General features: G+C 70.3%; 55 protein-coding genes, 2 rRNA genes and 1 pseudogene (1 of these 58 only partly in view). 30 read left to right on the top strand and 28 right to left on the bottom strand.

The window, feature by feature from the left end:
* Positions 1-224 precede the first annotated feature (224 nt).
* The 4 genes from CP984_RS21545 (at position 225) to CP984_RS21530 (ending at position 2,699) form a co-directional block, all read left to right on the top strand.
* A complete protein-coding gene (locus tag CP984_RS21545; protein WP_078575525.1) occupies positions 225-776 on the top strand; it encodes a hypothetical protein in 552 nt (183 codons plus the stop codon).
* A gap of 65 nt (positions 777-841) precedes the next feature.
* Positions 842-1,699, top strand: coding sequence for a serine hydrolase domain-containing protein (locus CP984_RS21540; protein WP_003980982.1), 858 nt, complete (start codon positions 842-844; stop codon positions 1,697-1,699).
* A gap of 200 nt (positions 1,700-1,899) precedes the next feature.
* Positions 1,900-2,412, top strand: coding sequence for an STAS domain-containing protein (locus CP984_RS21535; protein WP_003980981.1), 513 nt, complete (start codon positions 1,900-1,902; stop codon positions 2,410-2,412).
* Positions 2,413-2,465: 53 nt separating this feature from the next.
* The gene (locus tag CP984_RS21530) at positions 2,466-2,699 is read left to right on the top strand and encodes a hypothetical protein (protein WP_003980980.1); all 234 of its coding nucleotides are present in this window, start codon (positions 2,466-2,468) and stop codon (positions 2,697-2,699) included.
* Between the two features lie 24 nt (positions 2,700-2,723).
* Here the strand turns inward: CP984_RS21530 and CP984_RS21525 are convergent, their stop codons facing one another.
* From CP984_RS21525 to CP984_RS21515, 3 genes are all read right to left on the bottom strand, one after another.
* The gene (locus CP984_RS21525; RefSeq protein WP_003980979.1) at positions 2,724-3,509 is read right to left on the bottom strand and encodes an SDR family NAD(P)-dependent oxidoreductase; all 786 of its coding nucleotides are present in this window, start codon (positions 3,507-3,509) and stop codon (positions 2,724-2,726) included.
* Positions 3,506-4,012 carry a cupin domain-containing protein gene (locus CP984_RS21520; protein WP_003980978.1) on the bottom strand — a complete coding sequence of 169 codons (507 nt, stop codon included), beginning with the start codon at positions 4,010-4,012 and terminating at the stop codon, positions 3,506-3,508. The genes CP984_RS21525 and CP984_RS21520 overlap by 4 nt, the downstream gene beginning before the upstream one ends.
* A 121-nt stretch (positions 4,013-4,133) precedes the next feature.
* Positions 4,134-4,799, bottom strand: coding sequence for a TetR/AcrR family transcriptional regulator (locus tag CP984_RS21515; protein ID WP_030183573.1), 666 nt, complete (start codon positions 4,797-4,799; stop codon positions 4,134-4,136).
* Positions 4,800-4,898: 99 nt separating this feature from the next.
* Between CP984_RS21515 and CP984_RS21510 the strand changes: the two genes are divergently transcribed.
* Positions 4,899-6,485, top strand: a complete 1,587-nt coding sequence (locus CP984_RS21510) for an FAD-dependent monooxygenase (protein WP_003980976.1) — start codon at positions 4,899-4,901, stop codon at positions 6,483-6,485.
* Between the two features lie 572 nt (positions 6,486-7,057).
* On the opposite strand, the gene CP984_RS21505 is transcribed toward CP984_RS21510, so the two are convergent.
* Positions 7,058-7,786 carry an AAA family ATPase gene (locus CP984_RS21505; RefSeq protein WP_003980975.1) on the bottom strand — a complete coding sequence of 243 codons (729 nt, stop codon included), beginning with the start codon at positions 7,784-7,786 and terminating at the stop codon, positions 7,058-7,060.
* A 95-nt stretch (positions 7,787-7,881) separates the two neighbouring features.
* On the opposite strand from CP984_RS21505, the gene CP984_RS21500 reads away from it, so the two are divergent.
* The 4 genes from CP984_RS21500 (at position 7,882) to CP984_RS21485 (ending at position 10,242) form a co-directional block, all read left to right on the top strand.
* On the top strand, positions 7,882-8,217 hold the full coding sequence (locus CP984_RS21500; RefSeq protein WP_003980974.1) for a YnfA family protein: 336 nt from the start codon (positions 7,882-7,884) through the stop codon (positions 8,215-8,217).
* A 57-nt stretch (positions 8,218-8,274) separates the two neighbouring features.
* Positions 8,275-9,057 carry an SDR family NAD(P)-dependent oxidoreductase gene (locus CP984_RS21495; RefSeq protein ID WP_003980973.1) on the top strand — a complete coding sequence of 261 codons (783 nt, stop codon included), beginning with the start codon at positions 8,275-8,277 and terminating at the stop codon, positions 9,055-9,057.
* A gap of 410 nt (positions 9,058-9,467) precedes the next feature.
* Entirely contained in the window at positions 9,468-9,809 is a 342-nt protein-coding gene (locus CP984_RS21490) for an RNHCP domain-containing protein (protein ID WP_050504127.1), read from the top strand.
* A 16-nt stretch (positions 9,810-9,825) separates the two neighbouring features.
* Positions 9,826-10,242 (top strand): RNHCP domain-containing protein, encoded by a 417-nt coding sequence (locus CP984_RS21485; RefSeq protein WP_003980971.1) that lies wholly within the window; start codon positions 9,826-9,828, stop codon positions 10,240-10,242.
* Positions 10,243-10,303: 61 nt separating this feature from the next.
* On the opposite strand, the gene CP984_RS21480 is transcribed toward CP984_RS21485, so the two are convergent.
* The gene (locus tag CP984_RS21480; RefSeq protein WP_003980970.1) at positions 10,304-11,497 is read right to left on the bottom strand and encodes an RtcB family protein; all 1,194 of its coding nucleotides are present in this window, start codon (positions 11,495-11,497) and stop codon (positions 10,304-10,306) included.
* 160 nt (positions 11,498-11,657) lie between these two features.
* Between CP984_RS21480 and CP984_RS21475 the strand changes: the two genes are divergently transcribed.
* From CP984_RS21475 to CP984_RS21435, 9 genes and pseudogenes are all read left to right on the top strand, one after another.
* Positions 11,658-12,542, top strand: a complete 885-nt coding sequence (locus tag CP984_RS21475; RefSeq protein WP_003980968.1) for a hypothetical protein — start codon at positions 11,658-11,660, stop codon at positions 12,540-12,542.
* A gap of 265 nt (positions 12,543-12,807) precedes the next feature.
* Positions 12,808-13,533, top strand: coding sequence for a DUF3558 family protein (locus tag CP984_RS21470; protein WP_003980967.1), 726 nt, complete (start codon positions 12,808-12,810; stop codon positions 13,531-13,533).
* A gap of 85 nt (positions 13,534-13,618) precedes the next feature.
* Positions 13,619-13,825: pseudogene (locus tag CP984_RS21465) on the top strand (DUF2637 domain-containing protein); the annotation flags it as partial.
* A 246-nt stretch (positions 13,826-14,071) separates the two neighbouring features.
* Entirely contained in the window at positions 14,072-14,557 is a 486-nt protein-coding gene (locus tag CP984_RS21460; RefSeq protein WP_129820763.1) for a Pycsar system effector family protein, read from the top strand.
* Between the two features lie 3 nt (positions 14,558-14,560).
* Positions 14,561-15,238: a Crp/Fnr family transcriptional regulator gene (locus CP984_RS43030; protein ID WP_078575524.1), complete on the top strand. Its 678-nt coding sequence runs from the start codon at positions 14,561-14,563 to the stop codon at positions 15,236-15,238.
* A 208-nt stretch (positions 15,239-15,446) separates the two neighbouring features.
* Positions 15,447-16,142, top strand: a complete 696-nt coding sequence (locus CP984_RS21450; RefSeq protein ID WP_129820764.1) for a hypothetical protein — start codon at positions 15,447-15,449, stop codon at positions 16,140-16,142.
* A 509-nt stretch (positions 16,143-16,651) separates the two neighbouring features.
* Positions 16,652-18,541 (top strand): hypothetical protein, encoded by a 1,890-nt coding sequence (locus tag CP984_RS21445; RefSeq protein ID WP_129820765.1) that lies wholly within the window; start codon positions 16,652-16,654, stop codon positions 18,539-18,541.
* 143 nt (positions 18,542-18,684) lie between these two features.
* On the top strand, positions 18,685-19,272 hold the full coding sequence (locus CP984_RS41350) for a hypothetical protein (RefSeq protein WP_176564548.1): 588 nt from the start codon (positions 18,685-18,687) through the stop codon (positions 19,270-19,272).
* A gap of 224 nt (positions 19,273-19,496) precedes the next feature.
* Positions 19,497-19,907: a hypothetical protein gene (locus CP984_RS21435; RefSeq protein WP_129820766.1), complete on the top strand. Its 411-nt coding sequence runs from the start codon at positions 19,497-19,499 to the stop codon at positions 19,905-19,907.
* Positions 19,908-19,928: 21 nt separating this feature from the next.
* Here the strand turns inward: CP984_RS21435 and CP984_RS21430 are convergent, their stop codons facing one another.
* The 4 genes from CP984_RS21430 to lysS all read right to left on the bottom strand — a co-directional run bounded on the left by CP984_RS21430 (position 19,929) and on the right by lysS (position 25,230).
* Complete coding sequence (locus CP984_RS21430) at positions 19,929-22,277, bottom strand: glycoside hydrolase family 65 protein (RefSeq protein ID WP_003980960.1); 2,349 nt, start codon at positions 22,275-22,277, stop codon at positions 19,929-19,931.
* Positions 22,274-23,035, bottom strand: a complete 762-nt coding sequence (locus tag CP984_RS21425; RefSeq protein WP_003980959.1) for an HAD family hydrolase — start codon at positions 23,033-23,035, stop codon at positions 22,274-22,276. Before CP984_RS21425 ends, CP984_RS21430 begins: the two co-directional genes overlap by 4 nt.
* A gap of 89 nt (positions 23,036-23,124) precedes the next feature.
* Entirely contained in the window at positions 23,125-23,337 is a 213-nt protein-coding gene (locus CP984_RS21420; protein ID WP_003980958.1) for a hypothetical protein, read from the bottom strand.
* A gap of 144 nt (positions 23,338-23,481) precedes the next feature.
* Positions 23,482-25,230: a lysine--tRNA ligase gene (gene lysS, locus CP984_RS21415; protein ID WP_003980957.1), complete on the bottom strand. Its 1,749-nt coding sequence runs from the start codon at positions 25,228-25,230 to the stop codon at positions 23,482-23,484.
* 154 nt (positions 25,231-25,384) lie between these two features.
* Between lysS and argS the strand changes: the two genes are divergently transcribed.
* A complete protein-coding gene (gene argS / locus CP984_RS21410) occupies positions 25,385-27,163 on the top strand; it encodes an arginine--tRNA ligase (RefSeq protein ID WP_003980956.1) in 1,779 nt (592 codons plus the stop codon).
* Positions 27,164-27,245: 82 nt separating this feature from the next.
* On the opposite strand, the gene CP984_RS21405 is transcribed toward argS, so the two are convergent.
* On the bottom strand, positions 27,246-28,661 hold the full coding sequence (locus CP984_RS21405) for a helix-turn-helix domain-containing protein (protein ID WP_003980955.1): 1,416 nt from the start codon (positions 28,659-28,661) through the stop codon (positions 27,246-27,248).
* 346 nt (positions 28,662-29,007) lie between these two features.
* Here CP984_RS21405 and CP984_RS21400 point away from each other — a divergent pair, with 346 nt between their 5' ends.
* From CP984_RS21400 to CP984_RS21370, 6 genes are all read left to right on the top strand, one after another.
* Positions 29,008-29,730, top strand: a complete 723-nt coding sequence (locus CP984_RS21400; protein WP_003980954.1) for a DUF4232 domain-containing protein — start codon at positions 29,008-29,010, stop codon at positions 29,728-29,730.
* Between the two features lie 196 nt (positions 29,731-29,926).
* Positions 29,927-30,862: a class A beta-lactamase gene (bla, locus tag CP984_RS21395; RefSeq protein WP_003980953.1), complete on the top strand. Its 936-nt coding sequence runs from the start codon at positions 29,927-29,929 to the stop codon at positions 30,860-30,862.
* 130 nt (positions 30,863-30,992) lie between these two features.
* A complete protein-coding gene (locus CP984_RS21390) occupies positions 30,993-31,622 on the top strand; it encodes a DUF4328 domain-containing protein (RefSeq protein WP_003980952.1) in 630 nt (209 codons plus the stop codon).
* A gap of 90 nt (positions 31,623-31,712) precedes the next feature.
* The gene (locus tag CP984_RS21385) at positions 31,713-32,990 is read left to right on the top strand and encodes an MFS transporter (RefSeq protein ID WP_003980951.1); all 1,278 of its coding nucleotides are present in this window, start codon (positions 31,713-31,715) and stop codon (positions 32,988-32,990) included.
* A gap of 503 nt (positions 32,991-33,493) precedes the next feature.
* On the top strand, positions 33,494-34,321 hold the full coding sequence (locus CP984_RS21375; protein ID WP_003980949.1) for a helix-turn-helix domain-containing protein: 828 nt from the start codon (positions 33,494-33,496) through the stop codon (positions 34,319-34,321).
* 11 nt (positions 34,322-34,332) lie between these two features.
* A complete protein-coding gene (locus tag CP984_RS21370; RefSeq protein WP_078575521.1) occupies positions 34,333-34,536 on the top strand; it encodes a DUF397 domain-containing protein in 204 nt (67 codons plus the stop codon).
* On the opposite strand, the gene CP984_RS21365 is transcribed toward CP984_RS21370, so the two are convergent.
* From CP984_RS21365 to CP984_RS21325, 9 genes are all read right to left on the bottom strand, one after another.
* Complete coding sequence (locus tag CP984_RS21365) at positions 34,518-35,051, bottom strand: GNAT family N-acetyltransferase (protein WP_003980948.1); 534 nt, start codon at positions 35,049-35,051, stop codon at positions 34,518-34,520. The two genes, CP984_RS21370 and CP984_RS21365, sit on opposite strands and share 19 nt — an antisense overlap.
* On the bottom strand, positions 35,048-35,650 hold the full coding sequence (locus tag CP984_RS21360) for a helix-turn-helix domain-containing protein (protein ID WP_043980288.1): 603 nt from the start codon (positions 35,648-35,650) through the stop codon (positions 35,048-35,050). The genes CP984_RS21365 and CP984_RS21360 overlap by 4 nt, the downstream gene beginning before the upstream one ends.
* A 107-nt stretch (positions 35,651-35,757) precedes the next feature.
* Complete coding sequence (locus CP984_RS21355; protein WP_030185536.1) at positions 35,758-36,567, bottom strand: S1 family peptidase; 810 nt, start codon at positions 36,565-36,567, stop codon at positions 35,758-35,760.
* A gap of 294 nt (positions 36,568-36,861) precedes the next feature.
* Positions 36,862-37,668 carry a serine protease gene (locus tag CP984_RS21350; protein WP_003980945.1) on the bottom strand — a complete coding sequence of 269 codons (807 nt, stop codon included), beginning with the start codon at positions 37,666-37,668 and terminating at the stop codon, positions 36,862-36,864.
* A 285-nt stretch (positions 37,669-37,953) separates the two neighbouring features.
* Positions 37,954-38,949 carry a porphobilinogen synthase gene (hemB, locus tag CP984_RS21345; RefSeq protein ID WP_003980944.1) on the bottom strand — a complete coding sequence of 332 codons (996 nt, stop codon included), beginning with the start codon at positions 38,947-38,949 and terminating at the stop codon, positions 37,954-37,956.
* Entirely contained in the window at positions 38,946-40,595 is a 1,650-nt protein-coding gene (locus CP984_RS21340) for a bifunctional uroporphyrinogen-III C-methyltransferase/uroporphyrinogen-III synthase (protein ID WP_003980943.1), read from the bottom strand. Before CP984_RS21340 ends, hemB begins: the two co-directional genes overlap by 4 nt.
* Entirely contained in the window at positions 40,592-41,569 is a 978-nt protein-coding gene (gene hemC, locus CP984_RS21335) for a hydroxymethylbilane synthase (protein ID WP_030185541.1), read from the bottom strand. The genes CP984_RS21340 and hemC overlap by 4 nt, the downstream gene beginning before the upstream one ends.
* Positions 41,562-43,004: a glutamyl-tRNA reductase gene (locus tag CP984_RS21330; protein WP_003980941.1), complete on the bottom strand. Its 1,443-nt coding sequence runs from the start codon at positions 43,002-43,004 to the stop codon at positions 41,562-41,564. Before CP984_RS21330 ends, hemC begins: the two co-directional genes overlap by 8 nt.
* A gap of 73 nt (positions 43,005-43,077) precedes the next feature.
* Positions 43,078-43,923, bottom strand: coding sequence for a redox-sensing transcriptional repressor Rex (locus CP984_RS21325; protein ID WP_003980940.1), 846 nt, complete (start codon positions 43,921-43,923; stop codon positions 43,078-43,080).
* Between the two features lie 399 nt (positions 43,924-44,322).
* On the opposite strand from CP984_RS21325, the gene CP984_RS21320 reads away from it, so the two are divergent.
* From CP984_RS21320 to CP984_RS21300, 5 genes are all read left to right on the top strand, one after another.
* Positions 44,323-44,601 (top strand): glutaredoxin family protein, encoded by a 279-nt coding sequence (locus CP984_RS21320; protein WP_003980939.1) that lies wholly within the window; start codon positions 44,323-44,325, stop codon positions 44,599-44,601.
* Positions 44,602-44,928: 327 nt separating this feature from the next.
* Complete coding sequence (locus CP984_RS21315) at positions 44,929-45,816, top strand: HAD family hydrolase (RefSeq protein WP_003980938.1); 888 nt, start codon at positions 44,929-44,931, stop codon at positions 45,814-45,816.
* A 14-nt stretch (positions 45,817-45,830) separates the two neighbouring features.
* Positions 45,831-46,427: an SMI1/KNR4 family protein gene (locus tag CP984_RS21310; RefSeq protein WP_003980937.1), complete on the top strand. Its 597-nt coding sequence runs from the start codon at positions 45,831-45,833 to the stop codon at positions 46,425-46,427.
* 368 nt (positions 46,428-46,795) lie between these two features.
* Positions 46,796-47,578 carry an ECF subfamily RNA polymerase sigma factor, BldN family gene (locus tag CP984_RS21305; protein ID WP_003980936.1) on the top strand — a complete coding sequence of 261 codons (783 nt, stop codon included), beginning with the start codon at positions 46,796-46,798 and terminating at the stop codon, positions 47,576-47,578.
* 479 nt (positions 47,579-48,057) lie between these two features.
* Positions 48,058-49,266 carry a DUF5667 domain-containing protein gene (locus CP984_RS21300; RefSeq protein WP_003980935.1) on the top strand — a complete coding sequence of 403 codons (1,209 nt, stop codon included), beginning with the start codon at positions 48,058-48,060 and terminating at the stop codon, positions 49,264-49,266.
* 134 nt (positions 49,267-49,400) lie between these two features.
* Here the strand turns inward: CP984_RS21300 and CP984_RS21295 are convergent, their stop codons facing one another.
* From CP984_RS21295 to CP984_RS21255, 9 genes are all read right to left on the bottom strand, one after another.
* Positions 49,401-50,393, bottom strand: coding sequence for a lysophospholipid acyltransferase family protein (locus CP984_RS21295; protein WP_030185544.1), 993 nt, complete (start codon positions 50,391-50,393; stop codon positions 49,401-49,403).
* Positions 50,394-50,407: 14 nt separating this feature from the next.
* Positions 50,408-51,466, bottom strand: coding sequence for an NAD-dependent epimerase/dehydratase family protein (locus CP984_RS21290; RefSeq protein ID WP_003980933.1), 1,059 nt, complete (start codon positions 51,464-51,466; stop codon positions 50,408-50,410).
* Between the two features lie 450 nt (positions 51,467-51,916).
* On the bottom strand, positions 51,917-52,015 hold the full coding sequence (locus CP984_RS21285) for a 30S ribosomal protein bS22 (RefSeq protein ID WP_003948845.1): 99 nt from the start codon (positions 52,013-52,015) through the stop codon (positions 51,917-51,919).
* 119 nt (positions 52,016-52,134) lie between these two features.
* On the bottom strand, positions 52,135-52,344 hold the full coding sequence (locus CP984_RS21280; protein WP_014144137.1) for a helix-turn-helix domain-containing protein: 210 nt from the start codon (positions 52,342-52,344) through the stop codon (positions 52,135-52,137).
* A 128-nt stretch (positions 52,345-52,472) separates the two neighbouring features.
* Positions 52,473-53,270 (bottom strand): phosphatase, encoded by a 798-nt coding sequence (locus tag CP984_RS21275; RefSeq protein WP_030185547.1) that lies wholly within the window; start codon positions 53,268-53,270, stop codon positions 52,473-52,475.
* 230 nt (positions 53,271-53,500) lie between these two features.
* A complete protein-coding gene (locus CP984_RS21270; protein ID WP_003980930.1) occupies positions 53,501-54,682 on the bottom strand; it encodes an acetoin utilization protein AcuC in 1,182 nt (393 codons plus the stop codon).
* A 71-nt stretch (positions 54,683-54,753) separates the two neighbouring features.
* A complete protein-coding gene (locus CP984_RS21265; protein ID WP_003980929.1) occupies positions 54,754-55,407 on the bottom strand; it encodes an HAD family hydrolase in 654 nt (217 codons plus the stop codon).
* 63 nt (positions 55,408-55,470) lie between these two features.
* A 5S ribosomal RNA gene (rrf, locus tag CP984_RS21260) occupies positions 55,471-55,587 on the bottom strand.
* 74 nt (positions 55,588-55,661) lie between these two features.
* Positions 55,662-57,043, bottom strand: a 23S ribosomal RNA gene (locus CP984_RS21255); it runs 1,740 nt beyond the window's last position.

Below are 57,043 nucleotides of genomic sequence, written 5' to 3'. Positions count from 1 at the left end.
CGGCACCCGGACTGACAACGAAGCGGGATTCCCCTCGCTCTCGACCAGGTGTCAGACCCCGCGAGTCTGCAAAACTGGGACAACGTACGAGTAAGTCACGCAAGCAATGGTCTCAGAGGCGCACGGGGGCGCGCGGCGGGGCGTTTCACGCGCCGGTGACGGGGGAGGTCTCTGAGACGATGATCGGGTTGCGCGGCTGGGGCTGCGAGTGGTCGGGTGGAGATATGCATCGCGGTGGCGGACTGGGCGAGGGCACCGATGACCGGGGACCTGAGCGCGCCCAGCGGGGCCGCCACCGGCGCGAGGAGACCAAGGGCGGGGGAAGCAGAGGCGGCCGCATGGGGGTGACGTACAAGTACTTCGGCGCGCCGAACGGTGCCACGGCGGCGCGGGTGCCGATCTCGATGCGGCCCGAGGAGCTGGGCGGCGACGAGCTCGGCATGGGCGGCATGTTCACGAAGATCAAACCGGAGACGATGGCCGCGATGGTCCTCACCGGTATAGAAGGCATACCGCTGCACAAGGTCCCCCCGCTGGAACTGGTCGTCCTCCACCCCGACTACGCCGTCGTCAAGCTCCCCATGACGGTCGTCGACCCGCTGCGCGGCGTCGGCGAGGAGTCGGTCGGCGCCGCGGCCTTCATCTGGTCCACGGTCCCCGACCGCGGCGGCCCCCGCGACGCCTTCACCGTCTACCAGCTGCTCCACGAGTGGCAGGACTTCTCCCACCGGCTGCACGAGGCGGGGCACCAGGCGTACTGCCTGGTGTGGCCGTGACGGGCGCGAACCGCTGACGGAAGCGGCCGGGGCCGCCCGGGTCCCGGCCGCGTACGGTGCGCCCCATGGCCTTACGACGACGCACCCGCACCGCGGTCCTGACCTCCGCGGCCCCGCCCCGCCTGACCGGCGGACACCGTACGGACGTATACGTGGAGATCGGCTCGCTGACCAAGGTGCTCACCGGCACGGCGCTGGACCGGCTCGCGGCCGACGGCGTGCTGACGCCGGACGATCCGGTGGAGCGCTGGCTCGACGCGCCCCGCGGCACCGGCATCACCCTGCGCCACCTGGCGGAGCACACCTCCGGCCTGCCGCGGCTGCCTCCGCTGCGCGGGCCGCGCCGCGACCCGTACCTCCGCTTCGACGCGGCCGCGCTGCGCTTGCTCGTCGGCCGCCTCGACACGCTGGCCACCACCGCCCCCGGCACCGCCGAGGAGTACTCCAACTTCGGGTACGCGGTCCTGGGCGCCGCGCTGGCCGCTGCCGCAGGTGAGCCGTACGAGCAGGTCGTACGGCGCTGTGTGCTCGACCCGCTGGGCATCGAGGAGATGACCGCCCGGCCGCCCGCCGACCGGCGGCTGACCGGCACCAGCCGGTGGGGCCGCCCGCGCGCCGCGTGGACGACAAACGGCGCGGTGCTGCCCGCCGGGGGCTACTGGGCCACGCTGCCGGCCGTCGCCGCGCTGGTCCGCGGGCTGCTGGTCGAGCAGGTGCTCGGGCCGCCGACGCTGACCTGGCGTCAGGACGGGCCGATGACATGGCACAACGGGGGCACTCGTGACGCGCAGGTTTTCACCGGGCTGAACCGTGAGACCCGTACGTGGGTGGTCGTGCACTGCCTCGGCGCCGGGCCGGACGCGGCCGACCGCACCGGAGTGCGGCTGCTGATGGACGGAGGGCGGACGGCGGGCGGGGAGTGAGGGGGCGGCGGGACGGTGGCGACACCACCGTTCCGGGTGATGGGTCCTCACTTCGAGCCGATAGCACGGCCGTCGGCCGCGAGTGCCGCCCCGATCGGTCACGCCCGCTGTTCGGGCCACGCGCCCCGCACTACCCTTGAGGGGCAGCCCGAGTCCCCGGCAGCGTGGCAATCCCGTCCGCACCGAGGAGGCGCGTGGTGATGGCAGACCCCGGAACATCCCTCGACTCCCCGCGCACCGGCGCGGTGGGTTCGCGGGTGCCGCCACCCCGGTCCCGCGCCCGGCGCGGGCCGCAGCGGACGCCCGTGGCGGACGGACAGCCGGAGCGCCTGCCACAAGCGGCGCCGTCGGCCGAGAGTGCGGACCCGGACTTCGCGGTCCTCATCGTGCGCGGGCGGATGGATCTCGCCACCCTGCCCACCCTGCGCGAGAGACTGCGGCGCCTGCCGCGCGCCCCGGGCAGCCTGCTGATCGTCGACCTGTCCGAGGTCACCGACTGCTGCCCGCTCGCCCTCGGTCCGCTCGTCGCCGCGGCCCGGCGGGCCCGCTCCCAGGGCGGTGACCTGCGCCTGGTCCTGCCGAGTCCCGCCGCCCGCGCGGCGTTGCAGACCAGTGGGCTGAACCGGCTGCTGCCGGTCTTCCCCGGCCTGGACACCGCGACCGGGACCGCCGCCGCCGGCCCGCCGGGACCGCCCGAGGGGGCCGCGGCCTAGGAAGCGTTCCGGGCGGAGCGCTTTCGGCCCGTGCTGTTCAAGGGAGGTGCGCGGTGTTTCCGCTCCTTCTCGTCTCCATAGTGATCACAGCCCTCGCCGGCTGGTTCGCCAACCCGGTGTGGTGGGCGGCCTCCGCCGTCCTGGCCTATCTCGCCGTGCGCTACCGCCAGGGCTACTTGAGCTACGACGCGGAGTACCGCGCCTACCGGGAGCGCCGTATCCGCCAGGACCGCTGGGACAAGCGCTACCGCGCGGAACGCGGGAACCGCGCGTCCAAGAGCAAGTAGGCCGCCGGGGCCGGTGGACGGCGGTCACCAGGTCGGCCGCGCCGACACCCCGCCGTCCACCACCAGGTCGTGGCCGGTCACCCACGCGGCCATCGGCGAGGCGAGGAAGACGCACGCGTCGCCGATGTCCTCGGGGCGGCCCAGCCGTCCGGCCGGGGCGGCCCGCCGGTAGCGGACCACGCCGTCGGGCCACGCCTCGGCCAGCCCCTCGCGGTCGATCAGGCCCGGCGAGACGCTGTTGACGCGGATGCCGTCGGGCCCGTACTCCAGCGCGGCCGAGCGGGCGTGCATCACGACGGCCGCCTTGGACGCGCAGTAGTGGGCGTGCGCCGGGGCGGGCCGGTGCGCCTGGATGGAGGCGATGTGGGTGATCGAGCCGCCGTCGCCGTCCCGCATCACCTCGGCCGCGGCCTGTGTGCAGGCGAAGACGCTCAGCACGTTGGTGTCGTTGACGGCGCGCCAGTCGGCGACGGTCATGCCCGCCAGGTCCTGGTCGGGCTGTACGCCAGCGTTGTTGACCAGGGCGGTGAGCCGGCCGCGCCAGTCCGCCGCCGTACGCACCAGGCGGTGGCACTCCTCCTCCACGGACAGGTCGGCACGCACCGCCAGCGCACTGCCGCCCTGCTCCTCGATGCGGGCTACGAGTGCCTGCGCGGCGGAGGCGTTCGTACGGTAGTGGGCGACGACGGCGGCGCCCGCCGCGGCGAAGCGCAGCGCGATGCCGGTGCCGAGACAGCCGCCCGCGCCGGTCACCAGGGCGACCTGGCCCGCGAGGGACGGCAGCGCGGCGTTGCCCTGCGGCGCGCTCACGGGCGGCTCAGCGCGGTGATCCGCGCCGCCTCCTGGGGGTAGCGCGCGGCCAGTTCGGCGGCGTCCCCGTGCTCGTAGTCCTCGAAGGTGAAGCCCGGCGCCATGGTGCAGCCGAAGAGCGACCAGGCGCCGCCGTCGGCGACCTCGGCGCCCATCCACGTGCCGGCCGGCACCGTGAACTGGACGTGCTGGCCACCCAGGACGTCCGGGCCGAGGACGGCCGTACGGGTGCCGCCGGACGGCTCCAGAAGGAGCAGCGTGAGCGGATCACCGAGGTAGAAGTGCCAGACCTCGTCGGTGGGCAGGCGGTGCAGGGCGCTGTGGTCGCGGGGTTCCGCGGTGAGCAGCACGATGATCGCAGAGCCCTCGGGGCGGCCGTCGGGGCGCGCGGGGCCCGCCCACGTGCGCCGGTAGCGCCCGCCTTCCCTGGGCAGCGGCTCCAGCCCGTAGAACTCGGCGAGCGCCTGCGGTGACGGCGGTACGGCGGGCGTGTGCCGGGCCATGCGTCTCCTTCCCGGTCCCTGCGGGGACGGCGGGTGCGGCTGTGCGTACGGCGGGTACGGCCACCACCGTAGGCACGCCGGCGCCGCCGCGTCCGGAGATCGCGGAGTTCGACGCCGCGCCCTACGGGTGCTCGGCGGTCAGATAGCGCTGGAGGGTGGGGGCCAGCCAGGCGACGATCTCCTCGCGGGTGAGGTCCACCGCGGGCGGCAGGAACAGCACATAGCGCAGCATGCCGATGCCCACCAGCTGGGAGCCGACCAGGGCGGCGCGGGCCGAGACCTCCTCCGGGACCGGGCAGACGGTCGCGAGCATCGGTCTGATCTGCTCCGTGAAGACGCCGCGCAGCCGCTCGGCGCCCGCCTCGTTGGTGACCGCGACGCGCACCATCCCGGTCAGCGTCTCGTCGTTCTCCCAGCGGTCGAGGAAGTGCCGGATCATCCGGGCGCCGAGTTCGTCGCGCGGTACGGCCGTCAGGTCCGGCAGCCGCAGGTCGATCTCGGAGGCCGCCGCGAACAGGCCCGCCTTGTTGCCGTAGTAGCGCATCACCATCGACGGGTCGATGCCCGCGTCCTTGGCGATGGCGCGGATGGTGGCGCGTTCGTAGCCGTCGGCGGCGAAGCGGTCGCGGGCGGCGGCGAGGATCGCGGCGCGGGTGGCGTCGGAGCGGCGGGGGCGGTCGGCGCCGGGGGGCTCCGCGGCGGTGCCGGGGGCCGGTGGTGCGGCAGGGGCGCCGGACGGCTCGGGGTCCGCGTCGGTGTCCGGTGCGGAGGGGACGGTATCGGCCATGCCCACGACTGTAGGCCAACAGCTGTTGACCCGCCACCGTGGCAGGTCTACCGTTGCCAACAAGCGTTGACCAACAAGCGTTGGCATTTGGAGGCGGCCATGCGGCACCGCACACCCGAGACCACCGGCGAACACGCCCCCGTACCCACCGACCGGACCGCCGACGTCATCGTCGTCGGCGCCGGCCCCACCGGACTGCTGCTGGCCGGCGACCTCGCCGTCGCCGGCCTGCGCGTCACCCTCCTGGAGCGCCGCGCCCCCGGGATCAGCAACCTCACCCGGGCGATGGCCGTGCACGCCCGCACCCTCGAACAGCTCGACGCCCGCGACCTCGCCGACGAACTCGTCGCGACCGGCCACCCGCTGTCGCACCTCCAGCTCTTCGCCGCCGCCGAGATGAAGCCGTACCGGCTGCCCTCCCGCTTCCCGTTCGTGCTGATCACGCCGCAGTACGAGGTGGAACGGCTGCTGGAGCGGCGCGCGCAGAAGGCCGGCGTCACCTTCCGGTACGGGGCCCGCGTGACCGGCCTCGACCAGGACGCCGACGGTGTCGACGTCCGCGTACAGGAGGAGGACGGGGCCGCCACGACGTACCGCGCGGCCTACCTCGTCGGCACGGACGGCGTGCACAGCACCGTCCGCAAGGCCCTCGGCCTGCCCTTCCCCGGCCGGACCGTGGTGGACTCCGTCGTGCTCGCCGACGTACGGCTCGACGAGCGGCCCACCATGCCGCTCATCGCCAACGCCACCGACGACGCCTTCGCGCTCATCGGCGCCTTCGGCGACGGCTGGTACCGCGTCATCGGCTGGGACCAGCACCGCCGGGTCCCCGAGGACACCCCGGTCGAGCCCGACGAGATCCGCGAGTACATGCGCCTCGCGCTCGGCAGCGACTACGGCATGCACGATGTCCGCTGGACGTCCCGCTTCCACAGCGACGAGCGCCAGGTCCCCCGGTACCGCGTCGGCCGCGCCTTCGTCGCCGGCGACGCCGCGCACGTCCACTCCCCGGCCGGCGGCCAGGGCATGAACACCGGGCTCCAGGACGCCGCCAACCTCAGCTGGAAGCTCGCCGCCGTACTGCGCGGCGACGCGCCCGACAGCCTGCTGGACAGCTACCACGCCGAACGCCACCCGGTCGGCAAGATGGTGCTGCGCAGCAGCGGCGCCGTCATCCGGCTGGCGCAGTTGCGCAGCAGGCCGCAGCGGGTGCTGCGCGCGACGCTCGCCCGGCTGCTGAACTCGGTGCCGCCGCTCGCGGACCGGGCGATGATGACGATCAGCGGCGTGGGCATCGCGTACCCGGCCGGGCGCGGCGCCCACCCGCTCGCGGGCAAGCGCGCCCCCGACCTCCGCCTGGCGGGCGGCACCCGGCTTCACGAGGCACTGCGGGGCGGGGCGTTCGTGCTGGTCACGCCGGAGGGCGAGAAGGTGCCGGGGGACGAGACGGTGCCCGAGGCCGTGGGAGCGGCAGGAGCGGCGGACGCGCCCGCTCCCGGCCCCCGTCTCGTACGCGCCGCCTGGGACAGCGACCGGCGCACCGCGCTGCTCGTACGCCCCGACGGCTACATCGCCTGGGCCACCGACGCCACCGACCCGGACGTACGCGCCGAGTCCCTGCACGGCGCCCTCGTCCGCTGGACCGGCGCCGGCCGGGCCGCGGCCCGCACCGCCGCCCGGCCGTGACCATCACGTCCTCGCACACTCCGGTGCGGCGGCCCGCGCGGCCCGTCCCCCGGCCATGAACGGGGGACGGGTCCGCGCCGTCCGCCGCGCCCGGCCGTCCCCGGGCCGGGCGCGCCGGACGCTTGCCGGGCCTGGCGGCCGGACCGGATCCCGCAGCTGCCCGGTCGCGCCGCCCGCCACCGAAGTCCGGTGCGGATACCACGTGATGGGAGGTGAAACCGTGCCCCGGGGAACCGCGGGATGCGCCGGTGTTCCGGATACGCCGCGGAATTCGAGGTGGGCCACCTGTTGTGCACCGACCGGCGAAAGCCGCGTTTTCCCGCTGTCCTCGCCGCTCACCGATCGGTGTTGCGCCCCCCGGTAGAAGGGGAATCTAAGGACCCACATGTCTCATGACAAGGGGCCCCGCCAGGGGATGTGACGCACCGTACGGTTTTTGGCCAGTGGTTCGCCCTTCACGCAGCACCGGCTTGCGGAGCATTTCCCTTTCCCGTCAACGCCCGCTTTTGGACATCAACCGGCGGACAGCTTCGGCCATTTCGCGGACGCCGCGCCCGGACGGTGGCGCCGGATCAGCCGATGATGTGCCGCAGATATGCGCGCGGGTCGGTGAGATAGCGGCGCCAGTGGTCGACGAGGCCCAGCTCCTCCCAGGCCACCGAGCGCATGCCGTGCTCACCGACCTCGACTATCTCCGCGCCGGGCAGGGCCGTCAGCAGCGGCGAATGCGTGGCACAGATGATCTGGGCGCCACCGCGGCTCAGCTCCGCCAGCACACCGACCAGCTCCAGGCAGGACGTGAACGACAGCGCGGCCTCGGGCTCGTCGAGCACATACAGCCCCGGCTGCCGGAACTTCTCCCGGAACGCCATCAAAAAGCCCTCGCCGTGGCTCATCATCTCGGGCGCGCCCGACAGCCGCTCGCGGGCGAGCGCGTCCCACGCGGTCTCCGCACGCAGGAAGAACCCGCGCCGGCGCGTGCGCGGACCGCGCACCATGCGGCGGCCCGCGGCCGTCGGGTCGAAGCGGATGGCGCAGCCCAGCTCGGACGGCGTACGGGAACTGGCGTACTTGTAACCGGCCGAGCCGCCGTACGAATCGAGACCGAAGCCCTCCGCCAGGGCCTCGGCCAGCGTCGATTTGCCGGAGCCGTTCTCGCCCACGAGGAAGGTGACCGGCGCGCCGAATTTCAGCCCGTCCTCGGCCAACCGGCGCACGCACGGAACCGTCCAGGGCCAGCGGTCGCCGGTCCGCGCCACCGCTTCCTCGGACCGATCCACGTATGCGCGTTCGATGAGCATGTCTCGAAGCTCTCACACGCCACTGACAACGGCCCCGCACCGGCCGCCCGCCGCAGGGTCCCTTTCCCTGGCCGCCCCCTCCCTACCCTGTGATCATGCTGATCGCCCGCTCCGCCGCCCTCTTCGTCCTCGCCGCCCTCTTCGAGATCGGCGGCGCCTGGCTCGTGTGGCAGGGCGTGCGCGAACACCGCGGCTGGCTGTGGATCGGCGCGGGCGTGCTCGCCCTCGGCGCGTACGGCTTCGTCGCCACGCTCCAGCCGGACGCCGACTTCGGCCGCATCCTCGCCGCGTACGGGGGCGTCTTCGTCGCCGGCTCGCTGGCCTGGGGCATGGTCGCGGACGGCTACCGCCCGGACCGCTGGGACGTGACCGGCGCGCTGGTCTGCCTGGCCGGGATGGCCTTGATCATGTACGCGCCGCGGGGGCGCTGACCGGGCCTATTCTGCGTACGTCACACGAATGCCGTCCGCCGCCCCAGGAGCCGCCGCATGACCGCCGTACCCGACGCGTCCGCCGCCCGTACCCGTACCGCCGTCGTCACCGGAGCCAGCAGCGGCATCGGCGCCGCGACCGCCCGCCGGCTGGCCGCGGAGGGCTACCGCGTCGTCCTCGCCGCCCGCCGCAAGGACCGCATCGAGGCGCTGGCCGCCGAACTGCCGGACGCCGAGGCGTATCGGCTCGACGTCACCGACCGCGCCGCGGTGGACGCCTTCGCCGCCGAACTCGACGCGCGCCACGACTCGGTGGACGTGCTGGTCAACAACGCCGGCGGGGCGCTGGGCGCGGACCCCGTCGCCACCGGCGACCCGGCCGACTGGCGCACGATGTACGAGGTCAACGTCCTCGGCGTACTGAACGTGACGCAGGCCCTGCTGCCCGCCCTGACCGCCTCCGGCGACGGCACGGTGGTCGTCGTCTCCTCGACGGCGGGCCACGGCACCTACGAGGGCGGCGGTGGCTATGTCGCCGCCAAGCACGGCGCGCACGTCATCGCCGAGACGCTCCGGCTGGAGCTGTGCGGCGAGCCCGTACGCGTCATCGAGGTCGCCCCCGGCATGGTGAAGACGGAGGAGTTCGCCGCCACCCGCTTCCGCGGCGACGCCGCCAAGGCGGCGAAGGTCTACGAGGGCGTGGCCGAACCGCTGACCGCCGACGACGTCGCCGACACCATCGGCTGGGCCGTCACCCGCCCCGCCCACGTGAACATCGACCTCCTCGTCGTACGCCCCCGCGCCCAGGCGGCCAACCACAAGGTGCACCGGACGGCCTGAGGCCGTCGCGGGCGGGGGCGGGACGGCGCCCGAAAACCGTTGGCGCCGCCCCGCCCCCGCCCGTACCGTTTCCCACGTCACCGCACGTGCGGGCTCGCGCCGCACGTGACCCCTCACTCGGGCCCCGCCCTGGAAAGCAGTGTCTATGCCCCGGCCGGCGCTGAGCGCGCCTCACCACCGCGCGGACGCAATCCGCCGCTGACGTTCACCGTCTCCGGCCGTCGTCCGCCCTGCCGGCACGGCCCGGCCGCACCCGCCTTCGGGCGGTGCCGCCCGCTGCCCGTACGACCGAGGCCGCTCGGCCTGCTCCCGCTGCCTTTTCCAGACACGTTCCGGCAAGGAGTCCCCGAGTGCTGTCCAACAGCTCCCACGGTTCCAGCAGTTCCCACCCGTCCAGCGGTTCCCGTCCGCTGCCGCGTACCGACACCTTCACCTGCGTACGGTGCGGCCTGACCGTCACCACGCTCGGCCCCGACGGCAACCGCCGCAACCACTGCCCCAGCTGCCTGCACTCCCGGCATGTGCATGACGCCGTCGAAGGCGGCCCGTCCGAGTGCCGGGGCCGGATGTCGCCCATCGCCATCGCGGTGCTGCGCACCGGCGACTGGATGGTCGTCCACCGCTGCACCCGCTGCGACGAGCTGACCTCCAACCCGGTCTCGCCGGACGACAACCAGCTGATCCTGATGCGGATGGCGGTCCGGCCGCTGGCCTCGCCGCCGTTCCCGCTCGAAGCGTTCGGCGACCTGTAGGGCGGGGGGCGACGACATGCCACGACGCAGCAATCCCGCACCGCGGCGCCGCGCCCAGCGGCCCAAGGACGTCCTGCACGGCCCCGGCGGCGCGCCCGGAGACGCGTTCCGCTGCCTGGGCTGCCGCCTGGAAGTACCCCTGGCCGCCCCGGGCACCGCCCACCGCAACCACTGTCCGCACTGCCTCACCAGCCGCCACGTGGACCACCGCGTCCCGGGCGACCGGGCCGCGGACTGTGGCGGCCGGATGCGCGCACTGTGCCTGACCACCCGCCAGAACGGCGAATGGCTACTGGTCCACCAGTGCCTGGCCTGCGGCGAACTGAGCACCAACCGCACCGCGGGCGACGACAACGCCCGAGCCCTCGTACGCCTGGCCGTCCGCCCTCTGGCGGACACCAGCAGACCCGTACGGGCACTGCTCACCCTGTGAAACACCAGGGCCCCGGGCCGGCGGAAACCGGCCCGGGGCCCTGGCCCGGGGGTGCGCGCGATCACCCCTTCACACACACCACCTGCTTGAGCTTGGCCACCACCTCGACCAGGTCCCGCTGCTGGTCGATGACCTTCTCGATCGGCTTGTACGCGCCCGGGATCTCGTCGACGACGCCGGAGTCCTTGCGGCACTCCACGCCCCGGGTCTGCTCCTCCAGGTCACGCGTCGAGAAGCGCTTCTTGGCCGCGTTGCGGCTCATCTTCCGGCCGGCGCCGTGTGAGGCGGAGTTGAAGGACGCCGGGTTGCCGAGACCCTTGACGATGTAGGAGCCGGTGCCCATCGAGCCGGGGATGATGCCGTACTCGCCGCTTCCGGCGCGGATCGCGCCCTTGCGGGTGACCAGCAGGTCCATGCCGTCGTACCGCTCCTCCGCCACATAGTTGTGGTGGCAGGAGATCACCGGCTCGAACGTCGGCTTCGCCTTCTTGAACTCCTTGCGGACGACGTCCTGGAAGAGCGCCATCATGATCGCGCGATTGTGCTTGGCGTACTCCTGCGCCCAGAAGAGGTCGTTGCGGTAGTCCGCCATCTGCGGGGTGTCCGCGATGAAGACGGCGAGGTCGCGGTCGACCAGGCCCTGGTTGTGCGGCAGGTCCCGGGCCCGGCCGATGTGGAAGTCGGCCAGCTCCTTGCCGATGTTGCGGGAGCCGGAGTGCAGCATCAGCCATACCGACCCGGTCTCGTCGAGACAGAACTCGATGAAGTGGTTACCGCCGCCGAGCGAGCCCATCTGCTTGACGGCACGGTCCTGCCGGAACCTGACCGCTTCCGCGACCCCGTCGAAGCGGGCCCAGAAGTCGTCCCAGCCGCTCGTCGGCAGGCCGTGCAGCCGGCCCGGGTCCACCGGGTCGTCGTGCATGGCCCGGCCGACCGGGATGGCCTCCTCGATCTTCGAGCGGAGCCGGGAGAGGTCGCCGGGGAGGTCGTTGGCGGTGAGGGAGGTCTTCACGGCGCTCATGCCGCAGCCGATGTCGACACCGACGGCCGCCGGGCAGACCGCTCCGTGCATGGCGATCACCGACCCGACCGTCGCGCCCTTGCCGTAATGCACGTCCGGCATCACGGCCAGGCCCTTGATCCATGGCAGGGTGGCCACGTTGTGCAGCTGCTGCATGGCCACGCCTTCGACCGTGGACGGGTCCGTCCACATCCGGATCGGAACCTTGGCTCCGGGCACTTCGGTGTACGACATAATTTCCTCATTCCCCCGAAAAACAATAAATAGCAAAAGCCGGACAAGAAGCCTGATCAAGGACAGGGGACCGGCGTATGCAGCAGAACGTGCGGTAGACATTGTGTCCATCTGCCGTCGGGCCGAGGCAACCAGATTTCCTACGGAAGGAGCCGGTCAGGTGCAGCGAAGGTCGTTCGTACCGGGCGCCGCACTGGCGACCGCGGCGGCGCTGGCCGCCACGCTCACCTCCTGCACCGGCGGCTCCGGTTCCGGCGGCGGCGCCACCGACACCAAGGGCGGCGACACGGCCGCCACCACGCAGTCCGCCGAGCCGGGCAAGTACCGCACGCTCCCCGAGCCCTGCGGCCTGCCGTCCAGGAACACGCTGCGCCGGCTGCTGCCGCCCGGCGGCGAGGAGAGCCCGCAGGACGCCGAGAAGGTCTACGCGGGCACCGCCGACATCACGTACGACACGGACCGGCGCGTCGGCTGCCGCTGGAAGCGCGAGGGCCCGGACGGCACCCGTCACCTCAGCCTCGACTTCGAGCGGGTCGTCTCCTACGACCCCGCGGTCAGCGACGACGACAAGGCGCAGAACGTCTACGCGAAGAAGGAGCAGGCCGCCGAGCTGCCGGCCGGGACGGGCAGCGCGAAGCCCACCCCCACCCCCAGCGCCAAGGGCGGGACCGGGGACGGCAAGCCCGGCGCCGACGGGGACGGCCAGGGCACCGGCAAGGTCACCGACGGCGGCAAGGCGTCCCCCGCCCCCACCGGCTCCCCGTCCGGCTCGCCGAGCACGGACCCGAGCGCGTCGCCCGGCTCCCCCGTCGCCCCGCGCGTCCTGGACGGCCTCGCCGACGCCGCCTTCCTCAACGACAAGCTGATCACCGCGGACAGCGGTGTGCACCGCGATGTGTCGATCGTCTTCCGCTCCTCGAATGTGATCGTGACCATCACCTACGACCAGTGGTCGGCCGACAAGGCGGCGCTGCCGGACAGCAAGGACCTCCAGGACAAGGCCCAGGCGCTGGCCCAGGAGCTGGCGGACCGCTTCAACGATTAGGGCGGTCCGGTTCGGCGATGAGCGCGGACGACTTCGGCGATCAGCACGGACCGCTTCAGCGAATCGTCCGGTTTGTCCGGCGAGTAACGTCACGAATCGCCCTCCGGCCGTCCTGTGCCGCGTACCGTGTGCCCCCGAGCCCCCCGCGCGGCAACGCCGCCGCGCGCCCCGAAGGACGTACCGCACCCGGCCCGCGCCCGGACCGTGTGCGGTGCCCGACGGCGTCCCACCGACGCGCCGAACGACGACGAACAGCGAAGGAACCATGCACCGTTCAGCCAAGCGACTCGCCAGCCTCCTCGCCTGCGCAGCCGTACCGGTGATGCTCGTCGCCGGCTGCTCCTCCGACGACTCCGGCAAGAAGAAGGACGAAGGCGGCAGCGCGGCGCCGAAGAGCTCCGCGCCGAGCAAGAGCGGCAGCGCCTCGCCCAGCGTCACGCCCGCCAAGATGAAGAAGCTGCCCAACCCCTGCCAGTCCGTGTCCAAGGACACGCTCAAGAAGCTGGTGCCCAAGACCAAGAACGAGGACGGCGAGCAGGGCAAGTCCTCCGACGCCATGGCCCGCGGCTACTGCGCCTGGAAGAGCTCCGACGACCAGGGCGTGGACGGCACCCAGTACCGCTGGCTGGACGTCGGCTTCCAGCGCTACGACTCCGACCCGACCCTGGGCAGCGGCGAGAAGCGCGCCACCGACTTCTACAAGAAGCAGGTCAACACGGCCAAGGCCACCCAGGGCGCCAAGAACGTGAAGTCCGGCGCGGTCGAGAGCTTGGGCGACGAGGCGATGTGGGTCACCTACGACCTGAAGAAGGAGGACGACGACTTCAAGAACCAGACGCTGATCGCCCGCACCGCGAACGTCGTCGTCACCGTCAACTACAACGGCGCGGGCCTGGCCGGCGCCGACGCCCCCGACCCCAGCGACCTCCTCAAGCTCGCCAAGGGCGCCACCCAGGAGGCCGTCGCCTCGGTCGCCAAGGCCAACCAGTAGCGCGACGCCCCTCCCCGGTCCCGGCCGGACGGGTGTGCCAGGCTGAGCCGCCACAGTCAGCCGACCGACCGGGGAGGGATCGCGGGTGCCCGCGACACACGCGACACGCTTGAGCCGTACCCACCGCATCCTGATCGGCGTGGTCGTCGCCGGCGCCGCCCTCATCGCGGCGATCGGCTTCGCCGGCTCCTACACGGCCGTCCGCGACCTCGCCGAACGCAAGGGTTTCGGCGCCTTCTCCGCCGTCTTCCCCATCGGCATCGACGCGGGGATCGTGGTCCTGCTGGCCCTGTTCCCTGTCAAGTTCTTCTGTTCAATCTCCGTGACGATCACGGACGCGACAACCGCGGCAATGAAGTCGATGACGTACGTGTCCCAGAACAGACGAGGGCGACGAGCCATAGCAGCCCCCTGAGAGGACGCAAAAAGCCGCTCAATTTCAGCCAAGTCACTCAGCAGTTGAGCGCGAAGAGACTCGATACCAGATCCTGGGAACAGATCACACCAGCTCAGCAGGAACGACTCAGGAGGAGGCAGGGTGGCCGCCGACCCTCTGGAGACAGCCTGGAAGATCCAGGCCGCATTGGCAGATTGGACGGGCAAGGCGGACACCAAGGCGTCCATCGCACTCAGCGTCCAATCAACAGTGCTGGCCCTGGTAGGGGTACTAGCTGCCTCTGGCACCACCACACGGTCAACGCCAGGTCAGGTGCTGCTGTGGGCAGGAGGGTTCATCCTTCTTTGCGGAGCGCTTCTGGCTGCTGCCGCGGTAGCTCCCAACCTACGGTTGGAGCGCAGGGGCCCTGACCCAGACGACGACTATCTGTATTTTGGGCATCTGCGCCACTTCGAGCCGGAGGGGCTGGAAAGGGCTCTGCGATCGGGCGCCACATTGTCCGCACTGTCACGACAGATAGTGGTCATGAGCCAGATCGCCTGGACCAAGCACCGTCGAGTCCAGCTCTCCTTCCTGCTTGCGGTGTTGGGTTGCGCAGCGCTCGGCGCCTCGGCCGCAGTCGGGTGAGGGATGCATCGGGGGTGGGGAGAAGTGAACTTTCGTCATCTGGTTTCGGAAGCAGCTTGGAATGACTTGCTGCATCGCGGGCAAAGGCGTCGCTACACGCGCGCTGCCTGGTTATTTCACCAGGGAGAGTCGCCCGACTTCGTGGTCGCCTTGACCGATGGAATCGTCAAGATTACCCAGTTGACGAAAGGTGGGACGGTGGCCCCTCTAGCCTTACGCGGCCCGGGAGAAGTTCTGGGGGAAATTGGCGCACTCCTCAACAAGCCTCGATCTGCCTCCGTAAAGGCAGTTTCTGAGTGTATCGGCTATGTTCTCCCCGCCCACGCATTTCGAGGATACATCAACCGCCACGACCTCAACTCTGCTGTGTATCAGCTCGCTATTCAGCGCATGCACGAGAATGAGCAACTACGCTCCGCCTTGACGAGACTCCCTCCTCAGGCCCGCGTCGCCCAAGTGATTCGATATCTGGCGGCTGAGATCGGCGAGAGGGGGGACGATGGCATAGTCACCCTCCAACTCGGTATGTCCCGAGACGAGTTGGCCACGATGGCTTCAATGAGCCGCTCGTCGGCGATGGCTGTACTGCGGACGTTTCATGATGCTCATGTCCTCGACTTGGGACGAGAGCGTCTAGCAGTCAGGGATAGCGCAGCCCTCGCGGAGCTGGCCGATGGGTGACGCCACCTAGGCGCGCCAACGTGACCCACATCACCTTCACTCCGTCCAATCCTGGACGGTTCAGTGACGCGTGTGCCGCCAAAGTAGCTGCTGACCGCCCCTACAAGAGGAGGACACATCGATGACGCCTTCATGGGAGCCCTTGTGGCCCTACCAAGCCGTACTCGCGGTTGACGCCAGGGACTTCAGTTCTCACACCAGCAAACGCATGCAGGACATCAACGCGGACATCCAGCGAGTACTCGCACAAGCCCTGTCAGCCACGGGCCTCAGCGCACACTGGGAACGGCGAGCCTTCCCGCAGCACACAGGTGATGGTTATGTCGCCGGCCTGGATCCCAAGGTATTGCCAGCTCTGGTGGGTTGTTTCCCCGAAGCCCTCAGCAATGTTCTACACGAACGCAGGAGGCAGTATCCCGGACAAAGCGTGCTGCAACTGCGGGTAAGTGTCCACGTCGGTCCGCTGCCGCCTTCCGGGCTGGGCGTTCCCATGGTCGAGACTCATCGCCTTCTTGACGACCAGGTTCTCCGAGACCTTCTGGTACGAGCCAATCCACAGCTCACCAACACGGTGATGATTATCTCCCAACGTGTTTACGAAGATGTCTTCCGAAGTGGGCTCGACACCGGCAGCACTGTCGCCGAGCACTTCGCGCAGAGCATCGCCAAGGTCAAGACATTCGCCCAGCCCGCGTGGCTGCACGTCCCCGGTCTCGACTGGGGACTGGCCGATAGCTCGATCTTCGAGACCCCGCAGCAGAGCAGTCCATCCTCTTCGTCTTCCATCCAGGAGGCGCAACGAACGAACTCACACCCCGCTTCGGCGCCGTCCTTCGTCCAGAACGGCAACGGCAATTTTCAGGGACAGCACCAGTACTTCAACGGCATGGGAGGCTTGCAATGACCGACGACCCGTTCACGACCGGTGAACCTGAAGATGCGGCTAGTCGTCCTGACCAGCCTCCTGCGGACCGATCCGGGCACCCACTCGCTCCCGAGCAGGAAAATCCTTCCCTCGAACAGCCTCGCTGGCGCTGGAGTGATCGACTGGGCCGCCTGAACCGTCCCAGCAGTGCACCGCCCCCTGCGGGGGCCGAAACGGGGACACCTAGCGGCGCGCTTCCGGCGGAGGCTGTACCGACACCTGCCGCCGAAGGTATCCCCCGTGACATCCCTGAAGGCCAACTCGCGCCCGAGCAGGCAGACACGACCGGGACCGACGGGCATGTAAATCATCCTGTGTGGCCTGCTCACCCGACACCCACAGCTCCGCCGCTGCCCGACGGCGCGGAGGGCGGAAGTCTCGACCATTCACCACCACCGGCCGCATCCGCAAACGGGTCGGGTAGCCAAGAGATTCCTCCACCGAACGATCCTCCCCCACCTCTGCCCCCTGCTGCCCTCGGAACCCGCGTGCAGACAGTGGCGGCCTACGGCATCGGTTATCAGGCAGAAGCACAGCACTTCTACGGCGGCGATTTCGTACGGCAGCAGCCGGTGCATCCAGATGATCTTGCGGCGTGTGGCGAAAATCGATTCGTCGAGCCGCGAGACACCGACGCCTGGGAGCACGCACAGGCTCTGGTCAGGGACCGCGGAGTCGTTGTTCTTTGTGCTCCGCCGGGCACAGGGCGACGCACCGCCGGCTTACGCCTCTTGGCCAACATGGGGTCACCAGCGCTGCCTTTGACCATCGTGGACCTGGAGCCGGAGTGGTCGAAGCCCGACGCCAAGATATTGCCGGCTGCAGCCAGCCACGGATATCTCCTCGACCTCTCGGACATGCAGTTGGAACCTGGCCCCAGGTTCGGTCAGGGACTTATCAATCACGGTAGTGACGGCAAAAAGAATGGTTGCTACCTGGTGGTTCTCACCACTCCTGACGCATGGCATGGAGTGTGGGCGGAACAAACCCGCCTCATCACTGTCAAGCACTCCTCGCCGAACGCAAAGCCTCTGGCCCGTCAAGAGCTTTTTCAGCTCCGTGCGGAGCAGCGCGCCACCTGGCTCGACCAGGAGACGTACAAGGAAATTTGGCTTTCGAATCCACCCGCTCAAGAGGCCCGACGACTCGCTCGCATCGTCTATGAGGCCAAGGAGAACGACAGCAGTATCATCGACGAGTTCCGCGGGTGGAGCACGCACATCAACTCCCTTCTCACCCCAGCGAAACAAGGGCAACCCGGAGAGCCGGAACTTGTGTCCACACGCGCTACCGTGTGGGCAGGCGCACTGCTCCACGGAGGAAGAAAGCAATCCGTTCTCCACGCCGCTGACTTGCTTCTTGAGAAGCTCGAATTCACACGCAAGCCCCTCAACGTTCTCGCGGACGCCACATCCAGTCACCGCCTGAAGGCTGCCACGCTCACACCTCACGGTGATCGGGCATTCCATGCACAGGACAAGCACGATCTGGCACCCGCAATCCTTAGGAATCTGTGGGAAGAGTTTCCAACCCAACGGAACCTGTTGCGTTCGTGGGCGGTATCCGTCGTAGCCCATCAGGCAATTCCTGACGACGATGCACGCCTCGCCGTCGACGCACTCCTCGAACTGTCGAGGGAACTGCATGACAACAGCATTATCGACAGCATCGCTAAAGAGGTGTCCGAGCGTCGAATGTCACTGGCGGTGAAAGCGCTCACCAAAGCGGCGCTTGACCCGGTCCTGGGCAAGTACGTCCGGGAACGTCTGTACCGATGGATGCTGGGCAAGCCGTCGCCAGCAATGGTTGATTTGGTCACGCAGATCTGCGGCGGAGAGCTTGCTGACCGACAACCATCCATCGCCATGACACGACTAGCCAGGGCAGCCGTACATGCGCCATACCCGTCACGTCCCATGGTGGATACATTTCGACGGCTTGCTCAGATCAATCCGACCGAGGTGACCAAGGCTCTTGAGACTTGGCTTACTGAGGAGCCAGCCAAGAAGCATGGTCTGGTCGCCTTCCTCTCTTTGGCTGCGAGTGACGAAGGAACACAGTTCCTTCTGAGCACAACGGACACCCCTGAGGGAAGGGGGCGCTTCGTACGGGCGTGGCAGCAACTACTCCAGGCCGACGAGTCTCAGAGCGCTGCGGATGATCAGCTCGATATGTGGGGCACCAAGGCCGAGAACCAAGAACTGCCCTCGGAGCTTCTGATCGACCTCATGTCCGAGGTGTATGAGCCCAAGATCCACCGCAGCGGCCTGCAGCGCTTCTTTGCGCGGGATACTGATTTCCAGGACTCGTTCTGGGGTGCGGTGTATCGACAGGTAATCATCAGGACACACGAACGTGAGAAGGCATCAGGCGAGTGATGGCGTACTTCGGGCTTCGGCGACGCCTTCGTCACCGAGTTTCCACGACGTGGCCGACACAGCTCTGGGGCGTTGCCTACACGGTCAGCGGTGTACTTCACTGCCGTATCACCCCAGGAGAGCAGCGCCAAAAGAGAGCTCTTATGCGTGCGGCTGCGCGCATAGCCCTGGAGGAGAAAGCGTCGCAAATCACCCGGAAGTATCTACCGACACAACTCGAGGAAGCGCAAAGTGCCCTCGCACTTGAGCTGTCTGATTGGCAGCAGACACATGCGAGTGGGCCGATAGAGATAAAAGCTCACCTCGTCCTCCGACTGGAAGATGAAGCGGCATCGCGCTCCCAGGCGTATGAGGATGCCTTGCGCGATCAACAACTGCACCAGGAGCTGTATGAGTCGCGTGTGTCATACATGCGGGACAAGGTGCTCAGCGACGCGGACACGGCGCGGGCTTGGTGGCTCGAACGGCATCGTGACGGACACCACCCAATCGCTTGGGATGAGTTCAACACACATATCCTGCCTTATGTGGGTAAAGCCGAGGATGCCCAGACGAATGCCATGCGTACAGCCTATGTCCTGGCGCAAGTTGTCGAAAGACTTGAGGACGATCCAGCTCGCCACAAGCTGTTCGTGGCCACCGCGCGGCTACTGATGGAGGAGATGGGCTGGCCGGACCTCGCGGAGGGGCTCACTCTGGCCGAGCAGCGGAATTTCCAGCCAGAACAGTAGGTTCCGTGACGGGCGAGCCAGCGAAGTATGGTTGGCTCGCCCTAACCATGTGGACACCCCGACTCAGTTCTTGTTGTTCCACTACCGCAATGAATGTCGGCTAACAAAGTGGACCAGAGTCACGGCGAGCGTGAGGGCGACACCAATACTGCTTGCCGTCAGGTCTCCGAAGGACGGATCGGAATTACTTTTCCGGAGGTCAATTTCACTGCCGCTTGCGGATCGTGCTGCTGAGTGAGGACCGCGCTCCCGTCGCCCCCGGCCGTAAGCGGCCGCTCGGTGGGACCGCCGGGCCGCTGCCCGTTCCCGAGCCGCGCAGCGCCCCGGCCGGGCCCGAACCCGAGCCGGAACCGGCGGAACCCGCGCCCGACGACCTCGGCGGCCTCGGCCCCGCCCCCACCGCCCTCCCCGACGACATCCCCCGCGAAGAGGCGTACTACGGCGCCTTCCGCCAGTACGTCGCCGAGAAGAACGACTTCCCCGACCCCCGGCAGTTCGCCCGCTACCTCCAGATCATGTACGGGGTCACCGGACGCGAGGGCGGCCCGCTCAGCGAGAACTATCTGCGGTCGTTCGTGCGCGAATTCCGGCAGCGGTTCCGGGAGGAGATGGAGACCGCCGAGCACATTCCGTAGGAAGGCGCGGACGGCGCCGGGTCAGGAGCGGCGCAGCGGGCGGCGGCCCGGGGGCTGGTCCGGTTCGGGGCGGGTCGCAAGTTCCGGGATGTCGCGTTTCTGGGGGCTCTTCTCGGAGACGGTGAGCGGTTCGCCGTAGTGCCTTATTTCCAGCGGCGCGCCTTCGACCAGTGTGTACGTCGCGACCGTGCCGGTGATCTCCACGCGCAGCCGCCGCCCCAGCACCTGCACCGAGAACGCCATCCGGCTGAGCTTCTCGGGGAGGCGGGGCGCGAAGGACAGCGACTGGCCGGTGTGCCGCATGCCGCCGAACCCGGCGACGAGGGCGACCCACGTGCCCGCGAGGGACGCGGTGTGCAGGCCGTCCCGGGTGTTGTTCTCCAGGTCCTGGAGATCCATCAGCGCCGCTTCGCCCAAGTAGTCGTAGGCCAGCCGCAGATGGCCCACCTCGGCGGCCACGACGGCCTGGCAGCAGGCGGACAGGGACGAGTCCCGTACGGTCAGCGGCTCGTAGTACGCGAAGTTGCGCGCCTTTTGCTCCGCGTCGAAGCAGTCGTCGCGCTTGTACATGGCGAGCACGAGGTCGGCCTGTTTGACGACCTGTTTGCGGTAGAGGTCGAAGTAGGGGAAGTGCAGCATGAGGGGGTACTGGTCGGGGCGCGTGCCGGCGAAGTCCCAGACCTGGTGGGTGGTGAAGCCGGCCGACTGCTCATGCACCCGCAGGTTCTTGTTGTACGGCACGGCCACCGCCTCGGCCGCGTCCCGCCACGACGCGCTCTCCTCGTCGTCCACGCCCAGCTCACGGGCTTCGCGCGGGTGGCGTTCGACCACGTCGGCGGCGGCCCGCAGGTTCGCCTGGGCCATCAGGTTGGTGTAGACGTTGTCGTCCGCGACGGCGCTGTACTCGTCCGGCCCGGTGACGCCGTCGATGTGGAACGTGCCGTGGTGGTCGTGCTGGCCGAGCGAGTGCCACAGCCGGGCCGTCTGCACCAGGATCGGTACGGCGGTCTCCCGCTCGAACTCCTCGTCGCCGGTGGCGCACACGTACCGTACGACCGCGTCCGCGATGTCGGCGTTGACGTGGAACGCGGCCGTACCGGCGGGCCAGTAGGCGGAGCACTCCGAGCCGTCGATCGTCCGCCAGGGGAACGCCGCGCCGCGCAGGCCGAGTTGGGCCGCCCGCTCACAGGCGGCGGGCAGGGTGTCCTGCCGCCAGCGCAGCGCCTCGGCGACGGCCTCCGGCGAGGTGTACGTCAGCATCGGCAGGACGAAGGTCTCGCTGTCCCAGAACGTGTGGCCGTCGTAACCGGAGCCGGTCAGGCCCTTCGCCGGGATGGCGCGCTGCTCGGCCCGCGCGCCCGCCTGGAGGACGTGGAAGAGCGCGAAGCGCACCGCCTGCTGGATCTCCGCGTCGCCGTCGACCTCGACGTCCGCGCGGCTCCAGAAGTCGTCCAGGTACGCGCGCTGCTGGTCGACCAGCCCCTGCCAGCCGGTGCTGCGCGCCCCGGCGAGCGCCGCGTCCACCTGGTCGCGTACGGCGGGCAGCGACCGCGCGCCGGACCAGCCGTACGCCACCGTCTTCTCCACGCGCAGCCGCTGGCCCTCCCGCAGCAGCGAGGTGACCGTGAAGCGGGCCACGTCGTCGCCGCTCTCGCCGTCGGTGCGGGTGGCGCCCTCGGGCCCCTCCACGATGTGGTCGGCCGCCGCGGCGACCCGCAGGCCGCTGCGGCGGGTGCGGTGCACCAGCCGCAGGCGCGCGTCCCGGGCGAAGTGCTCCTCCGGCTCCAGCGGGTTGTGCAGCGCCGAGGAGACCCGGGGGTCGCCGCCCGCCTCGGGCAGCTGCTCGTTGGTGACGAGTTCGGACTGCACCACGACCCTGACCTCGGAGTCCAGCGGCTCGACCTCGTAGGCGACGGCGGCGATCGCCCGCTGCGTGAAGGAGACCAGGCGGGTGGAGGTGACCCGTACGGTGCAGCCGGCCGGCGAGGTCCAGTCGCAGGTGCGGCGCAGCACCCCGGCGCGCAGGTCCAGCACCCGTTCGTGGGAGCGCAGCCGCCCGTAGCGCAGGTCGAACGGCTCGTCGTTGACCAGCAGCCGGATCAGCTTGCCGTTGGTGACGTTGATGACCGTCTGGCCGGATTCGGGATAGCCGTAGCCGGCCTCGGCGTACGGCAGCGGCCGCAGTTCGTGGACGCCGTTGAGGTAGGTGCCGGGCAGGCCGTGCGGCTCGCCCTCGTCGAGGTTGCCGCGCCAGCCGATGTGCCCGTTGGACAGCGCGAAGACCGACTCGCTCTGCGGCAGCACGTCCAGGTTGAGGTCGGTTTCACGCAGCAGCCAGGGTTCGCAGGAGTACGAGCGGTGGGTGATCATGCCTGACCGTCCTCCTTCAGCAGCTCGGCGAGGTCCTCGACGACGACGTCGGCTCCGTGCCGCCGCAGCGCCTCGGCCTGGCCGACCCGGTCGACGCCGATGACGTACCCGAAACGGCCGGCCCGCCCGGCGTCCATACCGGCCAGGGCGTCCTCGAAGACGGCCGCCTGCGCGGCGGGGACGCCCAGCTCCTTGGCCGCCTCCAGGAAGGTGTCCGGGTGCGGTTTGCCCGGCAGCTTACGCTCGGCGGCCACGTTCCCGTCGATCCGTACGTCGAAGAGGTCCGCCATGTTCACCGACTCCAGGACCTCGCGGCAGTTGGCGCTGGAGGAGACGACGGCGGTGGCCAGGCCCCGGTCGCGTACGGCGTCGACGTAGCGGCGGGAGCCCTCGTACGCCTCGGCGCCCACCTCGCGGAGCTTCTTCAGCAGCAGGTTGTTCTTGCGGTTGCCCAGTCCGTGCACGGTCTCGCGGTCCGGCGGGTCGTCCGGCGCGCCCTCGGGAAGCTCGATGCCGCGGGAGGCCAGGAAGGTGCGCACGCCGTCGGCGCGCGGGCGGCCGTCCACGTACTCGTCGTAGTCGTCGACCGGGTCGAAGGGGGTGAACCCGGGGCCGTCCCGGTGGCGCAGGAAGTCGTCGAAGGTCTCTTTCCAGGCGGCCGTGTGCACGACGGCCGTCTTGGTCAGGACGCCGTCGAGGTCGAACAGACAGGCCCGGACCGTGTCCGGCAGGCCGAGTGGGGTCAGCGAATCCGTCATGGGGGACGAGTCCCCGCCCGACGTTCTCCGTATGTCTGTTCCGATCATTTCCCGCCCGGAACGCGGCGGGGAACGGTCGGGCGGCGGGCCTACTCGTCCGAGCCCGCCCGCTTGCGGCGCTTCTTGTCCGCGTCCTCCCACCAGAGCAGACCCAGCCCGGCCACGGCCAGCGCGACGTAGAACGGCGTCGGAAGATCGAACCAGTGCGGCAGGATGCCCCAGCCCCGGCCGTCGGTGAACGTCCGGCCCAGCGCGCCCATCGCACCCTGGATCACGATGATGATGCCGATGATTCCTCGCATGGGACCACCCTCACGCGAGCGGCCCCGGGGATCGTCGTCCCCGGGGCCGAACCCGGTCTCCATCGAAAGTCGCAGCGGCGCGGGGCGTGCCTCATCCCCCTACGCGAGCGCCTTGGGGAGGCCCGTACGCGCCGGTGCCGGACCTCACGCCCCCAACAGCTTGCGCACCCGGTCCGCGCCGACCGCGAGCAGCAGCGTGGGCAGGCGGGGCCCGGTGTCGCGCCCGACGAGGAGGTTGTACAGCAGCGCGAAGAACGCGCGCTGGGCGACCTTCAGCTCCGGCGTCGGCTTGGCCTCCGGCGTCAGACCGGCCTGGATCTTCGGGACGCCGTAGACGAGCGTCGTCAGACCGTCCAGCGACCAGTGCTCGTCCAGGCCGTCCAGCAGCAGGCGCAGCGACTCGCGGCCCTGCTCGTCCAGCGAGCCGAGCAGCTCGGTGTCCGGCTCCTCGCGCACGATGGTGCGCTGGTCGGCCGGCACCTGGGTGTTGATCCAGTACTCCGCGCGGTCCAGCCGGGGGCGGGTCTCGTCCAGGGACGTGACCGGGTTCGCCGGGTCCAGCTCGCCGAGGATGCGCAGGGTCTGCTCGTCGTGCCCGCCGGTGATGTCGACCACCGAGGCGAGGGTGCGGTACGGCAGCGGGTGCGGGGTGCGGGGCAGCTCACCGGCGGCCGTGCGGACCGCGCGGGAGTGCGCGGCCGCGTCGGCGGGCAGCGCCGAGCCGTCGGCGACCTTGGACTCCAGCTTGTCCCACTCGTCGTAGAGCCGCTGGATCTCCTGGTCGAAGGCGATCTTGAACGCCTGGTTGGGCTTGCGACGGGCGTACAGCCAGCGCAGCAGCGGCGCCTCCATGATCTTCAGCGCGTCGCCCGGGGTGGGCACGCCGCCCTTGGAGGAGGACATCTTGGCCATGCCGCTGATGCCCACGAAGGCGTACATCGGGCCGATCGGCTGCGCGCCGCCGAAGACCTCGCGCACGATCTGCCCGCCGACCACGAAGGACGAGCCCGGCGAGGAGTGGTCCACACCGGACGGCTCGAAGACCACGCCTTCGTACGCCCAGCGCATCGGCCAGTCGACCTTCCAGACCAGCTTGCCGTGGTCGAACTCCTTCAGGAGCACGGTCTCGGCGTGGCCGCAGGCGGTGCAGGTGTAGGCCAGCTCGGTGGTCTCGTCGTCGTACGACGTGACCTGGGTCAGGTCCTTGCCGCAGGCCGTGCAGTACGGCTTGTACGGGAAGTACTCGGCGCCGGCGGAGCTGCCGTCGTCCTCACCGGCCGCGCCGGAGCCCTCCGCCGCCGCCAGCTCGGCCTCGTCGACCGGCTTCTGCTGCTTCTGGGGCTGCTTCTTCTTCGGCTCGCCGGTCGCCTTGTCCTTGGTGCGGTAGCGGTCCAGGACGGCGTCGATGTCGGCGCGGTGGCGCATCGCGTGCAGGATCTGCTCGCGGTACGCGCCGGAGGTGTACTGCTCGGTCTGGCTGATGCCGCGGTACTCCACGCCCAGCTCGGCGAGCGCCTCCTCCATGGCGGCCTTGAAGTGCGCGGCCCAGTTCGGGTACGCGGAGCCGGCCGGGGCCGGGACCGAGGTCAGCGGCTTGCCGATGTGCTCGGCCCAGGACTCGTCGATGCCCGGGACACCGGCCGGAACCTTGCGGTACCGGTCGTAGTCGTCCCAGGAGATGATGTGGACGCAGCTGTGACCGCGGCGGCGGATCTCGTCGGCGACCAGGTGCGGCGTCATGACCTCGCGGAGGTTGCCGAGGTGGATCGGGCCGGAAGGGCTGAGGCCCGAGGCGCAGACGATCGGTTTGCCGGGGGCGCGGCGCTCCGCCTCGGCAATGACCTCGTCCGCGTACCTGGAGACCCAGTCGGTCTCGGTGCTCTGCTGAGCCACGATCGGCCCTTCCTCTTCTCACCACTCGACAGCCTGACGGCCCCATTCTCCCAGACGGAGCCGGAGCCGGATTTTCCCTGTGGAAAACCGATGGAACCGCCATGGGATACTCGGTGGCAAACCCTTTCCACTTCAACGGAACGGCCTTCATTCCATGACTTCGGTCCCTTCCCTCGCAGCCACGGTCAACCAGTGCGTCGCGGACGCCCTCTCGGCAGCCCTGCCGGAGGCCGGCGCCGCCGACCCGCTGCTGCGACGAAGCGACCGGGCCGACTTCCAGGCCAACGCGATGCTCGCGCTGGCCAAGAAGCTGGGGGGCAACCCGCGCGAGCTGGCCTCGAAGGTCGTCGCGCAGCTCCCCACCGGTGACGTGATCAAGGAGATCGAGGTCTCCGGCCCCGGCTTCCTGAACATCACCCTCGCCGACGAGGCGATCGTGCGGACGCTGGCCGCCCGCGCCGCCGACGACCGCCTGGGCGTGCCGTACGCCGAGCGCCCCGGCACCACGGTCATCGACTACGCCCAGCCGAACGTCGCCAAGGAGATGCACGTCGGCCATCTGCGCTCCGCCGTGATCGGCGCCGCGATGGTCGAGATCCTGGAGTTCACCGGCGAGAAGGTGGTCCGCCGCCACCACATCGGCGACTGGGGCACCCAGTTCGGCATGCTCATCCAGTACCTGATCGAGCACCCGCACGAGCTCGACCACAAGAGCGACGACGCCTCCGCCGAGACCTCCGGCGAAGAGGCCATGTCCAACCTCAACCGCCTCTACAAGGCGTCCCGCGCCCTGTTCGACTCCGACCCGGAGTTCAAGGAGCGCGCGCGCCGCCGCGTGGTGGATCTCCAGGCCGGTGACGAGGAGACGCTCGCCCTGTGGCAGCGCTTCGTCGACGAGTCGAAGGTCTACTTCTACTCCGTCTTCGACAAGCTGGACATGGAGATCAGGGACGCGGACGTGGTCGGCGAGTCCGGCTACAACGCCATGCTGGAGGAGACCTGCCGGCTGCTGGAGGAATCCGGCGTCGCGGTCCGCTCCGACGGCGCGCTCTGCGTCTTCTTCGACGACGTCAAGGGCCCGGACGGCAACCCGACCCCGCTGATCGTCCAGAAGTCCGACGGCGGCTACGGCTACGCGGCCACCGACCTGTCCGCCATCCGCGACCGGGTCGGCAACCTCGGCGCGACCACCCTGCTGTACGTGGTCGACGCCCGCCAGTCGCTGCACTTCAAGATGGTCTTCGAGACCGCCCGCCGGGCCGGCTGGCTGGGCGAGGACGTCCAGCCCGTACAGCTCGCCTTCGGCACCGTGCTCGGCAAGGACGGCAAGCCGTTCAAGACCCGCGAGGGCGAGACGGTGCGGCTGGTGGACCTGCTCGACGAGGCCGTGGAGCGGGCGACCGCCGTGGTGCGGGAGAAGGGCGAGAACATCGGCCTGACCGAGCGGGAGATCGTCGAGAACGGCCGGCAGGTCGGCATCGGCGCGGTGAAGTACGCGGACCTGTCCACCTCGGCCGCCCGCGACTACAAGTTCGACCTGGACCAGATGGTCTCGCTCAACGGCGACACCAGCGTCTACATCCAGTACGCCTACGCCCGTATCCGGTCCATCTTCCGCAACGCCGGGGACGCCACGCCCAAGGCCCACCCGGAGCTGGCGCTGGCCCCCGCCGAGCGCGCGCTGGGCCTGCACCTGGACCAGTTCGCGGAGACCGTGCACGAGGCCGCGGCCGGCCACGAGCCCCACAAGCTGGCCGCGTACCTGTACCACCTCGCCTCTCTCTACACGACCTTCTACGACCAGTGCCTGGTCCTGAAGGCCGAGGGCGGCCCCGACCAGGTCGAGAACCGCCTGTTCCTGTGCGAGCTGACGGCCCGCACGCTGCACCGCGGCATGGCGCTGCTGGGCATCCGGACGCCCGAGCGGCTCTGAGGCCCGCCTGACGCGTACGGGAAGGCCCCGCCGGAACCAGTCGTTCCGGCGGGGCCTTCCCCTTGCCCTCGTCCGCCTCTGCTCAGTACTCGGCGGGCTCCCATACGCCCTGGTCGTACCGGTAGTGGTAGGCCGCCCGGCCCTTCACCGCGCTCGCGCGGAACGGCCTGCCGTGGTCGTCCAGGCGCAGCGTGCCGCGCCGGCCGCCGCTGCTCCACTCCAGCTCCAGGTACCAGCGCACGTCGTTCGCCTCGGTGTGCGCGTCGACGTAGAGCATCTGCGGGTCGGACGCCGAGACCTTGAACGGGAAGTCGGTCGCCGGGATCTTCCGGTCCCCCTGCTCCCCGGCCACCGGCCGCATCAGCGGCTGCGGCGCGTCCAGCCCGACATCGAACGACGCCGGGGTGAGCCCGCCGCCACAGCCGTTGCCCATGGAGAACGCGGAACCCGCCGCCGCGGGCATGCGCGCGGTGGTCCGCACATTCAGCGAGTGCAGAACGACGGCCTCGTCCCCCGTGCCCTGCACGGCCAGCGAAATCCGCAGATGACCGCCGGGCACCGCGCCCAGCGCGTTCGCCCAGCCGCGCGCGTCCGGGTCGGAGGGCGGCGGGGGCACCTTGGCGGGCGGCCTGTCGAGCAGGTACCAGCGGTCGCAGGGGTAGTCCCAGTTGTTCATACGGACGTCGACGGTGAGCGGGGTGCCGCCGCTTCGCCTGCTTCCCTTGGCCGAGCCCTTGTCGCCGTCGGTATGGGCGCCGGAGGTGGCGGCGCTCGGGCTCGGGGTGGCCGAGGGGCTGCCCTGCGTCGGCTCGCCGCTCGTACCGGCGGAGGCGGTGACGGAGGGCGAACCGGACGTGCCACCGCCGGTGGCCGGGGCGCGCACGCCCTGGCCGGGGCGCTCGGCCACGCGCGCGCCGGCCGTACCCGTACCGTCCGTGCCGGAGGAGGCCACGGCGACGGCTACGGGGACGGCCAGGGCGACCACGGCTGCGGCGGCGAGGGCCAGGCGGAGTTTGGGGGTGGGCTTGGCAGCGGGTTCCGGGATGGGTTCTTGGGTGGTGGGGGACGGTGCGGGGGTCGGCCCTGGGGGCGTCGGCTCTACGGGTGCCTGCTCTGCGCGTGCCTGCTCTACCGGCGTCGGCTCCACGGGTTCCGGAAGGGCCGCCTCCGGCTCCGGGGTGGCCTCCGCCGCGGGGCCGGGCTCCGCTACGGGTCCGGCCACGGAACCGGCCCCCGCCGTCCGTCGCCTCCGCCCCGCGTCCGCCAGAATCCACCGGCGGTGCAGCTCGACCAGTTCCTCCGGTTTCGCGCCGCACACCCGGGCCAGCCGCTCCACGGGCGCGTAATCCGTCGGCACCGCGTCGCCGTTGCAGTAGCGGTGCAGCGTGGACGTACTCATGTGCAGGCGTTTGGCCAGCGCCCCGTAACTGAGCCCTGACCTCGTCTTCAACGTGCGCAGCAGCGCCGCGAAGCCGTCCGTGTCCGATGCCGTTCCCACTGTTCCCCCCTCGTGCCCCATCCCACGACCGCGTTCCAGGGAACCCCCATTCTCCCTGGTCAGCGTACGCGCATTCGTTCCAGCGTCCCGAATATCCGGGTGGCTGTTGTGGCCGGGACGGACCGTCGCACAGGCTGTGACCACCGCAGACGCCCCGACCGGGGCCCTACCGGGGAGCAGCCGTGCGGACCCGATTCCGCTGTCGTCCCGATCGCCGTCTCGACCCTGCCGACTTCGCGGCCCTGAGCGTTCTCGCCCTCTGTGTCGTCGTCATCGCAGCGGTACTGGACGGGATCTGACCCCCCGCCACCGTCCACGCCCTTCCGTCCCACGGGGAGACCCACCCATGCCCTCGCGCCTCTTCACCACCCGTACCGCCCGGATCGCCGCCTCCGCCGCTGCCGTCGCCGCCGCCTTCTCGCTGACCGCGTGCGGTGGCGGCGAGGACGGCAAGAAGGCGGTCGGGGCGGCCCGGCCCGCGGCCTCGGCCGGGCCCGACGCCTCCGCTCCTTCGGCAGGCGCGGACGGCTCGGGCGGTACGGGCCCGTCGGCCAAGTCCCCCTCGGGCGCGGGCTCGCCAAGTGGCCACGGCTCGCACGCGACGTCGGCCAAGGCCGGCGCCGGAGGCAAGCGCGGCGCCGCGACCGGCGGGAAGTCCACGGCCTGCACCGCGGCCAACACCAAGGTGACCGTCTCCAAGCTCAGCCGCCCCATCAACCACCTGCTGCTCACCCTCACCAACACCGGCTCGACCCGCTGCGACGCCTACCACTACCCGGCCCTCCGCTTCGACGACGCCCAGGCGCCCACCGCGGTGCGGGAGGACAGCAAGCCGCAGGCCGTGGTGTCCGTCGAGCCGGGCAAGTCCGCGTACGCGGCCGTACGCACGTCGGACCCCACCGGGGAGGCCGAAGGCGGGAAGACGGTGCGCAGGCTGGAGGTGTTCTTCGCGAACCGGGACGGCGGTTACTACGACCGCTCCACCCGTCCCGCACTGCCGAAGGACACCTACATCGACGACTCCGCCCAGGTCACGTACTGGCAGAGCGAACTGGACGACGCCCTCTAGACGCCCTCCAGGCCTGCTACGGGCCGCCTCCAGACACCCTCCGGGCCCCCTCCAGGCGCTCTCCGGGCCCCCTACAGGCCGCCTCCTGGCGCCTTCCAGCAGCGCCCACGACGCCGCCGGGCTTGCGCAACCAACCCCTCCGCCTCAACGTCCCCACCAGCAACAGCCAACCGGGGGACCGGGGAAAGGACACACCATGCGCAAGCCCACGTCGTCACTCACCCGGCGGTCCGTGCTCGGCGCCGGACTCGGCCTCGGCGGCGCGCTCGCCCTCGGCTCCACGACGGCGAGCGCGGCGTCAGCCGGAACCACTCCGTCCGAAAACCCCGCCGCCGTCCGCCGACTGCGCGCCCTGGAGCGGGAACACCAGGCCAGAATCGGCGTCTTCGCCCTCAACCTCGCCACCGGCGCGTCCCTGCTGCACCGCGCCCACGAGCTGTTCCCGATGTGCTCCGTCTTCAAGACGCTCGCCGCCGCGGCCGTACTGCGCGACCTCGACCACGACGGTTCCCAGCTGGCCCGCGTCATCCGCTACACCGAGGCCGACGTGACGAAGTCCGGCCACGCGCCCGTCACCAAGGACCACATCGACACCGGCATGACCATCCGGGACCTGTGCGACGCGACGATCCGCTACAGCGACAACTGCGCCGCCAACCTCCTCCTGCGCGAGCTGGGCGGCCCGACCGCCGTCACCCGCTTCTGCCGCTCCCTCGGCGACCCGGTGACCCGCCTCGACCGCTGGGAGCCGGAGCTGAACTCCGGCGAGCCGGACCGCCGTACGGACACCACCAGCCCGTACGCCATCGCCCGCACCTACCAGCGACTCGTCCTCGGCAACGCGCTGAACCGCCCGGACCGCGCGCTGCTGACCGACTGGCTGCTGCGCAACACCACCACCCTCACGACGTTCCGCACGGGCCTGCCGAAGGGCTGGACGGTGGCCGACAAGTCCGGCGGCGGTGACACGTACGGAACCCGCAACGAGGCGGCCATCGCCTGGACCCCCGACGGCGCCCCCGTCCTCCTGACCGCCCTCACCCACAAGCCGTCCCTCCCCACCGCCCCGGGCGACACCCCCCTGATCATCAAGCTCGCCACCGTCCTGTCCGAAGCGGTAGCCCCGGCCTGAGCCGACACCCCGAACCCTCACCACCCCTCGCTGCCCCGGCCGTCCTCTGCGGCCGGGGCAGTTTGCGGCGGCACACGCCATACCGTAAGTTCCTCTCCTTCCGCCCAAGGGGCTGGCGGCCGCCGTCACCGTGCTGCTGTACGCGGTCATCGCCATCGACCTCTTCGCACTCGGCGCCGACCTCAACATGCGGGCGCTGCTGGGCAACCTGGCGACCGCCACCGCGCAGGAGGCCAAGCGGGCCGACGCCCTGTACGAGCTGGCCGCCGGCCTCCAGGGCAGCATCCTGATCGCCACCGCCGTCGTCTTCATCATCTGGTTCCACCGCTCCCGGGTGAACGCCGAGCACTACACCCGGGACGTGTGCACCCTGGGGCGCGGCTGGGCCATAGGCGGCTGGTTCGTACCGATCGGCAATCTGTGGCTGCCGTACCGCGTCGCCAAGGAAACCTGGCAGGCCAGCGCCCAGTCGGCGCCCGACGGTTCCTGGCGTACGGTCCCGCTCGCGCCGGTACGGGCCTGGTGGACGCTGAGGGTCGGATCGCTGGCCGTCAGCCGGCTCGGCGCCGTCCTCTACACCAAGCACACCAAGGACGAACTGCCGGACGGCCTCCGCCAGGCCCTGTCGGTGATCGCGCTTTCCGAGCTCCTGGACATCGTCGCGGCCGTCCTCGCCATCCTCTTCGTCCGCAAACTGACCCGGATGCAGAAGCTCCCCGCAGTGCCGTACGCAGCGCCCCAGACCGGCCCGCAGCTCTGAGGCCAAGCGCCCCGGCCCGTGAACCCGAAGGAAGGCGCCGCTCCCGGTGCCTTGACCTTCACACCGGTGTCAACACCTACGGTCCCGCGCATGTCCCCCAGCACCGGCCCCCGCCCCACCACCCGCCTCCTCCTTCTCTCCCTCCTCGTCTTCATCATCGGAACCATCGAGTTCCTGCCGGTCGGCCTGCTCCCGGACATCAGCCGCGATCTGGATGTCGCCCCGTCCCGTACCGGGCTCCTCGTCACCGTCTACGCCTTCACCGTCGGCCTGACAGCGGCCCCGCTCACCGCCCGTACATCCGCCTGGCCCCGTAAACGCCTCTTCCTCACCGCCTGCGCGGTCTTCATGGCCGCCACCGCGCTCTCGGGCCTCTCCCCCAACTACGCGGCGCTCGCGGCGACCCGGCTCCTGTGCGGACTGGCCCACGGCGTCTTCTACGCCATCGTCGCCGGGTACGCGGCGGCCATCGCCGGGCCGGGACGTTCCGGCCGCGCCACGGCGATCGTCCTCGCGGGCGTGTCTCTCGCCTTCGTCGTGGGCGTGCCGCTCGGTACTGCGGCCGGCACGGCCTTCGGCTGGCGCACCGCCTTCCTCGCGACCGCCGCGCTGGGCCTGGCCGCGCTGCTCACCGCCGCGCGCCTGCTGCCGCGCGTACCACCCGGTCCGCCCTTGCGCGTGTCCGACCTCCCCCGGGTCGCCCGCACCTCCGGCCTCGCCCCGGTCGTCCTGACCACCGGCCTCGTCATCCTCGGCCACTTCACGCTCTACACGTACGTGACCGAATACCTCCGCGACGCCGCCGGAATCGCCCCCGCCTCCGTCAGCGCCGTACTCCTCCTCTTCGGCCTCACGGGAATCGCGGGCACGCTGCTCAGTGGCGCCCTCGTCGACACCCGCCCCCGCGCCACGCTCCTCGGCACCCTCACCCTGATGGCCGTCTCCCTCACCGCCCTGGGCGCGGCCCCGTCGAACCGCCCCCTCCTCTTCCTCGCCATCGCCACCTGGGGCCTGGCCTGCACCGCGCTCCCCGTCTGCTTCCAGACCGCCGTCCTGCGTACGGCCCATGACGCCCCCGACGCCGCGTCCTCCCTCTACGTCGCCGCGTTCAACACCGGTATCGGCGCGGGCGCCCTGACCGGCGGCCTCCTCCTGACCGCCTCCCCGCCAGCGGCCCTCCCCTGGGCCGCCCTGGCCCTGCTCCTGGCCGGTACGGCAACGACCTTCCTCACCCGAGCCCGCTCCCACCCTCACCACCCCGCAACGGACACCCCTCCCCCAACTCGAACCACATCACCTTCCCCCCACCCGACCCCAACGCCCCCGCCCCGTACGCGAACCCGCCGAAACTCTCGGCACACGCCCTGACCAGCCCCAGCCCCCGCCCGGCCTCGGCCGCCGGCCCGGCCACCGAGGCCGTGCCAAAGATCGGCAGTTCCGGGTTCCCGTCCCACACGCTGACGCGCAAGCGCGCCCCGACCCGCTTCACCCGCACACTGGCGGGCCCCTCCGCGTACCGGTACGAGTTGGCAATCAACTCCGACGCCAACAACTCCGCCCCGTCAACCAGCCCCGCCTCCCCGTGCTCTTCCAGCACCAGCCGCACCACCCGCCGCGCGATGCGCGGAGCGAGCGGATTGTCGGACATCTCGAACGCGTACTCCCAGCCACCGGACATGCGAAGCCTCCGTTGCGGATGCGCAGTTGACTCACGCGGAGCGTGAGTGATGCGCGACACACAGTAGCGTCACCGGGGCCATCATGCGCCACCTTTCGGAACATACTTGCTCCCCTGGACCATCACTGGCCGCCCCGGCAGACTGTGCGCGACACGAGAGTGAGGGTCGATGCCGCCCAGGACCACACCGACAGTGCGCCAGCAGCGTCTGGGCGCCGAGCTGCGCAAACTCCGCGAAAACGCTGGGATGACCGCTTCGGCCGCCGGTTCGCTGCTAGGCGTCGATCAGGCGCGCATAAGCAACATCGAGCGCGGCCGGGCCGGTATCAGCGCCACCCGCGTACGGACTTTGGCCTGCAACTACGCCTGCGGGAACCGGGCTCTCATCGACGCGCTCGCGGCCATGGCCGGCGACCGTGTCCGGCACTGGTGGGAGGAATACCGCGGAACCCTGCCCGCCGGGCCACTCGACATCGCCGAGATGGAATTCCACGCCACCGAACTCCGAACGGCACAGACCTCCACGCTGCCCGGCCTCCTCCAAACCATCGACCACGCGCGCGTCGTCTTCAACCAGGGCGTACCGCCCTTGCCACCGCACGAGGTCGAGCACCGCACCTCATTCCGTATCAAGCGGCAAGCCACCATTTACCGGGACGGTGCGGTCCCCTATACCGCCGTCATTCACGAGGCGGCCCTACGGATGCAGTTCGGTGGCCCCTCGATCGCACGCAAGCAGCTTGAGCACATCATCGCGGCAAGTGAACGCGACAACGTCACCGTTCTGGTCATCCCGTTCTCGGCAGGCGAGTTCCCCGGTTCCGGGCAGACGATCGCGTACGCCGCCGGGCCGACGCCGGAGCTCGACACGGTGCAGCTCGACCAAATGGGCGGCCCCGTGTTCCACGATGCCGCTGCCCAACTGTCGCGATATCGGGCCGTCATGGAGCTGCTGACTCGAAAGGCCCTCACGGCAGCCGCATCCCGCGACTTCATCCGCGACATCGCCCACGAACTCTGAAAGGCACAACCATGCCATCCGCCCCCTGGCAGAAGTCGTCCTACTGCGCCGACTCCAGCAACTGCCTGAGCCTCGCCGCATCCCCCGACAAAACCATCCGCATCCGAGAAAGCGAGGCCCCCCACACAGTGGTCACCACCACCCCATCCCAACTCGCCTCCCTCATGGACGCCATCAAGACCGGCACCCTCACCCCTCACCCCACTTCCTTGTAAAAGAACGTGCAATCCCGCAGCTCCCCACCCGGATCCGCCGCATAACCAGGGACCGTCCCGTACGGCGTCCAGCCCGCGCGCCGGTACAGGCGATCCGCCGCGCTGTCCGACTCCGTGTCGAGGAGCAGGAGGCGGAAGCCGGTGCGGGCGGCGGACTGTTCGGCGGTGGTGAGGAGGGTGCGGCCGAGGCCCTGGCCTCGGGTGGTCGGGTGGACCAGGAGTTTGATGATCTCGGCGCGGTGGCGGGCGTTGGGTTTGTGGGGGTGGGCGAGGCTGATGGTGCCCATGACGCCTTCGGGGGCTTCGGCCACCCAGATGTCCAGGGTGCCGGACGCTACGGCGGGGCGTTGGGTCTGCCACCAGGCCGCCGCTGCTTCGTGGTCGAAGGGGGCCGTGAAGCCCAGGGAGGAGCCGCCGGCGACGGTGTCGGCGAGGAGGGTGGCCAGGCCCGGGATGCTGCGGTCGAAAGCGGCAGCGGACAGACGGGTGATGGTGAAGGTGGTGGCGCAGCTCATGGGAGGACCACCAGGAGGGCGTAGCGGGCCGGGGCCGGGCCCGTACAGCGGAACCGGGTGGGGCCCCAGAGGCGGAAGCGAAGGCAGTCGCCTGGGTGGAGGGTGTGCGCCGTGTCGCCTGTGGTGATTTCCAGTTCGCCGGCCAGCAGCCAGATGTGCTGTTCCAGGCCGGGTACGGGTGGCGGGCTGTCGTAGGCGATGTCCGCGCCGGGACGGAGTGTGCCTTCCACTACCTCGCCCCGTAGGCCGGGGTGGGGCGGTGAGACGGAGCGGCGGGTGAAGCCGGAGGGGGCGTCGTGCCAGACGGACTGCTCGGCGACGCGCACCAGTTGAGGCGGCTCCGCCTCGACTTCGGCCAGTAGGCGGGACATCGGGCGCTCGTACGCCGCGCACAGCCGGTTCAGGAGGGCGGCCGTGGGGCTGATCTCGGCCCGCTCCAGGCGCGAGAGGGTCGAGCGGCTCACGTCCGTACGCCGGGCCAGTTCGTCGAGCGACCAGCCGCGCTCCGTACGCAACTCGGCCAGCCGGGCGGCGAGTCGGGATTCGATCGGAGGGGGTGGAACGACGCCAGGAGCGCCGGACCGCGCTTCGCTTCCCATATTCGGGACGATATCCCGGATGCGGGAAGCAAGGAAGAGGGAAGCCGGGAAGAGGGAACGGCTCGGCCCGGGCGCCCGCCGGCCGGCAGGCGCCCGGACACGTCCGCTCAGCCCATCAGCTTGTTGGCAGCCTTCTCGATCTGCGCGGAGAAGGCGCTCACCTTCGTGTAGACGCCGGGCTTGCCCGGCCGCGCGCAGCCCTCGCCCCAGCTGGTGATGCCGACCTGGACCCAGTCGCCGTCCTCGTCGCGGCGGAACATCGGGCCGCCGGAGTCACCCTGGCAGGTGTCCACGCCGCCCTCCGCCATGAAGCCGGCGCAGATCTCGTCGCCCGGGGTCAGCTGGTCGCCGTACGCCTTCTTGCAGGTGGCCGTGTTCACGAACGGGACCTTGGCCTTGCGCAGGTAGCGCTGCTGGGCGCCGCCTTCCTTGTCGGCGCCCCAGCCGGTGATCGTGAACGTGCCGCGGTCGAAGTTGTCGTCCTCGGCGAGATGCAGCGTCTCCTGGCCCTTGATCGGCGCGGCCAGCTTGATCAGGGCCCAGTCCTTGCCCTTGCCGTTGTAGCCGGGGGCCTGGGCGACCTCCTTGGACTTCACCTTGATCGCCTTGGGGTTCTGGAGGTCCACGACGCCCGCGGTGACGGTGATGGAGGTGTTGGGGCCGCTGCCGTCCACGCAGTGCGCGGCGGTGAGCACGACGTCCTCACGGATGAGGGAGCCGCCGCAGCCCATGGACAGCCGCACCATGAACGGGAACTCGCCCTGCTTGGCGGGCGGCCCGCCGATGATCTGCTGGCCGGGGGTCGGCGTCGGCGCGGGCGCGGCGCTGGCGCCGCCGGTCGACTGGAGCGCGACGGCCGCCGCCACCGCGGCGCCGACGGCTATGGATCTCTTGATACATCTCGCGGAGCGCTTCAAGGACTTCCCTCTCGCGTCGGAGGCATCGGTGTCCATCTCGTGCGCACAGCACACCGGGACACCACCGCGGCGCAGTACTGCGCCGGAAGTGCCACGACGTTGCTGGAGCGTTGTGATTATGTGGACGCGCACCAAAGACGCACAAGGTTCTGAAACCGGCCAACTTCCCGAGTACGGCGACGTATCCGTATCCGCGCGGTTCGGACCAATTGCCGTACCGATGCGGGCGGGTGGCGGCGATGCGGGCCGGCGGGCGGCCCCCGGCGGACACCCGCCCGCCCGGACGTCAGCACGTCACAGCTGGTCCGCCGCCTCCGCGATGTCCTGCGAGAAGGCGCTCACCCGCGTGTACACGCCCGGCTTGCCGGGCCGCGCACAGCCCTCGCCCCAGCTGGTGATGCCGACCTGCACCCACGCGCCCGCGTCGTCCTTGCGGAACATCGGGCCGCCGGAGTCGCCCTGGCAGGTGTCCACGCCGCCGGTGCTCATGATTCCGGCGCAGATCTCCTCGCCGGGAATGTACGTGCTCCCGTACGCCTGCTGGCAGGTCGGGGTGTCCACGAACGGCACCGTCGCCTTGCGCAGGTACCGCTGCTGACCGCCGCCCTCCCGGGTGGCGCCCCATCCGGCGACGGTGAAGTCGCCCTGGTCGTACCGGCCGTCCGTGGTCGTCCGCAGCGTGGGCAGGTTGATCGGGCGGGCGAGTTTGATCAGCGCCCAGTCCTTGCCGTTGCCGTCGTAGCCGGGCGCCTGGAGCACCTTGGTGGACTTGACCTTGATCGCGCCGGAGCTCTGGAGGTCCACGACACCGGCCGTGGCGGTGATGGAGGTGTTGTTGCCGCTGCCGCTCACGCAGTGCGCGGCGGTGAGCACGATGTCCTGGCGGTAGAGCGCGCCGCCGCAGCCCATGGACAGCCGCACCATGAACGGGAACTCGCCCTGCGCGGCGGGCACTCCGCCGACGACGCGCGTACCGGGGGTGCCGCCCGAGGGCGCCGGCTCGGTGGCGGCGCTCGCGGCGCCGGGCTGCAGCGACAGGGCCGCCAGGGCGATGGCGCCGAGTGCGACGGATCTCTTCAGGAATCTCGCGGAACGGGTCAACGGACTTCCTTTCCGAGGGGGTGGTTCGGGCCCGGCCGACGCCGGACCCCGCGTGACCTGCTCATGCCAAACGCATGCGTACGAGGCGCCACCGGAACGGGACGTGCGTGGGGGAAGCGGCACCACAACGCGGCAGAGCGTTGCGATTATGTGGACACCACGAAGGGGGCACAAGTCACGGAACCGGCCAATCGCCTTGCGTGGTACGGGAGTTGGCACGCAAGGCGGTAGGCAGCACAACGGCGGCGCCCCCTGCGGAGCGCCGCCGTCCGGGTCACGCGGAAACTACAGCTTGCGCGCGACCTCCGTCGCCCAGTACGTAAGGATCATGTCGGCCCCCGCCCGCTTGAACCCGGTCAGGGACTCCAGGATCGCCGCGTCGCGGTCGATCCAGCCCTTCTCGGCCGCGGCCTCGATCATCGCGTACTCACCGGAGATCTGGTACGCGGCGACCGGCACGTCCACCGACTCCGCGATCTTCGCGAGCACGTCCAGGTACGGCATGCCCGGCTTGACCATGACCATGTCGGCGCCCTCCTGGAGGTCGAGCGCCAGCTCGCGCAGCGACTCGCGGGAGTTGCCGTAGTCCTGCTGGTAGGTCTTGCGGTCGCCCTTGAGGGACGAGCCGACGGCCTCCCGGAACGGGCCGTAGAAGGCGGAGGCGTACTTCGCGGTGTACGCGAGGATCGAGACGTCCTCGTGGCCGGTCTGGTCCAGCGCGTCGCGGATGACGCCGACCTGGCCGTCCATCATGCCGCTCGGGCCCACCACGTGGACGCCCGCGTCCGCCTGGACCTGCGCCATCTCGGCGTAGCGCTCCAGCGTCGCGTCGTTGTCCACCCGGCCCTCGCCGTCCAGGACACCGCAGTGGCCGTGGTCGGTGAACTCGTCCAGGCACAGGTCCGACATGATCACCAGGTCGTCGCCGACCTCGGCGCGCACATCGCGGATGGCCTGCTGGAGGATGCCGTCCGGGTCCGTGCCGGCGGTGCCGGCCGCGTCCTTCTTCGCGTCCTCCGGCACGCCGAACAGCATGATCCCGGCGACGCCCGCCCCGACCGCCTCCACGGCGGCCTTCCGCAGGGTGTCACGGGTGTGCTGCACGACGCCCGGCATCGCGCCGATCGGCGCCGGCTCCGAGATCCCCTCCCGCACGAACGCGGGCAGGATCAGGTCCGCCGGGTGCAGGCGGTGTTCGGCGACCATCCGGCGCATGGCCGGCGTGGTGCGCAGCCGGCGCGGCCGCGCGCCGGGGAAGCTGCCGTACGTACTGCTGCTCAACTGCGAGCCCTCCTACGCGATCCGGGCCGGCGCTCGCTCGGGCGGGTGACCGGGTCTCCGGCCTCCAGCGCGGCATCGCGCCGCGCCGCGCCGAACTCCGCGAGCGCTTCGGCCAGCTTGTGCACCGACGGCTCGGGCGACATGACGTCCACGCGCAGCCCGTGCTCCTCGGCGGTCTTGGCGGTGGCCGGGCCGATACAGGCGATCACGGTCACGTTGTGCGGCTTGCCGGCGATGCCGACCAGGTTGCGCACCGTGGAGGACGAGGTGAACAGAACGGCGTCGAACCCGCCGCCCTTGATCGCCTCGCGGGTCTCCTGCGGCGGCGGCGAGGCCCGTACGGTCCGGTAGGCCGTGACGTCGTCGACCTCCCAGCCCAGCTCGATCAGGCCCGCCACCAGCGTCTCGGTGGCGATGTCGGCGCGCGGCAGGAACACCCGGTCGATCGGGTCGAAGACCGGGTCGTACGGCGGCCAGTCCTCCAGCAGCCCGGCCGCCGACTGCTCGCCGGACGGTACGAGGTCGGGCTTCACACCGAAGGCGATCAGCGCCTTGGCGGTCTGCTCGCCCACCGCGGCGACCTTGATCCCGGCGAACGCGCGGGCGTCGAGGCCGTACTCCTCGAACTTCTCCCGGACCGCCTTGACGGCGTTGACCGAGGTGAAGGCGATCCACTCGTAGCGGCCGGTGACCAGGCCCTTGACCGCGCGTTCCATCTGCTGCGGGGTACGCGGCGGCTCCACGGCGATGGTGGGCACCTCGTGCGGCACCGCGCCGTACTCGACGAGCTGGTCGGAGAGCGAAGCGGCCTGCTCCTTGGTACGCGGCACGAGGACCCGCCAGCCGAACAGCGGCTTGTTCTCGAACCACGAGAGCTGGTCGCGCCGGGCCGCGGCACCGCGCTCACCGACCACGGCTATGACCGGCTGCCCGCCGTCCGCCGACGGCAGCACCTTCGCGGCCTTGAGCACCTGGGCCACCGAGCCGAGGGTGGCGTTCCAGGTGCGCTGGCGGGTGGTCGTACCGGCGACGGTGACGGTCATCGGCGTGTCCGGCTTGCGGCCCGCGGAGACCAGCTCCGCGGCCGCGGCGGCCACCGAGTCCAGCGAGGTCGACACCACGGCCGTGGCGTCGCTGGAGCCCACCTCCGACCAGCAGCGCTCGTCGGCGGTCCGCGCGTCGATGAACCGCACGTCCGTACCGTCCGCGTCGCGCAGCGGCACACCGGCGTACGCGGGCACACCGACCGCGGCGGCGATGCCCGGCACGACCTCGAAGACGACCCCCTCGGCGGCGCACGCCAGCATCTCCTCGGCGACGTGCGCGTCGAGGCCCGGGTCGCCGGACACCGCACGCACCACCCGCTTGCCGGTGCGCACAGCCGACATGACAAGATTGGTGGTGTCCCTAAGAGCAGGGACTCCGGCGGTGGTTGACGCCTCGTCAGCCGTCGGCTGCTGCGGCGTGTCCACCTGCGCCCGCGCATGCGCGCGGACGACGTCGAGCACCTGCGGTTCGGCGATCAGCACATCGGCGCGCGCCAGTGCCTCGACGGCACGCAGCGTCAGCAGGCCCGGATCTCCGGGACCGGCACCGATGAAGGTGACCTGACCGGCGGCAGGGTGGTTCGGGGCGGTGGGGTTCAAAGTGCTCGCTCCCCCATAAGACCGGCCGCACCCTTCGCGAGCATCTCGGCGGCGAGTTCGCGCCCCATGTTCAGGGGGGTCGCCGCGTCGCCGAGAGAGGCGGGTACGTGTCCGGTGGTGGACAGCTGCACCAGCGTCGAGCCGTCGGTCGTGCCGACGACGCCACGCAGGCGCAATTCGGTGACAGCCTGCCCGTCGGCCTGAAGGTCGGCCAGCGCACCCACAGGTGCGGAGCAGCCGGCCTCCAGGGCGGCGAGCAGGGAACGCTCGGCCGTCACGGCGGCCCGGGTGAACGGGTCGTCGAGCTCGGCGAGCTGGGCGGCGAGCTGCGCGTTGTGCGCGGCGCACTCCACCGCCAGGGCCCCCTGGCCGGGGGCGGGCAAAATCATGTCGGGCGACAGGTGGTCGGTCGCCTCGTCGATCCGGCCGAGCCGGGTCAGCCCGGCCGCGGCCAGCACGACCGCGTCCAGCTCCCCCTTCTCGACATAGCCGATACGGGTGTCGATGTTCCCGCGGATCGGCACGGTCTCCACCTGCCGGCCCAGCGCGCGCGCCCAGGCGTTCAGCTGCGCCATGCGGCGCGGCGAGCCCGTACCCACGCGGGCGCCGTCCGGCAGCTCCTCGAAGGTCAGACCGTCGCGCGCCACCAGCACGTCGCGCGGGTCCTCGCGCTTGGGCACGGCGGCCAGCGCCAGCTCGGCAGGCTGCGCGGTGGGCAGGTCCTTCAGCGAGTGCACGGCGAAGTCGATCGTCCCGTCGAGCAGCGCGTCACGCAGCGCCGAGACGAACACACCGGTCCCGCCGATCTGCGCCAGGTGCTCACGCGACGTGTCGCCGTACGTGGTGATCTCCACCAGCTCTACGGGACGGCCGGTGACCTCGCGCACCGCCTCGGCCACCATCCCGGACTGGGCCATGGCGAGCTTGCTGCGCCGCGTCCCCAGTCGCAGGGCCCGTGGATTGCTGTCAGTCATGCCCGCTCCCGTGCTGTGTGCGGGCCGTTGCCCGCGTGTCGGCCCGGCTGACGGCGGCCACCGTCTGCGGGTCGAGGTCGAAGAGTTCGCGCAGCGCGTCCGCGTAACCGGCGCCGCCTGGTTCGCTGGCCAGCTGCTTGACGCGCACGGTGGGCGCGTGCAGGAGCTTGTCGACGACCCGGCGCACGGTCTGGGTGATCTCCGCGCGCTGCTTGTCGTCCAGGCCTGGCAGCCGGCCGTCCAGCCGGGCGATCTCACTCGCCACCACGTCCGCCGCCATGGTGCGCAGCGCGACCACGGTCGGCGTGATGTGCGCCGCCCGCTGCGCCGCACCGAACGCGGCCACCTCGTCGGAGACGATGCCGCGCACCCGGTCCACGTCGGCCGCCATCGGCGCGTCGGCGGACGCGTCCGCGAGGGACTCGATGTCGACGAGGCGCACGCCCTCGGTCCGGTGCGCCGCGGCGTCGATGTCCCGCGGCATGGCGAGGTCGAGCAGCGCCAGCTCGGGGCCGGGCGCGACGGTGCTGCCGGCGCCCCCGGCGGTGCCGGTGAGGCCGTCGGCGGCAGCGGTACGGGCGGCGCGCGTCTCGGCGGCCGCCGCGATCGCCTCGCCGGTCAGGACCAGGCCGGTGGCGCCCGTGCAGGACACCACGACATCGGCCAGGGCCAGCTCGGACTGTACGGCGGTCATCGCGACGGCGCGGGCGGACAGCCCGTTCAGCGCGCCCGCCGAACCCGGCTCCGTCAGGATCTGCGTCAGCCGCTCGGCGCGCTCCACCGTCCGGTTGGCCACCGCCAGTTCGCTGACCCCCGCCCGTACGAGCGTGGTCGCGGCCAGCGACGACATCGAACCGGCGCCGATGACCAGGGCGCGCTTGCCCCGGGCCCACTCGGCGACATCGGTGTCCCCGGCCAGCTGCTCCAGACCGAAGGTGACCAGCGACTGGCCCGCCTTGTCGATGCCGGTCTCGCTGTGGGCGCGCTTGCCGACCCGCAGCGCCTGCTGGAAGAGGTCGTTCAGCAGCCGGCCCGCGGTGTGCTGCTCCTGCGCGACCGCGAGCGCGTCCTTGATCTGGCCGAGGATCTGGCCCTCGCCCACGACCATCGAGTCCAGGCCGCAGGCCACCGAGAAGAGGTGGTGGACGGCCCGGTCCTCGTAGTGCACGTACAGATACGGAGTCAGCTCGTCCAGGCCCGCGCCGCTGTGCCGGGCCAGCAGCGTGGACAGCTCGGCGACACCGGCGTGGAACTTGTCCACGTCGGCGTACAGCTCGATGCGGTTGCAGGTCGAGAGCACCGCGGCCTCGGCGGCCGGCTCGGCCGACACCGCGTCCTGGAGCAGCTTGCCGCGCGCCTCGGGGGCGATGGCGGCGTGTTCCAGGACGCTGACGGGGGCACTGCGGTGACTGAGCCCAACTACGAGGAGGCTCATGCTTGCACCTCGCTTCGCGAGGCACAGCCTTCGCCTGTGGCGCACCTTTCGATGATTCGCTCGCTGCGCTCGCTCATGCCGGCATCACGGCGGGCACATCCCCGTCGGGTCCCTTGCGGTCGGACGCGCCGGTGGAGCCGTCCGCGGCCGGGGCCGCCTTGGCCGCGGCCTCGCGGACCTCGCGCACGGCCCGGCGGGCCTCGCGCGCGGCGACGGCGCGGGCGTCGTCGGAGTCCTCGTCGTCGTGGCCCGCGTCCTCGCCCGCCTTGCGCTGCTCGTGGAAGGCCAGGATCTGCAGTTCTATCGACAGGTCGACCTTGCGCACGTCCACACCGTCCGGAACGGTCAGCACGGTCGGCGCGAAGTTCAGGATGGAGGTGACACCGGCCGCCACGAGCCGGTCGCAGACCTGCTGCGCCGCGCCCGCCGGGGTCGCGATCACACCGATCGAGACGCCGTTGTCCGTGATGATCTTTTCCAGCTCGTCGGTGTGCTGGACGGCGATGCCCGCCACCGGCTTGCCCGCCATCGCCGGATCGGCGTCTATGAGCGCGGCGACGCGGAACCCGCGGGAGGCGAAGCCGCCGTAGTTGGCCAGGGCGGCGCCGAGGTTGCCGATACCGACGATCACGACCGGCCAGTCCTGCGTCAGGCCCAGCTCGCGGGAGATCTGGTAGACGAGGTACTCCACGTCGTAGCCGACGCCCCGGGTGCCGTACGAGCCGAGGTAGGAGAAGTCCTTGCGCAGCTTCGCGGAGTTGACCCCCGCGGCGGCGGCGAGTTCCTCGGACGAGACCGTGGGGACCGAGCGCTCGGAGAGCGCGGTCAACGCGCGCAGATACAGCGGAAGCCGGGCGACGGTGGCCTCGGGAATCCCTCGGCTTCGGGTCGCCGGTCGGTGAGTTCGGCCAGTTGCCACGGTGCTCCTGCGGGTAGAGCGGGGCTGTGGACGGCCGTAGATGTCCCGACCGCCCCGTCGACAGCAGGCTATGTCTTTGTGAACGCGTGCACAAAGATGGTGTCCGCTTTGTCCGGCCAAAGTGACCGGGGTCACGCGGCTTTTGCACCCCTTCGCGGAACCAACTCCCCCGGCACACCGTTCACACGTTTCGCGCCGGTAACAAAGGAGCGCCGACGGCAGCACGCGTCCTCACTCCTCACCGCTATGCCCCGGAAACCTACAAATCGCCCATCGATGGTAGTCGACTCAGGCGACTTTCCGTCCCGCTTTCCGGCCTGCCCCGGCCTGCTTCCCGGCCGCCCGGCCGAGGCCGGGCCAACGGCACCGGGCACCCCGGGCAGAGGCACAATTACGGGCATGGCCTCCCTCTTCAGCCGCAACACCCGCAAGAATCCGGCGGACAGCACGGTCACGCTCATCGGCAAGCCCGGCTGCCACCTGTGTGATGTCGCACAGGAAGTGATCGAACGCGTCTGCGCCGAGACCGGCGCCTCCTGGGAGAAGAAGGACATCACCCAGGACGAGGAGCTGTACCGCAAGTACTGGGAACAGATTCCGGTCGTCCTCGTGGACGGCGCGCAGCACGATTTCTGGCGGGTCGACCCCCAGCGGCTGCGCAAGGCCCTGGGCGCCTGACGGCACGAGCCCCGGCCCTGGCACCGGTACGAGCGCTCCTACGCCCGGCGTGCCCCGGCGCGTACGGCATCGGAACCGCCCGGCGTACGCCCCCACGGCGGCGCGCCCCTCGCCGTCCGGCGCCGTCACCGGGATGGCCGTAACGCAACCGTCGGCCGAACCCCGGCCGGTGGACATCCGCCCGTAACCAGGCGCACCGAACAACCTGGCTACGCTAGCTACATGGCCCACCCGTCGCCCGCCCGCCGTCCCCGTAGGAAGCCCTACGGCGCGCACCTCCCCACGGGGTGGTTCAGCCGCCGTAGGCGCCCCGCCACCGCGCGCAGCGTGCTGGCCGGCGAAGCCGCGGCCGAGGCCGCGCGCAAATCCTCGCTGGAGGCCGCGGCGCAGGAAGCGGCAGCCCAGGCCGAGAGCGCCGAGGAGCCGGAATTCCCGGTCGTCGGCGACACCTCCGCCGCCGCCTTCTTCGACCTCGACAACACCGTGATGCAGGGCGCGTCGCTCTTCCACTTCGGGCGCGGCCTGTACAAGCGCCGCTTCTTCCACAAGCGCGACCTGGTCCGCTTCGTCTGGCAGCAGATCTACTTCCGTTTCATCGGCTCGGAGAACCCCGAGCACATGGCGGACGCCCGCAACAGCGCGCTCTCCATCGTCCAGGGCCACCGCGTCTCCGAGCTGATGACCATCGGCGAGGAGATCTACGACGAGTACATGGCCGAGCGGATCTGGCCCGGCACCCGCGCCCTCGCCCAGGCCCACCTGGACGCGGGCCAGAAGGTGTGGCTGGTCACCGCGGCGCCCGTCGAGACCGCGACGATCATCGCCCGGCGGCTCGGCCTGACCGGCGCGCTCGGCACCGTCGCCGAGTCCGTCGGCGGCGTCTACACCGGCAAGCTGGTCGGCGAGCCGCTGCACGGCCCCGCCAAGGCCGAGGCCGTACGGGCCCTGGCCGCCGCCGAAGGACTCGACCTGGAGCGCTGCGCCGCCTACAGCGACTCCGCCAACGACATCCCGATGTTGTCCCTGGTCGGCCACCCGTACGCGATCAACCCCGACGGCCGCCTGCGCAAGCACGCCCGCGAACAGGGCTGGCGCCTGCGCGACTACCGAACCGGCCGCAAGGCGGTGAAGATCGGCATCCCGGCAGCAGCGGGGGTGGGGGCGCTCGCGGGGGGTGCGGCCGCGGCGGTGGCGTTGCAGCGGCGGCGTCGCTGAACCGGTTCCTCCCGGTGGTGGCGGACTCCGGCGGTACGGCGTCCTGGGACCCGGGCGCGGTCCGGGCCCGCCTGGCGGAGCTGGCCCGCCGCGACCCCAGGCTCACGCGTACCGGCGCCGACCAGCACGGCTACCGGCTCGAACCCCCACTGCCCGCTGACGAACTGCACGCGTTCGAGGCACTGCACGGCGTCGAGCTGCCGCAGTCGTACCGCGACTTCCTCCTGCTGGTCGCCGACGGCGGCGCCGGACCGCTCCACGGCCTCTTCCCCCTGACCGGGCCCACCGCCTACCCGGGCCCGCCGGACGACTGGGCGGCGGACGACATCCGCGAGCGCGACCGCAGGCCCGGCGCGCTCGCGGCGCCCTTCCGGTTCACCGAGAGGTGGCACGCCCAACCCGGCCGGCGGTTCGACGCCGCCGAGATGGTGACCGGGACGCTCGCCGTGGCGGAGGCGGGCTGCGGCGGATTCGCGCGTCTCGTCGTCACCGGCGAGCAGCGCGGGCGCATCTGGTACGACGATCTGGAGGTCTGGCCCAATCTGGCACCGGGGCCGGAATTCCACGCGTGGTACACCGCCTGGCTGACCGGCACACCCGACCGCCGCTGAGGCCCGCCGCGCCAACCGGCGGCCGGTCACGGGCCGTGTCCGGCGCTTTCCGGGGCGCCCGGCCCGGCCAATCCCTGTTGCATACCCCCACCCCGTCCCCGGCAGTCACGTTGCCGTCGGTCCGCCACAAGACGCCCCGCAACCAGGCAGATCACGTTCCTTTCTGATCAATATCTGCTCAGGAATCGATACTTGAACGGGCACTAACTCGTAACGGACCAGAAGTAATCGATGATTTGAGCAACTGGGTGTAGCGCTGCCTGTACGAAGCGTTATTCTCCTCAGACGCAAACCGGTACCCACGCGTCCCTACGACGGGTGAACGGTCCCGCACTGCACGTGATGGAAGCTCTGCCTCTGGGAGTCCCGTGTACCCACACGTCGGGGTTGACGCCTCGGGCCTGGCTACGCTGCGTACGACACTCGTCGACCACCTGCGCAGTTTTGTCCCCACCGCGATCGCCGTCCCCGCATTCGCCACAGCCACCCCCGCCGGTCCCTGCTACGCCCTGGCCGACGGAAGCACCACCACGGTCGGCAAGACCGGCGGCAGAACCCGCCGCGGTGCCGCCACGCCCAGCGCCCGGCGTCCCGCCGACAGCGACAGCCGTCGCATGATGGACCTCGTCGAGCGCGCCCAGGCCGGCGAGGCCGAAGCCTTCGGCCGGCTCTACGACCAGTACGCCGACACGGTCTACCGCTACATCTACTACCGGGTGGGCGGACGGGCCACGGCCGAGGACCTGACCAGCGAGACGTTCCTGCGCGCCCTGCGCCGTATCGGCACCTTCACCTGGCAGGGCCGTGACTTCGGCGCCTGGCTGGTCACGATCGCCCGCAACCTGGTCGCCGACCACTTCAAGTCGTCGCGCTTCCGGCTGGAGGTGACCACCGGCGAAATGCTCGACGCCAACGAGGTCGAGCGCAGCCCCGAGGACTCGGTCCTGGAATCGCTGTCCAACGCGGCGCTGCTGGAGGCGGTCCGCAAACTCAACCCGCAGCAGCAGGAGTGCGTGACGCTGCGCTTCCTCCAGGGCCTGTCGGTCGCCGAGACCGCGCGCGTCATGGGGAAGAACGAGGGCGCGATCAAGACGCTGCAGTACCGCGCCGTACGGACCCTGGCGCGCCTGCTCCCGGACGACGCCCGCTGACCGCCGCGGCACCGCACCGGGCGGCCGCGGGCGCCACCCGCCGCACCCCGGTCGCTTCTCGCTGTCGTACCCGCTCCCACCTGCGTCTTCGCCTGCCTCGCCGTCCCGGGCCGTCCGCTCCGTCCCACGCCAGGACTAACGCGTGGGGCGCCGCCCCGATCGCCTGAATCTCCTGGATCGATATTGACGCCCGGACTTCTCCGGCAGTCCCCGCCCCGCCCGCTGACACGCCCGGTGCGGATCGCCGCGATTCTGACTGCCGGTGATCGTTCGTGACCGTTCGGTCAGATCATCGTGAGTGCGTAACCCAAGTGCCGCGGCGCTCGTTGTGCGGAATGCAGACTCCCTGCGGTGCACGTCATGCCCGCGCCCTCTCACTCGATCGGGTGGACGCGAGCCTGTCGTGCAACCTTCCGGCCAGTCTGGATAGTCAAGCCAGTCCGGGGAGTCGAGCGGGATGACGAGAGGAGGTGCCGCCCGTGATCGCGAACGTATCGGTGCACCGGCGGGCCAACGCCTTCGCCCAAGCCCTGGAGGAGCAGGTCCTCCCGGGCGAGGCGGCCGAGGACGAGGCCGGCACACCGGCGGAAGCGTGCGGAGAAGCAAGGCTGCTGGCGGTCGCCGGCACCCTCGGCGAACTCCCCAGGCCCGAGATGGACCCCGAGGTCAAGACCGTTCACCGGGCCCAGCTCATCGCGGCCATGGAGGCGGCCTTCGCCGAGGACGACGGCCGGGTGCCCCAGCAGCGCGCCCGCGGCGCACACCGCGCGGCCAAATCCCTGGGCAGGCTGCGCCCGCGCTCCCGGCTGTCCAAGGGACTCGCCGCGGGCGGCCTGACGGTGGGCGTCGCCGCCGGCGCCTTCAGCGGCGTCGCCGCCGCCAGCTCCGACGCCCTCCCGGGCGACTCCCTCTACGGCCTCAAGCGCGGCATGGAGGACCTGAAGCTGGGCATGGCGGACGACGAGTCCGAGCGCGGCCGCCTCTTCCTCGACCAGGCGTCCACCCGCATGTTCGAGGCCCACCGCCTCTTGGAGCGCGACCGCCTCGGCGACCTCGACCACGAGGCCCTGGCCGAGGTCCGCAAGGCCCTCTCGGGCGTCACACAGGACGCCGGCGAAGGCCACCGCCTTCTCCACGAGGCGTACGAACGCGACGGCTCCCTCGGCCCCATCCAGACGCTCAACTCCTTCACCAAGTCGCACCGCGACAGCTGGAGCCGGCTGCGCGACCGCCTCCCGGCCCAGCTGATGGACGTGCGCGACGAGGTCAGCTCGGTCTTCGACGCCATAGACGAAGAGGTCGGGCCGCTGCGCTCGCTGCTGCCCAAGCACCCGGGCGACAAGAGCCACCGGGAGAGCGCCCCCCAGGCGCCCGCGCGCGGCGACGCCTCCCAGAGCCGTACGGACCGCCCCTCGCCGCCCGGGGAGAGCTCCACCTCGTCCGGCCGGGCCGACGGCTCCCACGCCCCGCGGCACCGTCCGTCCTCCTCCCCGTCCCGCAAGGACGACGGACTGCTCGGCGGCAGCACGGGCGGCCTGCTCGACCCGCCCACCGACACCGGCACCCCCGCCCCGGACGGCAAGGGCGACGGCAAGGAGACGCCGCACGAGCCCGACGTCACGATCCCGCCGCTGCTCCCCGGCCTGCTGCCGGACATCGGCCTGGACGGAAAGAACCCGCTGGGCTGACCCCCGCCCGCTGCGGCCCGCCAAGCGACGCCCCGGTGCCCTCACACGGCGCCGGGGCGTCGCGCGTACCGCCGAGCCATTCCGTACCGCCGGGCCTCGGCAAAAACCGATCAGGTCAGAGGAACACCGTCAGGTCAGAAGAACACCGACCGCCGCTGCACCAGCAGCTTGTAAAGCGTGTGCTGGATCGTCTCCCGTACCTGGTCCGTCAGGTTGAACATCAGCATCGGGTCGTCCGCCGCCTCCGCCGGATACCCGTCCGTCGGGATCGGCTCCCCGAACTGGATCGTCCACTTCGTCGGCAGCGGCACCAGCCCCAGCGGCCCGAACCACGGGAAGGTCGGCGTCAGCGGGAAGTACGGGAAGCCCAGCAGCCGCGCCACCGTCTTGGCGTCCCCGATCTTCGGGTAGATCTCCTCGGCGCCCACGATCGAGCACGGCACGATCGGCACCCCGGCCCGCAGCGCGGTGGACACGAACCCGCCGCGCCCGAACCGCTGGAGCTTGTAGCGGTCCCCGAACGGCTTGCCGATGCCCTTGAAGCCCTCCGGCATCACCCCGACGACCTCGCCGCGCTCCAGCAGCCGCTGCGCGTCCTCCGCGCAGGCGAGCGTGTGCCCGGCCTTGCGCGCCAGCTCGTTGATCACCGGCAGGACGAAGACCAGGTCGGCCGCGAGCAGCCGCAGGTGCCGGCCGGCCGGGTGGTGGTCGTGCACCGCGACCTGGAGCATCAGCCCGTCCAGCGGCAGCGTCCCGGAGTGGTTGGCGACGATCAGCGCGCCGCCGTCGGCGGGGATGTTCTCGATCCCCTTCACCTCGACCCGGAAGTACTTCTCGTACAGCGGCCGCAGCACCGACATCAGGACCTGGTCGGTGAGCTCCTCGTCGTACCCGAAGTCGTCGACCTCGTACTCACCGGTGAGCCGTCGGCGCAGGAAGCGCAGCCCCCCGGCGATGCGCTGCTCCAGGGACGCCCCCGCCGCCCCGGACGGCTGCTCCGGCGCCTCCTGCCGCCGCGGTTCCGGTACGGGCGCCAGCGCCGTACGGCGGCCTCCACGGCCCGGCCGCTTGACCTTTCTGCGCGACCGGGGCTCCTCGCCGAAGGGAATGACCTTGGCGTCCGCCATCGTGGGTGAACTCCTCACAGGGTCGGGCCGCTGCGTGCGGGCAGCACGGCGGCGAGCCGGTCGACGGTACGGGCAAGGACCTCGGGCGGCAGCAGCCCGGGTCCACGACTGCGGGCGAATTCCGCGAAGGTCTCCGCCGTCGTGTATTTCGGGTGAAACCCCAGTGTCTCGCGCATCTGGGTCGTCTGGACGACCCGGCCGTGCGTGAGCATCCGGATCTGCTCCGGCGAGAAGTCGGTGATGCCGAGGGAGCGCAGCGCGGTGCCGGCCCAGGTGACGGTCGGCAGGAACAGCGGCAGCGTGGGGCGGCCGAGCCGCCGGGAGCACTGGGAGAGCAGCAGCGCGCCGTCTCCCGCGATGTTGAAGGTGCCGCTGTTGAGCGTGCCGCGGCGGGGCTTGCCGGAGGCCATGCGCAGCGCCTCGATCGCGTCGTCCTCGTGGACGAACTGCAGCCGCGGGTCGTAGCCCAGGACGGTGGGGAGCACCGGCAGCGAGAAGTACTCGGCGAGCGGCGAGTCGGCGCACGCTCCGAGGATGTTGGCGAAGCGCAGCACACACACCGCGACGTCCGGACGGCGCCGGGCGAAGCCGCGTACGTAACCCTCGACCTCGACGGCGTCCTTGGCGAAGCCGCCGCTGGGCAGCGACTTCGGCGGCGTGGTCTCGGTGAAGACGGCCGGGTCGCGGGGCGCGGAGCCGTACACGCTGCTGCTGGACTTCACCACCAGCCGTTTGACGTGCGGCGCCTTCTGGCAGGCGCCGAGCAGCTGCATGGTGCCGATGACATTGGTCTCCTTGACCATCGCCCGGCTGCCGCGGCCGCCGCGCCCGCCGAGCGGCGTGCCGTTGATGTCCATGTGGACCACAGTGTCCACATTGGTCTCTGCCAGCACTTTGGCAATGGCCGGATGCCTGATGTCGGCCTTGAGGAAATCTGCCCCGCCCAATTGGTGCTCGGGCGCTACGGCGTCGACTCCGATCACCCGGTCGACGTCGGGGTCGCGCTGAATGCGTCGTACGAACCGGCCCCCCAGCTGCCGTGCGACTCCAGTGACGAGCACGACCTTTCCCAAGATCAGCCCTTCCTTCCCGCCCTTTGTCCCTCGCGTGAGCCGAGCTGTGACGCCACGCTATCGGGTCGTTGTTGCGCTGTGATGACCGCGGGTTGCCGCTGGCTCCATTTCAAGCCTTGGCCCGAGCTTTGCCGGTCCCGTCGGCCGGTTTTCCGCCTTGGCCGGGCGCCCTTGAACTTCGGCGCTCCGCGCGCTTTATCCGGACCGGCACGCGAACCGGCACACCGCCGCACAAGGCGGTCCCGTAAGGCCGCCTCGTAACGCCGTACGCCTATCCGCGCGGCGGCCGGCACACCGCGCCCCGGCGCACCCGCCGCCGGGATTCCAGCAGCCGTCCGCCGTCGCCGCGGCCGCGCCCCACCGAGTGCACCGCAAAGCCGCCCCCGAAACGCACCGCAGCCCCCCACCGCGTGGTGCGGTGAGAGGCTGCGGAATCGCGATCAGGGCCGCTTACTTCTTGTTGCGACGCTGAACACGGGTGCGCTTGAGCAGCTTGCGGTGCTTCTTCTTGGCCATCCGCTTGCGCCGCTTCTTGATAACAGAGCCCACGACTACCCTCGCTCACTTCGTATCACTCGGTGCGGGGCGTCCGAGCCCACACTACCTACATCGGGCCAGCCTACCCGGCGTCGAGCCTACGGCGTAATCCGAGGGTCCTCTTGAGCCCCTCAGGCCGATTCCACCCCCACATAGGACTCACGGAGGTAGTCGTGGACCGCTTGCTCCGGGACCCGGAACGACCTCCCCACTCGGATCGCGGGCAGATGACCGCTGTGCACCAAGCGGTACACGGTCATCTTCGACACTCGCATCACCGTGGCGACTTCCGCCACGGTCAGGAACACGACCTCATTCAGAGGCCTTTGGTCTGCAGCCATGACACACCTGAACCTTCCGCACATGACGGGCACCGGCTTCCCCTCCGGTGACTCCCCGTCGCTGTGCGCTCACTCCCCAGGTTAGGGGCGGGTGATGCGAGTGGGGAAGAGGAGCAGCGATCGGCCGCCTACTGTGACAGACACGCTCGATTGAGTACATAGCGAGTAAGCGGTCGGTAGTAATCAGACCGCACAGCGTCATCAAGCGGAACTACGGCGGACACCCGCCCCTCCGCCTGTCCGACGAACAGCGCGGGATCGTCCGTATCCGCCAGTCCGATGGCCTCAAAGCCCAGCTGACCTGCTCCGCAGACCCATCCGTGGTCACCGATCACCAGCTCGGGAAGGGGCCCGCCGGCGTCTGCCACGGCGTCGAGGGCGGTACGAACCGGGAGGGGGGAGTGGGTGTGTACGCCCGGCTCACCGGGCTCGCGCCGCACGCCCGGTTCGCGCATCAGCGCGACTCCCCGTACGTAGTCAAGGTTGTACGTGCGTACCCCGAATCGGGTCGCTATGTCGACACAGTGGCCATACGCCGGGGTGAGAACGGTGCATCCCGCCGCCGACAGAGCGTCTGCCAGGCCGCCGTAGAAGCCCAGCAGCCGGTGCGGGTGGCCGGTGCCGATCAGTACCGCAGCGTGCCGGGCGGCCGCCGCGCCGAGCCGGTCCGCGAAGGCATCCAGTCCCGCGAGCGTACAGTCCGGATCGATCGAATCGAGGCCGGAAGTATGCCTGGGATCGGCCGAAACTCCACACTGCTCAGCCATCACTCGGAGCACTTCATTCACGGACCAGTCAGCCGCGGGCTCCAGACCGATGAGCGCGCGCGGGTCACCGGCCGCGAAGAGGCGGTAGCGCGTCAGGCTCTTCTCCCGGGATGTCGCGATCGTCCCCGCGAGCCGCACCCTGACCACATACGCCTTCAGCGCGTCGGCATCCGCCGCCGCGTCCGCGTCCGTACCGGAGCCCCACACGAAAGCCCATGCTGACGCCCCGGCTCCCGTCCCATGCCCGAACCGCCCAGTAGTCACACATCCGGGCGCATCGTCCCGAAGTGACGCGCCTTCGGGGCGAACGCGTGGCTATGGCGGCAGTTCGTGTGCAGGGAAGTCGCCGGTCCTGCGGCAGCAGCCCGTACGCGGAAGAGTCGTTGGCCTTACGGCAGCAGCCCGTGCGCGGGGAACACCGCGCGCCGCGTCGCCAGTACCGCCTGGTCCAGGCGGTCGGCCGGGTCGTACCCCTCGCCGTGGAAGTCGCGCCAGCCGGTGCCGCGCCCGTCCGTCATCCGCACCGGCGCCCCCTGCCGGGTACGCCGGTAGACCTCGTGCCGCCACTCCTCCGGCACCGGGGTCGTGGGCTCGATCGGCCGCCCCGCCGCGATCGCCACCAGGTGCGTCCAGCTGCGCGGTACGACGTCCACCACCGCGTATCCGCCGCCGCCCAGCGCGACCCAGCGCCCCCCGGCCGTCTCGTGCGCGAGATCGTGGCAGGCGGCCGCCACCGCCCGCTGCGCGTCCAGGCTCACCGCCAGGTGGGCGAGCGGGTCCTCGAAGTGGGTGTCCGCGCCGTGCTGCGTCACCAGGACGTCGGGCCGGAACGCGGACAGCAGCTCCGGCACCACCGCGTGGAAGGCCCGCAGCCAGCCCTCGTCGCCGGTGCCGGCCGGCAGCGCCACGTTCACCGCGCTGCCCTCGGCCGCCGCGCCGCCGGTCTCCTCGGGCCAACCGGTCTGCGGGAACAGCGTCCTGGGGTGTTCGTGCAGCGAGATCGTCAGGACCCGCGGATCGTCCCAGAAGGCGGCCTGGACGCCGTCCCCGTGGTGCACGTCCACATCCACGTACGCGACGCGCTCGGCCCCCAGTTCCAGCAGGCGCGCGACGGCCAGCGCCGCGTCGTTGTAGATGCAGAAGCCCGCGGCGCCGCCCGGCATCGCGTGGTGCAGGCCGCCCGCGAAGTTCACCGCGTGCAGGGCCTCGCCGCGCCACACCGCCTCCGCGGCGCCCACCGACTGCCCCGCGATCAGGGCCGACGCCTCGTGCATCCCGGCGAACGCCGGATCGTCCTCGGTACCGATGCCGTACGCGGGGTCGGCGGCCTTCGGATCGGCCGACGCCTTCCGTACGGCGTCGATGTAGTCCTCGCGGTGCACGAGCCGCAGTGTGGAGATCCCGGCGGCCCTGGCGGCCACCACCTGGACCGCGTCGGGCCCGCGGTCCAGTCCGTACGCCTCCACCAACCGCATGGTCAGCGCGAGCCGGATCGGGTCCATCGGGTGCCCCGGCCCGAAGTCGTAGCCCGTTACTGCCTCGTCCCACATCAGCTGTGCACGGCCGCTCATGCCCGTCACCGTATCGGTAGGGCCGGACGGGCCCTGCGGGGTGTACGGGCGGGGCCCGGGGAGCCGGCTGGCTAGGTGAGCAGTCCCGGAAGCTCTTCCATACGTGCGAAGAGCCCGGTGACCGGGCCCGCCGCGGTCAGTTTGGCGGCCGGCGTCATGGCGGTGAAGCCATATACGTCCATACCGGCGGCGACGGCGGCCTGAACGCCGAGCGGGCTGTCCTCGATCACCGCGCAGCGCTCCGGCGCCACACCCATCTCACGCGCCGCGTGAAGGAAGAGGTCCGGGGCCGGCTTGCCCTTGCCGACGTCCTGCGAGCTGAAGATCCGCTCGTCGTCGAACCACTGGTCGAGCCCGGTTTTGCGGTGCCCGACCCGGATTCGCTCATGGCTGCCGGAGGAGGCCACGCAGTACGGGGTTCCGTCGGCCACCAGCTTCCCCAGCACCTCGGGCACGCCGGCGACCGGCTCCAGCTCCCGCTCGAAGCCCGCGAAGACGCGGGCGTGCAATGTGGTATCGAAATCCTCGGGGAGGGAGCGTCCGGTCCGCTCTCTGATCAGGTCGTGCACCCGGTGCGTCGCGGCGCCCATGTAGTCGTGGATCGATTCCTCGTACGTGGTGGGGTGGCCGAGTTCGGTGAGATAAGCGGCGAGGATCGTGTTGGAGATCGGCTCGCTGTCGACGAGAACGCCGTCGTTGTCAAAAATGATCAGGTCATAGCGCATGGCACCGACCCTAAACGCAGAAAAGCCCCGCACCATACGGTGCGGGGCTCTCCCACAAAGATTGTTCGGCGGCGTCCTACTCTCCCACAGGGTCCCCCCTGCAGTACCATCGGCGCTGAAAGGCTTAGCTTCCGGGTTCGAAATGTAACCGGGCGTTTCCCTAACGCTATGACCACCGAAACACTATGAAGATGAACTCCAGCCAGCAAGGCGAGTTCGTTACTTCAGAACAAACACAGTGGACGCGAGCAACTGAGGACAAGCCCTCGGCCTATTAGTACCAGTCAACTCCAACCGTTACCGGTCTTCCATATCTGGCCTATCAACCCAGTCGTCTACTGGGAGCCTTACCCCATCAAGTGGGAGGGAGCCCTCATCTCGAAGCAGGCTTCCCGCTTAGATGCTTTCAGCGGTTATCCTTTCCGAACGTAGCCAACCAGCCATGCCCTTGGCAGAACAACTGGCACACCAGAGGTTCGTCCGTCCCGGTCCTCTCGTACTAGGGACAGCCCTTCTCAAGACTCCTACGCGCACAGCGGATAGGGACCGAACTGTCTCACGACGTTCTAAACCCAGCTCGCGTACCGCTTTAATGGGCGAACAGCCCAACCCTTGGGACCGACTCCAGCCCCAGGATGCGACGAGCCGACATCGAGGTGCCAAACCATCCCGTCGATATGGACTCTTGGGGAAGATCAGCCTGTTATCCCCGGGGTACCTTTTATCCGTTGAGCGACGGCGCTTCCACAAGCCACCGCCGGATCACTAGTCCCTACTTTCGTACCTGCTCGACCCGTCAGTCTCACAGTCAAGCTCCCTTGTGCACTTACACTCAACACCTGATTGCCAACCAGGCTGAGGGAACCTTTGGGCGCCTCCGTTACCCTTTAGGAGGCAACCGCCCCAGTTAAACTACCCACCAGACACTGTCCCTGATCCGGATCACGGACCCAGGTTAGACATCCAGCACGACCAGAGTGGTATTTCAACAACGACTCCACCATGACTGGCGTCACGGCTTCACAGTCTCCCACCTATCCTACACAAGCCGAACCAAACACCAATATCAAGCTATAGTAAAGGTCCCGGGGTCTTTCCGTCCTGCTGCGCGAAACGAGCATCTTTACTCGTAGTGCAATTTCACCGGGCCTATGGTTGAGACAGTCGAGAAGTCGTTACGCCATTCGTGCAGGTCGGAACTTACCCGACAAGGAATTTCGCTACCTTAGGATGGTTATAGTTACCACCGCCGTTTACTGGCGCTTAAGTTCTCAGCTTCGCCCCACCGAAATGGAGCTAACCGGTCCCCTTAACGTTCCAGCACCGGGCAGGCGTCAGTCCGTATACATCGCCTTACGGCTTCGCACGGACCTGTGTTTTTAGTAAACAGTCGCTTCTCGCTGGTCTCTGCGGCCACCACCAGCTCACACCGCAAGGGTGATCACCAGCCGTGGCCCCCCTTCTCCCGAAGTTACGGGGGCATTTTGCCGAGTTCCTTAACCATAGTTCACCCGAACGCCTCGGTATTCTCTACCTGACCACCTGAGTCGGTTTAGGGTACGGGCCGCCATGAAACTCGCTAGAGGCTTTTCTCGACAGCATAGGATCATCCACTTCACCACAATCGGCTCGGCAT

The sequence above is a fragment of the Streptomyces rimosus genome (assembly GCF_008704655.1).
GTDB lineage: Bacteria > Actinomycetota > Actinomycetes > Streptomycetales > Streptomycetaceae > Streptomyces > Streptomyces rimosus.
The sequence above is the reverse complement of the archived record's forward strand: the minus strand, read 5'-3'. Positions and strand labels throughout refer to the sequence as shown.

Excerpts from the sequence above, each read along its gene's own strand:
- CP984_RS21295 (WP_030185544.1), bottom strand. The coding sequence starts at position 50,393 with ATGGCGGACGCCAAGGTCATTCCCTTCGGCGAGGAGCCCCGGTCGCGC.
- CP984_RS21450 (WP_129820764.1), top strand. The coding sequence starts at position 15,447 with ATGCAGGACATCAACGCGGACATCCAGCGAGTACTCGCACAAGCCCTG.
- hemC (WP_030185541.1), bottom strand. The coding sequence starts at position 41,569 with ATGACTGACAGCAATCCACGGGCCCTGCGACTGGGGACGCGGCGCAGC.
- CP984_RS21470 (WP_003980967.1), top strand. The coding sequence starts at position 12,808 with ATGCACCGTTCAGCCAAGCGACTCGCCAGCCTCCTCGCCTGCGCAGCC.
- CP984_RS21280 (WP_014144137.1), bottom strand. The coding sequence starts at position 52,344 with ATGGCTGCAGACCAAAGGCCTCTGAATGAGGTCGTGTTCCTGACCGTG.
- CP984_RS21360 (WP_043980288.1), bottom strand. The coding sequence starts at position 35,650 with ATGGGAAGCGAAGCGCGGTCCGGCGCTCCTGGCGTCGTTCCACCCCCT.
- CP984_RS21495 (WP_003980973.1), top strand. The coding sequence starts at position 8,275 with ATGACCGCCGTACCCGACGCGTCCGCCGCCCGTACCCGTACCGCCGTC.
- CP984_RS21270 (WP_003980930.1), bottom strand. The coding sequence starts at position 54,682 with ATGAGCGGCCGTGCACAGCTGATGTGGGACGAGGCAGTAACGGGCTAC.
- CP984_RS21535 (WP_003980981.1), top strand. The coding sequence starts at position 1,900 with ATGGCAGACCCCGGAACATCCCTCGACTCCCCGCGCACCGGCGCGGTG.
- CP984_RS21365 (WP_003980948.1), bottom strand. The coding sequence starts at position 35,051 with ATGAGCTGCGCCACCACCTTCACCATCACCCGTCTGTCCGCTGCCGCT.
- CP984_RS21520 (WP_003980978.1), bottom strand. The coding sequence starts at position 4,012 with ATGGCCCGGCACACGCCCGCCGTACCGCCGTCACCGCAGGCGCTCGCC.
- CP984_RS21545 (WP_078575525.1), top strand. The coding sequence starts at position 225 with ATGCATCGCGGTGGCGGACTGGGCGAGGGCACCGATGACCGGGGACCT.
- CP984_RS21265 (WP_003980929.1), bottom strand. The coding sequence starts at position 55,407 with ATGCGCTATGACCTGATCATTTTTGACAACGACGGCGTTCTCGTCGAC.
- CP984_RS21370 (WP_078575521.1), top strand. The coding sequence starts at position 34,333 with ATGCCATCCGCCCCCTGGCAGAAGTCGTCCTACTGCGCCGACTCCAGC.
- CP984_RS21400 (WP_003980954.1), top strand. The coding sequence starts at position 29,008 with ATGCCCTCGCGCCTCTTCACCACCCGTACCGCCCGGATCGCCGCCTCC.
- CP984_RS21385 (WP_003980951.1), top strand. The coding sequence starts at position 31,713 with ATGTCCCCCAGCACCGGCCCCCGCCCCACCACCCGCCTCCTCCTTCTC.
- CP984_RS21430 (WP_003980960.1), bottom strand. The coding sequence starts at position 22,277 with ATGATCACCCACCGCTCGTACTCCTGCGAACCCTGGCTGCTGCGTGAA.
- CP984_RS43030 (WP_078575524.1), top strand. The coding sequence starts at position 14,561 with ATGCATCGGGGGTGGGGAGAAGTGAACTTTCGTCATCTGGTTTCGGAA.
- CP984_RS21540 (WP_003980982.1), top strand. The coding sequence starts at position 842 with ATGGCCTTACGACGACGCACCCGCACCGCGGTCCTGACCTCCGCGGCC.
- CP984_RS21330 (WP_003980941.1), bottom strand. The coding sequence starts at position 43,004 with ATGAGCCTCCTCGTAGTTGGGCTCAGTCACCGCAGTGCCCCCGTCAGC.
- CP984_RS41350 (WP_176564548.1), top strand. The coding sequence starts at position 18,685 with ATGCGTGCGGCTGCGCGCATAGCCCTGGAGGAGAAAGCGTCGCAAATC.
- CP984_RS21515 (WP_030183573.1), bottom strand. The coding sequence starts at position 4,799 with ATGGCCGATACCGTCCCCTCCGCACCGGACACCGACGCGGACCCCGAG.
- CP984_RS21320 (WP_003980939.1), top strand. The coding sequence starts at position 44,323 with ATGGCCTCCCTCTTCAGCCGCAACACCCGCAAGAATCCGGCGGACAGC.
- CP984_RS21425 (WP_003980959.1), bottom strand. The coding sequence starts at position 23,035 with ATGACGGATTCGCTGACCCCACTCGGCCTGCCGGACACGGTCCGGGCC.
- CP984_RS21500 (WP_003980974.1), top strand. The coding sequence starts at position 7,882 with ATGCTGATCGCCCGCTCCGCCGCCCTCTTCGTCCTCGCCGCCCTCTTC.
- CP984_RS21420 (WP_003980958.1), bottom strand. The coding sequence starts at position 23,337 with ATGCGAGGAATCATCGGCATCATCATCGTGATCCAGGGTGCGATGGGC.
- bla (WP_003980953.1), top strand. The coding sequence starts at position 29,927 with ATGCGCAAGCCCACGTCGTCACTCACCCGGCGGTCCGTGCTCGGCGCC.
- CP984_RS21510 (WP_003980976.1), top strand. The coding sequence starts at position 4,899 with ATGCGGCACCGCACACCCGAGACCACCGGCGAACACGCCCCCGTACCC.
- CP984_RS21480 (WP_003980970.1), bottom strand. The coding sequence starts at position 11,497 with ATGTCGTACACCGAAGTGCCCGGAGCCAAGGTTCCGATCCGGATGTGG.
- CP984_RS21505 (WP_003980975.1), bottom strand. The coding sequence starts at position 7,786 with ATGCTCATCGAACGCGCATACGTGGATCGGTCCGAGGAAGCGGTGGCG.
- CP984_RS21485 (WP_003980971.1), top strand. The coding sequence starts at position 9,826 with ATGCCACGACGCAGCAATCCCGCACCGCGGCGCCGCGCCCAGCGGCCC.
- argS (WP_003980956.1), top strand. The coding sequence starts at position 25,385 with ATGACTTCGGTCCCTTCCCTCGCAGCCACGGTCAACCAGTGCGTCGCG.